At 60.1% G+C, this 55285-nt stretch carries 53 protein-coding genes and 3 tRNA genes (1 of these 56 cut by a window edge); 37 read left to right on the forward strand and 19 right to left on the reverse strand.

All coding sequences use genetic code 11. The features are described from left to right. Window positions 1–115 precede the first annotated feature (115 nt). The 3 genes from mscM to rsgA all read right to left on the reverse strand — a co-directional run bounded on the left by mscM (window position 116) and on the right by rsgA (window position 5496). Window positions 116–3463 carry a miniconductance mechanosensitive channel MscM gene (gene mscM / locus AC4PR2_RS12520; RefSeq protein WP_060421868.1) on the reverse strand — a complete coding sequence of 1116 codons (3348 nt, stop codon included), beginning with the start codon at window positions 3461–3463 and terminating at the stop codon, window positions 116–118. A 13-nt stretch (window positions 3464–3476) separates the two neighbouring features. Then, complete coding sequence (asd, locus tag AC4PR2_RS12525) at window positions 3477–4370, reverse strand: archaetidylserine decarboxylase (protein ID WP_492175170.1); 894 nt, start codon at window positions 4368–4370, stop codon at window positions 3477–3479. Window positions 4371–4446: 76 nt separating this feature from the next. Then, complete coding sequence (rsgA, locus tag AC4PR2_RS12530; protein ID WP_004929686.1) at window positions 4447–5496, reverse strand: small ribosomal subunit biogenesis GTPase RsgA; 1050 nt, start codon at window positions 5494–5496, stop codon at window positions 4447–4449. Window positions 5497–5741: 245 nt separating this feature from the next. Here rsgA and orn point away from each other — a divergent pair, with 245 nt between their 5' ends. The 4 genes from orn to AC4PR2_RS12550 all read left to right on the forward strand — a co-directional run bounded on the left by orn (window position 5742) and on the right by AC4PR2_RS12550 (window position 6827). Then, the gene (gene orn / locus AC4PR2_RS12535; RefSeq protein ID WP_033636776.1) at window positions 5742–6287 is read left to right on the forward strand and encodes an oligoribonuclease; all 546 of its coding nucleotides are present in this window, start codon (window positions 5742–5744) and stop codon (window positions 6285–6287) included. A gap of 192 nt (window positions 6288–6479) precedes the next feature. Then, window positions 6480–6555 (forward strand) — tRNA-Gly (locus AC4PR2_RS12540). 66 nt (window positions 6556–6621) lie between these two features. Next, window positions 6622–6697: transfer RNA gene (locus AC4PR2_RS12545), tRNA-Gly, on the forward strand. 54 nt (window positions 6698–6751) lie between these two features. Further along, a tRNA-Gly gene (locus AC4PR2_RS12550) sits at window positions 6752–6827 on the forward strand. A 311-nt stretch (window positions 6828–7138) separates the two neighbouring features. Here AC4PR2_RS12550 and queG read toward each other — a convergent pair. Next, window positions 7139–8278: a tRNA epoxyqueuosine(34) reductase QueG gene (gene queG / locus AC4PR2_RS12555; RefSeq protein ID WP_060421876.1), complete on the reverse strand. Its 1140-nt coding sequence runs from the start codon at window positions 8276–8278 to the stop codon at window positions 7139–7141. On the opposite strand from queG, the gene nnr reads away from it, so the two are divergent. The 16 genes from nnr (at window position 8277) to AC4PR2_RS12635 (ending at window position 26902) form a co-directional block, all read left to right on the forward strand. Then, window positions 8277–9791, forward strand: coding sequence for a bifunctional ADP-dependent NAD(P)H-hydrate dehydratase/NAD(P)H-hydrate epimerase (gene nnr / locus AC4PR2_RS12560; protein WP_084826949.1), 1515 nt, complete (start codon window positions 8277–8279; stop codon window positions 9789–9791). The genes queG and nnr overlap by 2 nt on opposite strands. A 10-nt stretch (window positions 9792–9801) precedes the next feature. Beyond that, window positions 9802–10272: a tRNA (adenosine(37)-N6)-threonylcarbamoyltransferase complex ATPase subunit type 1 TsaE gene (gene tsaE, locus AC4PR2_RS12565; RefSeq protein WP_038879220.1), complete on the forward strand. Its 471-nt coding sequence runs from the start codon at window positions 9802–9804 to the stop codon at window positions 10270–10272. A gap of 7 nt (window positions 10273–10279) precedes the next feature. Next, a complete protein-coding gene (gene amiB, locus AC4PR2_RS12570; protein WP_084826948.1) occupies window positions 10280–12076 on the forward strand; it encodes an N-acetylmuramoyl-L-alanine amidase AmiB in 1797 nt (598 codons plus the stop codon). A gap of 22 nt (window positions 12077–12098) precedes the next feature. Next, on the forward strand, window positions 12099–13982 hold the full coding sequence (gene mutL, locus AC4PR2_RS12575) for a DNA mismatch repair endonuclease MutL (protein WP_087763023.1): 1884 nt from the start codon (window positions 12099–12101) through the stop codon (window positions 13980–13982). Continuing rightward, the gene (gene miaA / locus AC4PR2_RS12580) at window positions 13975–14916 is read left to right on the forward strand and encodes a tRNA (adenosine(37)-N6)-dimethylallyltransferase MiaA (RefSeq protein WP_060440895.1); all 942 of its coding nucleotides are present in this window, start codon (window positions 13975–13977) and stop codon (window positions 14914–14916) included. The genes mutL and miaA overlap by 8 nt, the downstream gene beginning before the upstream one ends. A 114-nt stretch (window positions 14917–15030) precedes the next feature. After that, window positions 15031–15339 (forward strand): RNA chaperone Hfq, encoded by a 309-nt coding sequence (hfq, locus tag AC4PR2_RS12585; RefSeq protein WP_004933678.1) that lies wholly within the window; start codon window positions 15031–15033, stop codon window positions 15337–15339. 98 nt (window positions 15340–15437) lie between these two features. Further along, window positions 15438–16718, forward strand: coding sequence for a ribosome rescue GTPase HflX (gene hflX, locus AC4PR2_RS12590; protein ID WP_004933675.1), 1281 nt, complete (start codon window positions 15438–15440; stop codon window positions 16716–16718). Between the two features lie 68 nt (window positions 16719–16786). Further along, complete coding sequence (hflK, locus tag AC4PR2_RS12595) at window positions 16787–18037, forward strand: FtsH protease activity modulator HflK (protein ID WP_038879209.1); 1251 nt, start codon at window positions 16787–16789, stop codon at window positions 18035–18037. 3 nt (window positions 18038–18040) lie between these two features. Continuing rightward, a complete protein-coding gene (hflC, locus tag AC4PR2_RS12600; RefSeq protein ID WP_180548036.1) occupies window positions 18041–19045 on the forward strand; it encodes a protease modulator HflC in 1005 nt (334 codons plus the stop codon). Between the two features lie 63 nt (window positions 19046–19108). Beyond that, a complete protein-coding gene (locus AC4PR2_RS12605) occupies window positions 19109–19309 on the forward strand; it encodes a DUF2065 domain-containing protein (RefSeq protein WP_004933666.1) in 201 nt (66 codons plus the stop codon). A 98-nt stretch (window positions 19310–19407) separates the two neighbouring features. Continuing rightward, the gene (locus tag AC4PR2_RS12610; protein ID WP_033648701.1) at window positions 19408–20706 is read left to right on the forward strand and encodes an adenylosuccinate synthase; all 1299 of its coding nucleotides are present in this window, start codon (window positions 19408–19410) and stop codon (window positions 20704–20706) included. Window positions 20707–20939: 233 nt separating this feature from the next. Then, window positions 20940–21365 (forward strand): nitric oxide-sensing transcriptional repressor NsrR, encoded by a 426-nt coding sequence (gene nsrR / locus AC4PR2_RS12615; protein WP_015376391.1) that lies wholly within the window; start codon window positions 20940–20942, stop codon window positions 21363–21365. A 59-nt stretch (window positions 21366–21424) separates the two neighbouring features. Continuing rightward, the gene (rnr, locus tag AC4PR2_RS12620) at window positions 21425–23899 is read left to right on the forward strand and encodes a ribonuclease R (protein ID WP_060421893.1); all 2475 of its coding nucleotides are present in this window, start codon (window positions 21425–21427) and stop codon (window positions 23897–23899) included. A gap of 61 nt (window positions 23900–23960) precedes the next feature. Then, complete coding sequence (gene rlmB / locus AC4PR2_RS12625) at window positions 23961–24692, forward strand: 23S rRNA (guanosine(2251)-2'-O)-methyltransferase RlmB (RefSeq protein ID WP_038879203.1); 732 nt, start codon at window positions 23961–23963, stop codon at window positions 24690–24692. Window positions 24693–24808: 116 nt separating this feature from the next. Next, complete coding sequence (locus tag AC4PR2_RS12630; protein WP_337046823.1) at window positions 24809–26437, forward strand: isovaleryl-CoA dehydrogenase; 1629 nt, start codon at window positions 24809–24811, stop codon at window positions 26435–26437. Between the two features lie 66 nt (window positions 26438–26503). Next, a complete protein-coding gene (locus tag AC4PR2_RS12635; protein ID WP_015376394.1) occupies window positions 26504–26902 on the forward strand; it encodes a DUF350 domain-containing protein in 399 nt (132 codons plus the stop codon). Here the strand turns inward: AC4PR2_RS12635 and AC4PR2_RS12640 are convergent. Together AC4PR2_RS12640 and bsmA are read right to left on the reverse strand one after the other, a co-directional pair. Continuing rightward, window positions 26899–27174, reverse strand: coding sequence for a YdgH/BhsA/McbA family protein (locus AC4PR2_RS12640; protein ID WP_033638652.1), 276 nt, complete (start codon window positions 27172–27174; stop codon window positions 26899–26901). The two genes, AC4PR2_RS12635 and AC4PR2_RS12640, sit on opposite strands and share 4 nt — an antisense overlap. Window positions 27175–27296: 122 nt before the next feature. Then, the gene (bsmA, locus tag AC4PR2_RS12645) at window positions 27297–27605 is read right to left on the reverse strand and encodes a biofilm peroxide resistance protein BsmA (protein ID WP_038879199.1); all 309 of its coding nucleotides are present in this window, start codon (window positions 27603–27605) and stop codon (window positions 27297–27299) included. Window positions 27606–27732: 127 nt separating this feature from the next. Here bsmA and yjfP point away from each other — a divergent pair, with 127 nt between their 5' ends. Next, window positions 27733–28485: an esterase gene (yjfP, locus tag AC4PR2_RS12650; RefSeq protein WP_336843751.1), complete on the forward strand. Its 753-nt coding sequence runs from the start codon at window positions 27733–27735 to the stop codon at window positions 28483–28485. Between the two features lie 123 nt (window positions 28486–28608). Further along, window positions 28609–28971, forward strand: coding sequence for a hypothetical protein (locus AC4PR2_RS12655; protein ID WP_060440892.1), 363 nt, complete (start codon window positions 28609–28611; stop codon window positions 28969–28971). A 96-nt stretch (window positions 28972–29067) separates the two neighbouring features. Here the strand turns inward: AC4PR2_RS12655 and AC4PR2_RS12660 are convergent, their stop codons facing one another. Then, window positions 29068–29334 carry a YdgH/BhsA/McbA family protein gene (locus AC4PR2_RS12660; RefSeq protein ID WP_197802127.1) on the reverse strand — a complete coding sequence of 89 codons (267 nt, stop codon included), beginning with the start codon at window positions 29332–29334 and terminating at the stop codon, window positions 29068–29070. A gap of 454 nt (window positions 29335–29788) precedes the next feature. On the opposite strand from AC4PR2_RS12660, the gene rpsF reads away from it, so the two are divergent. From rpsF to AC4PR2_RS12685, 5 genes are all read left to right on the forward strand, one after another. Beyond that, window positions 29789–30187 carry a 30S ribosomal protein S6 gene (gene rpsF / locus AC4PR2_RS12665; protein WP_004933634.1) on the forward strand — a complete coding sequence of 133 codons (399 nt, stop codon included), beginning with the start codon at window positions 29789–29791 and terminating at the stop codon, window positions 30185–30187. 8 nt (window positions 30188–30195) lie between these two features. Continuing rightward, complete coding sequence (priB, locus tag AC4PR2_RS12670; RefSeq protein ID WP_049233092.1) at window positions 30196–30513, forward strand: primosomal replication protein N; 318 nt, start codon at window positions 30196–30198, stop codon at window positions 30511–30513. 4 nt (window positions 30514–30517) lie between these two features. Then, a complete protein-coding gene (gene rpsR / locus AC4PR2_RS12675; RefSeq protein ID WP_000135199.1) occupies window positions 30518–30745 on the forward strand; it encodes a 30S ribosomal protein S18 in 228 nt (75 codons plus the stop codon). 39 nt (window positions 30746–30784) lie between these two features. Beyond that, a complete protein-coding gene (rplI, locus tag AC4PR2_RS12680; RefSeq protein WP_004933629.1) occupies window positions 30785–31237 on the forward strand; it encodes a 50S ribosomal protein L9 in 453 nt (150 codons plus the stop codon). Window positions 31238–31348: 111 nt separating this feature from the next. Further along, window positions 31349–31702, forward strand: a complete 354-nt coding sequence (locus tag AC4PR2_RS12685) for a DUF488 domain-containing protein (RefSeq protein ID WP_047569644.1) — start codon at window positions 31349–31351, stop codon at window positions 31700–31702. A 3-nt stretch (window positions 31703–31705) separates the two neighbouring features. Here AC4PR2_RS12685 and AC4PR2_RS12690 read toward each other — a convergent pair whose 3' ends face one another. Next, window positions 31706–32374, reverse strand: a complete 669-nt coding sequence (locus AC4PR2_RS12690) for an OapA family protein (protein ID WP_047729278.1) — start codon at window positions 32372–32374, stop codon at window positions 31706–31708. Window positions 32375–32641: 267 nt separating this feature from the next. Here AC4PR2_RS12690 and bamJ point away from each other — a divergent pair, with 267 nt between their 5' ends. After that, window positions 32642–33262, forward strand: a complete 621-nt coding sequence (bamJ, locus tag AC4PR2_RS12695) for a BamJ family beta-barrel-assembly machinery protein (RefSeq protein ID WP_004933618.1) — start codon at window positions 32642–32644, stop codon at window positions 33260–33262. A gap of 43 nt (window positions 33263–33305) precedes the next feature. Here the strand turns inward: bamJ and ytfE are convergent, their stop codons facing one another. Both ytfE and AC4PR2_RS12705 read right to left on the reverse strand, forming a co-directional pair. After that, window positions 33306–33971 carry an iron-sulfur cluster repair protein YtfE gene (ytfE, locus tag AC4PR2_RS12700; protein WP_492175179.1) on the reverse strand — a complete coding sequence of 222 codons (666 nt, stop codon included), beginning with the start codon at window positions 33969–33971 and terminating at the stop codon, window positions 33306–33308. A gap of 118 nt (window positions 33972–34089) precedes the next feature. Further along, window positions 34090–36042 (reverse strand): bifunctional 2',3'-cyclic-nucleotide 2'-phosphodiesterase/3'-nucleotidase, encoded by a 1953-nt coding sequence (locus tag AC4PR2_RS12705; protein ID WP_492175180.1) that lies wholly within the window; start codon window positions 36040–36042, stop codon window positions 34090–34092. A gap of 255 nt (window positions 36043–36297) precedes the next feature. Between AC4PR2_RS12705 and cysQ the strand changes: the two genes are divergently transcribed. After that, window positions 36298–37038, forward strand: coding sequence for a 3'(2'),5'-bisphosphate nucleotidase CysQ (gene cysQ / locus AC4PR2_RS12710; protein ID WP_004933611.1), 741 nt, complete (start codon window positions 36298–36300; stop codon window positions 37036–37038). Between the two features lies 1 nt (window position 37039). Here cysQ and AC4PR2_RS12715 read toward each other — a convergent pair whose 3' ends face one another. Next, window positions 37040–37597, reverse strand: a complete 558-nt coding sequence (locus AC4PR2_RS12715; protein ID WP_025159587.1) for a YtfJ family protein — start codon at window positions 37595–37597, stop codon at window positions 37040–37042. Window positions 37598–37927: 330 nt separating this feature from the next. On the opposite strand from AC4PR2_RS12715, the gene AC4PR2_RS12720 reads away from it, so the two are divergent. Next, complete coding sequence (locus AC4PR2_RS12720) at window positions 37928–38134, forward strand: DUF1107 domain-containing protein (RefSeq protein WP_019453363.1); 207 nt, start codon at window positions 37928–37930, stop codon at window positions 38132–38134. Between the two features lie 68 nt (window positions 38135–38202). On the opposite strand, the gene paeA is transcribed toward AC4PR2_RS12720, so the two are convergent. After that, window positions 38203–39534: a polyamine export protein PaeA gene (gene paeA, locus AC4PR2_RS12725; RefSeq protein ID WP_049270169.1), complete on the reverse strand. Its 1332-nt coding sequence runs from the start codon at window positions 39532–39534 to the stop codon at window positions 38203–38205. A gap of 180 nt (window positions 39535–39714) precedes the next feature. Next, window positions 39715–40356, reverse strand: coding sequence for a peptide-methionine (S)-S-oxide reductase MsrA (msrA, locus tag AC4PR2_RS12730; RefSeq protein ID WP_043139288.1), 642 nt, complete (start codon window positions 40354–40356; stop codon window positions 39715–39717). 305 nt (window positions 40357–40661) lie between these two features. Here msrA and tamA point away from each other — a divergent pair, with 305 nt between their 5' ends. The 3 genes from tamA to AC4PR2_RS12745 are packed head-to-tail and all read left to right on the forward strand — an operon-like array spanning window position 40662 to window position 46545. Next, a complete protein-coding gene (tamA, locus tag AC4PR2_RS12735; protein ID WP_204275932.1) occupies window positions 40662–42380 on the forward strand; it encodes an autotransporter assembly complex protein TamA in 1719 nt (572 codons plus the stop codon). Continuing rightward, window positions 42377–46195, forward strand: coding sequence for an autotransporter assembly complex protein TamB (gene tamB / locus AC4PR2_RS12740; protein WP_346420389.1), 3819 nt, complete (start codon window positions 42377–42379; stop codon window positions 46193–46195). The genes tamA and tamB overlap by 4 nt, the downstream gene beginning before the upstream one ends. Window positions 46196–46197: 2 nt before the next feature. Then, window positions 46198–46545, forward strand: a complete 348-nt coding sequence (locus AC4PR2_RS12745) for a gamma-glutamylcyclotransferase family protein (protein WP_033648686.1) — start codon at window positions 46198–46200, stop codon at window positions 46543–46545. Between the two features lie 54 nt (window positions 46546–46599). On the opposite strand, the gene ppa is transcribed toward AC4PR2_RS12745, so the two are convergent. Next, window positions 46600–47130 (reverse strand): inorganic diphosphatase, encoded by a 531-nt coding sequence (gene ppa / locus AC4PR2_RS12750; protein ID WP_004933594.1) that lies wholly within the window; start codon window positions 47128–47130, stop codon window positions 46600–46602. A 260-nt stretch (window positions 47131–47390) separates the two neighbouring features. Between ppa and AC4PR2_RS12755 the strand changes: the two genes are divergently transcribed. Continuing rightward, window positions 47391–48944 carry a methyl-accepting chemotaxis protein gene (locus AC4PR2_RS12755; RefSeq protein WP_084826940.1) on the forward strand — a complete coding sequence of 518 codons (1554 nt, stop codon included), beginning with the start codon at window positions 47391–47393 and terminating at the stop codon, window positions 48942–48944. A 45-nt stretch (window positions 48945–48989) separates the two neighbouring features. Here the strand turns inward: AC4PR2_RS12755 and fbp are convergent, their stop codons facing one another. Continuing rightward, window positions 48990–49994 carry a class 1 fructose-bisphosphatase gene (fbp, locus tag AC4PR2_RS12760; RefSeq protein ID WP_004933587.1) on the reverse strand — a complete coding sequence of 335 codons (1005 nt, stop codon included), beginning with the start codon at window positions 49992–49994 and terminating at the stop codon, window positions 48990–48992. A gap of 169 nt (window positions 49995–50163) precedes the next feature. Here fbp and mpl point away from each other — a divergent pair, with 169 nt between their 5' ends. Continuing rightward, window positions 50164–51543: a UDP-N-acetylmuramate:L-alanyl-gamma-D-glutamyl-meso-diaminopimelate ligase gene (gene mpl / locus AC4PR2_RS12765; protein ID WP_033636810.1), complete on the forward strand. Its 1380-nt coding sequence runs from the start codon at window positions 50164–50166 to the stop codon at window positions 51541–51543. 197 nt (window positions 51544–51740) lie between these two features. On the opposite strand, the gene yhcN (AC4PR2_RS12770) is transcribed toward mpl, so the two are convergent. From yhcN (AC4PR2_RS12770) to argR, 3 genes are all read right to left on the reverse strand, one after another. Then, window positions 51741–52004, reverse strand: coding sequence for a peroxide/acid stress response protein YhcN (gene yhcN / locus AC4PR2_RS12770; RefSeq protein ID WP_004933578.1), 264 nt, complete (start codon window positions 52002–52004; stop codon window positions 51741–51743). Window positions 52005–52124: 120 nt separating this feature from the next. Beyond that, window positions 52125–52388, reverse strand: a complete 264-nt coding sequence (gene yhcN, locus AC4PR2_RS12775; protein ID WP_038879766.1) for a peroxide/acid stress response protein YhcN — start codon at window positions 52386–52388, stop codon at window positions 52125–52127. Between the two features lie 403 nt (window positions 52389–52791). Beyond that, window positions 52792–53262: a transcriptional regulator ArgR gene (gene argR / locus AC4PR2_RS12780; protein WP_004933572.1), complete on the reverse strand. Its 471-nt coding sequence runs from the start codon at window positions 53260–53262 to the stop codon at window positions 52792–52794. 464 nt (window positions 53263–53726) lie between these two features. Here argR and mdh point away from each other — a divergent pair, with 464 nt between their 5' ends. Continuing rightward, window positions 53727–54665, forward strand: coding sequence for a malate dehydrogenase (gene mdh / locus AC4PR2_RS12785; protein ID WP_004933569.1), 939 nt, complete (start codon window positions 53727–53729; stop codon window positions 54663–54665). A gap of 66 nt (window positions 54666–54731) precedes the next feature. Here the strand turns inward: mdh and AC4PR2_RS12790 are convergent, their stop codons facing one another. Beyond that, a complete protein-coding gene (locus tag AC4PR2_RS12790) occupies window positions 54732–54992 on the reverse strand; it encodes a helix-turn-helix domain-containing protein (RefSeq protein ID WP_038879152.1) in 261 nt (86 codons plus the stop codon). A 180-nt stretch (window positions 54993–55172) separates the two neighbouring features. Here AC4PR2_RS12790 and AC4PR2_RS12795 point away from each other — a divergent pair, with 180 nt between their 5' ends. Next, on the forward strand, window positions 55173–55285 hold the 5' portion of the coding sequence (locus AC4PR2_RS12795; protein WP_038879765.1) for a DNA-binding protein. The gene runs 244 nt beyond the window's last position; only the first 113 of its 357 coding nucleotides appear in the window; it begins with the start codon at window positions 55173–55175; the stop codon falls past the right edge of the window.

Below are 55285 nucleotides of genomic sequence, written 5' to 3' on the forward strand. Positions count from 1 at the left end.
ATTACCCGCGGGCAGTAAAAAAGAAGCCGCAACGTTATACGTTGCGGCTTCCTCAAAAGCTTAACTGACAAGCATTACCGGCATTTGCCGGCCCTTTTTTTATCGCGAGAACCGCTTACAGGCCCCCGGCGTCGCGCTTGGTGTTCGGCGCCGGCGTAGACGGCGGCGTACGGCCGTTGTTGGTCAGCCGCGACAGCGTCTCGGTGCGCACCTGGAACGGCGGGTACGGCAGCGTGATGCCGTGCTCGCGGTAGCCCGCCAGGATCAGCTGGTGGATCTCGTGGCGCAGCGGCATGCGGTGGCCCATCTCGGCGGCGTAAATACGCATCTCGAAGATCTGGATACCTTGCTGCAGATCGACCAGGTAAACCTCCGGCGCCGGGTTATCCAGCACCAGCGAGCAGCGTTCGGCGGCGTTCATCAGGATCTTGGTCACCTCTTCGCTGTTGGCTTCGCCCGGTGCCGGCACGGTCAGCACCACACGGGTCAGGTTATCCGACAGCGACCAGTTGACGAACTGTTCGGTGATGAAGGCTTTGTTCGGCACGATGATCTCTTTGCGGTCCCAGTCCGAAATGGTGGTGGCGCGGGTGTTGATCTTGGTGACGGTGCCGGTCAGGTTGCGGATCGTCACGGTATCGCCGATGCGGATCGGTTTCTCGAACAGGATGATCAGGCCGGAGATGAAGTTGGAGAAGATCTCCTGCATGCCGAAGCCCAACCCCAGGCTGAGTGCGGTAACCACCCACTGCAGTTTCGACCATTCGATGCCGATCCAGGCGAAGCTGAGCACCGCGCCGAACACCAGCAGCAGGTACTTGGTGATGGTGGTGATGGCGTAGCCGGTGCCCGGCGTCAGATCCAGGTGCTGCAGCACCGCCAGCTCCAGCAGCGCCGGCAGGTTGCGCACCAGCTGCATGGTGATGATCAACACCAGAATGGCAATCAGGACCGCGCCGAGGGTGATCGGATGAGCGGTCTCCACGCCGTTCACCGTCGAGGTCACATCCCACAGCGAGATGTTTTCCAGGAAGGCGAACGCGGAGTGGATCTCCGACCACAGCACGATCACCGACACCAGCGCGATCAGCGTCAGGATCGAACGCACCAGCCGCAGCGACTGAGCGCTGATGGTGTCCAGATCGAAGTCCGAATCGTCCGGATCGATGGATCCTTCGGTGCTGTTTGGGGTGTGCGAAGTTTCGTCTTCGCCGCGGGCGCGCTGGGCCAGGATGTCGGCACGGCGCTGTTTGGCGCGATCGAAGGCGATGCGCCGCCGCTGGATCAGCATCCAGCGGCGGATGATGTGGTAGACAACCAGCAGCAGGAACCAGATCGCCACCGAGGTTTCCAGGCGCGCCAACAGCGCCTGCGCGGTGGTGAGGTAACCGACGGTCGAGGCCAGCGCCGCCAGCAGCGGCGCCGACAGCAGCAGCCCCCAGAAGGCGCTGTTGAGCATGTTGTCGCCCGAGCCGTTTTTATCCAGATACAGCGGGATGCCGGCGCGCTTCAGGCTGTGGGTGACCAGCGCCAGCGCCAGACACAGCAGGATGAAGCACAGCCGCCCCAGGGTGTTGGCGAATTCGCGCTCTTTCAGGCTATCGAAGGTGATCAGCGCCATGATCAGCGGCACGATCAGCCAGATCGACATCTTATAGTAACGCATGGCGCGCGAAACCTGCTTCGCCGGCCAGCGGAAGTGCACGATGAACAACCCCTGCGGATGGGCGAAAGCGGCGCAGATCATGCAGATCCACAGGATCGGCAGCGTGGCGGTCACCCCTTTGCCGATCGCTTCCGCCACCGGGTAGTTCCAGGCGCTCTGCAGGCCGTAGCCGAGCGCGGCCCACAGCACCGGCAGCGGCATCGCCACCAGAATCGACCAGAACACGGTGCGCACCGTCAGGAAGAATTCGTCCTGCGTCACCTTGCCGACGCGGCTGCTGGCGCGCTCGAGGAAGGCGTGATAGTGCTTGCGCGAACTGATGCTGAAAATCACCAGCAGCAGGGCGCCGAAGATCGGGATCAGCGTTTCGCGGCTGGTCACCATCATCATGAAAGCGCCGCCGAGCTGTGACAGCGTGTCCAGCGACAGGACGCGCGTCAGATCGTGCGCCACGTTGAGCGGATAAGAGAAGTTGATCGGATTGACGTCCGGCACCCAGAACAGATAGCGGTGGGTGGCGTCGCGAATTTCGTTCAACGCTTCGATCAGTTGGGTGTTGGCCACCTTCAGCTTGGTCAGCTCGAGGATTTGGGTGTCGCAACCGGACAGCAGCGAGTTCAGCAGCTCGCGCTGGGTGCGCAGCTGGGCATCGACGATGCGCTGCTCCTGGTTGGTCAGCGCGCTGCCGTCGTCGCGTTTGAATTCGCGTTGCGATAGTTTTTCCAGCTGGTTTTCAAACTGCAGGCGCTGCACGCGCAGCTGGGCCATGTCGCCGTCCAGCTGTTGCGGCTTGGGCATCTCCGGCAGCGTCGCCACCTGGGCGCGCAGGGTTTCCCCCAGCGCCGACGACGAGCCGAGCCACTGGGCCTGCTCGATGATGGTGCTCAGCGCCTGGCGCACCTGCAGCGTCTGCGCCGCCGCCTGCCGCTGCTGCGACGAAATCAGATCCATGCGCTGCGCCTGGCTGTTCAGCGCGGCGGACAGTTCGCGGTTGATCTGCAGCTGTTGGCTGATGCTTTTTGGCAAGTCGCCGTTCTGCTCGGCCAGCTGCTCGGTTTTTTCCAGCGCCAGTTCCGCTTCGCGTTGGCGCTGGGCGTTGAGGTTGTTGCGCAGCGCCTGCAGCTGAACGTCTATTTTCTCGTGGCGCTTTTTATAGACCTCGGCGCGCATGCGCGCCAGCTCCTGACGGTTGTTGGCCGACAGCTGCGCCAGCTCCAGCTCGTCCACTTTGGCTTTGCGCGCCGCGGCTTCGGTCTGCAGCAGGGCCAGGGCGGCCTGCGCGTACGGGGTGGTCGGGTTGGCGGGCTGCGCCTGCAGACGGCGCTGCACTTCGGTCAGCGCGCGGCGGGCGTCGGTCTGCTGCTGCGGCAGCTGGCCGAGGGAATCGCTGATTTCCCGCGTGCGATCCTGCTCTTGTTGCAGCAGGCGCGCCTGTTCCAGCAGCAGGCTGCTGGTTTGCAGGATCTGCTGTTCCAGCTCGGCGGCCGGCAGATCGTCGCCGTTCGGCAGGATCTTGTTGCTTTCCAGCACCAGCTGACGGCGCAGTTCCTGCGTCATCTTCGGGAAATCGTCGATCACCTTCTGATACTGTTCAGAGCGAGTCTGCGACTCTTTACGCTCCGTCAGCCAGTTGAGGGCGCTTTGCAGCGCCTCGGTGGTCTCCGCCTGATTTGGCGCGTTTTTGCTGCTTTCCGCCTGCTTCAGCTCCTGTTTGAGCTGGTTCTCGGTCGGCACGGGGGCGGCCAGCGCCGGTTGCCACAGCAGGCAACCGAGCAAAAGCGTGATGATCAGGCGCACGGCGTCGATTCCTTTAGAGCGGGGTCTGTGGTGTTTCAGCGGCGGCCGGGATTTCGGCGAAGGCCTCACCCATGCGGGTGACGGTGCCGTTATGCAGCTGCGGCGCGAACTGCACGCTGCCTGCGGTAAACAGGTTGATCACCGTGGAGCCGAGTTTGAAGCGGCCCATCTCGGCGCCTTTTTCCAGCGCGATGGCGCCTTCTTCACCGGCGGCCGGGTAGGCCCAGCGTTTGATGATGCCTTCGCGCGGCGGCGTGACGGTGCCGGCCCAGACGGTCTCGATGCTGCCGACGATGGTGGCGCCGACCAGGATTTGCACCATCGGCCCGATGTCGGTGTCGAACACGCAGATCACGCGCTCGTTGCGCGCGAACAGGTTAGGCACGTTGGCGGCGGTGAGCGGGTTGACCGAGAACAGATCGCCCGGCACATAGATCATCTCGCGCAGCACGCCGGCGCACGGCATGTGCACGCGGTGGTAGTCGCGCGGCGCCAGATAGGTGGTGGCGAACTGGCCGTTGCGGAACGGCTCGGCCAGCAGGTAGTTGCCGGCCAGCAGCGCTTCCAGGCTGTAGTGGTGGCCTTTGGCCTGGAAGATTTGATCGTCGCGGATCGGGCCGAGCTGGCTGATGGCGCCATCGGCAGGCAGCGCCAGCCAGTTGGCGTCGGCGACGATCGGGCGCGCGCCGTCGCGCAGCGGGCGCACGAAGAAGTCGTTGAAGGTGGCGTAAGACGCCAGGTCCGGATTTTGCGCTTCCTGCATGTCTACGCGGTAGAAGCGGGCGAAGGCCTTGACCACCAGTTGGGTCAGCCAGCCGGCCCGTTTGTCGGCGCCCCAGCCCGCCAGGCGGGTCAGCGCCAGCTTCGGCAACCAATATTGCAATTTAATCTTGATGCTATCCAGCACGTTAACCTCGTGAATCAGGGTAAAGGGCGCGCATTGTAACGAGGGTTCCGCCGTCGTCAATGCCCGCCCGTCAGTGTCAGTCTGCGGCGTCCGTGAAGTTCTTGCGAACCTTCACCTGCGCCATGCTTTCCAGAATGCGGTGATAGTTGTCGAAACGTTCTTCCGCGATATCGCCCTTCTCCATCGCCGCGCGGATGGCGCAGCCGGGATCGGTATCGTGGCGGCAGTCGCGGAATTTGCAACCGCCTAAATAATCACGGAATTCGACAAATCCGCGGGTGATTTGTTCCGGCTCCAGATGCCACAGGCCAAACTCGCGCACCCCCGGGGAGTCGATCACGTCGCCGCCGTGCTGGAAATGGTACAGCCGCGCGGCGGTGGTGGTATGTTGCCCGAGGCCCGAAACGTCGGAAACCTGATTTACCAGAATTTGCTCTTCGGACGGCGGCAGCAGCGCATTCAGCAGGCTGGACTTGCCGACCCCCGACTGGCCGGCGAAGATGCTGATGCGCCCGGCCAGCGCCTGTTCGAATTCCGCCATGCCTTCCCGCGTCTGGCTGGAAACTTCCAACACCCGGTAGCCAATCTTGCGATAGATATCCATCATGCCGTCGACCAGCTTGCGCGCTTCGGCGTCCAGCAGGTCAATTTTGTTGAGCACGATCAGCGGCTCGACTTCGAGCGTTTCGCAGGCCACCAGATAACGGTCGATGATGTTCAGCGACAGCTCGGGCAGGATCGCCGACACGATGACGATCTGATTGATATTGGCGGCGATCGGCTTCACGCCGTCGTAGAAGTCCGGGCGCGTCAGCACCGAGGTGCGCTCGTGCACCGCTTCCACGATGCCTTTTACCCCTTCATGGGTGCCCAGGCCGGGGCGCCACACCACGCGATCGCCGGTGACCAGCGAACGCAGCGTGCGGCGGATGTTGCAGCGGTGCTGAGTGCCATCCGGCGCCTCAACGTCGGCGTGCATGCCGAAACGGCTGATAACGACGCCTTCCTGCGGCTCGCCCAGCTGGGAATCATCCGGTTCCGGTTTGTTATCAGCGCGCTTCAGACGGCGCTGATGGTTCGCCTGCACGCGGCGTTGCTGGCCTTTGGACAGTTTGTTCTTACTCACTGCGCCTCACTTGAATCGGTTTTATACCTTTACGTATACGCACAGCTGCGGCGGGGGACTTGCCCCGAGCGCAGCCTTGAACCCGTCAGGGTATATGTCGCCCAGGGCGACCAAAAAGACTATGATACACGCTATTTTATATTAAATAACCGTTGTTAGCCGCCGGCTGCGGCGCGTCGCCACCGGCGGCGCCCGTCGTCTCGTCCGCACAGCGTTTTTCTCTCGGCTTTTAGGCAGGAAACATCATGACAGGAAACGAAAATAACCTGATTTGGATCGATTTGGAGATGACCGGGCTGGATCCCGAGCGTGACCGCATTATCGAGATCGCCACGCTGGTCACCGACGCCAACCTGAACATCCTGGCGGAAGGGCCGGTGATCGCCGTGCACCAATCCGACGAGCAGCTGGCCTTGATGGACGAGTGGAACGTGCGCACCCATACCGGCAGCGGGCTGGTGGAGCGGGTGAAAGCCAGCCGCCAGGACGATCGCGCCGCCGAGCTGGAAACGATAGCCTTTCTGCAGCAGTGGGTGCCGGCCGGCAAATCGCCGATCTGCGGCAACAGCGTGGGCCAGGACCGCCGTTTCCTGTTCCGCTACATGCCGGAGCTGGAGGCCTACTTCCATTATCGCTATCTGGACGTCAGCACGTTGAAGGAACTGGCGCGCCGTTGGAAGCCGGAAATTCTCGCCGGCTTTAAGAAGCAGGGCACCCATCAGGCGCTGGACGACATCCGCGAATCGGTGGCCGAGCTGGCTTATTACCGCGAACATTTCATTCAGCTTTAAGGCGATGGCGGCCCCTGCGGGGAAAAAACGCCGTTTTTAGCCGCTTAATTCGCCAAACTGGCGCTTTAATCGGCAATCAAACAAAAATCGCGTTTTTTTGCTTTCAGGGGCTTGCGACAAAAAGGATTTCTCGTATAATGCGCACCCCGTACCGATGAAGAATTTCGTAACGTTCCACCATCGATACGCCGGGCGGGAATAGCTCAGTTGGTAGAGCACGACCTTGCCAAGGTCGGGGTCGCGAGTTCGAGTCTCGTTTCCCGCTCCAAATTCAACAATGTCGCGATGCGGCATGATGAATAAATAAAGCAGTATCAAGCAGCACCTATGCGACGCGGGAATAGCTCAGTTGGTAGAGCGCAACCTTGCCAAGGTTGAGGTCGCGAGTTCGAGCCTCGTTTCCCGCTCCAAAAATTCAAAGGTCACGCCAGTGTTTGGTGACCGGATGCCAAAAGCATCTCAATGCGGGAATAGCTCAGTTGGTAGAGCACGACCTTGCCAAGGTCGGGGTCGCGAGTTCGAGTCTCGTTTCCCGCTCCAATTTTCTCTTCGTTTCAAATTCAAATCCAACGCCTTATCCGGCGCGGGTTTTTGTCCCGTTTTACACGCCTGGTAAAAATGTTGTAAACAGAGTTATCCACAGCCTCTGTACATAAACCCGCCTGCCTGAAAAATCAACGTCATACAAATTAAATATTTATCTATTTGATTTATAAGTTTATTTATTTATCCCAAAACGTTATGCCGATCACTTGCTCTTTTTGTTGCAGTTGAAAGACAACGTGTTTTTATTTTTATGCACAAATCCACAGAGTGAGACATCCGGTGAAATAGCCGCGCGGCGCACGCCGTCAGGCGTCCCTTGGCAAACCTTTTTCCACAGCCCGTATCAGCCGTTTTTTCTGCGCCGTCTGCACCTCGATGCCCTGCGCCTCGCGGCGGGCAAGCTGCTGCGCCAGCGCCCAGTGGATATGTTCGTCCAGCATGGCGTCCTGGCCCAGGCGCGTGCGCAGCGCGAGCACAATGCCGTCCTCGTAGGGCGCATTGCCCAGCGCCACGGCGATATTGCGCAGCCAGCGCAGGTGGCCGATGCGGCGTATTGCTGAGCCTTCGGTGATGCGCAGAAATTTTTCTTCCGTCCAGTTGAACAGATCGATCAGCTGCGGTGCATGCAGCGCGGCGCGTGGGCTGAAATCGTCTTCGTCGGTGAGCTGCGAAAAGCGGTTCCACGGGCAGATCAGCTGGCAGTCGTCGCAGCCGTAGATGCGGTTGCCGAGCAGCGGCCGGAATTCCTCCGGGATCGCGCCTTCCAACTCGATGGTCAGGTAGGAGATGCAGCGCCGGGCGTCTACGGTATAGGGGGCGACGATGGCGCCGGTCGGGCAGGTGGTGATGCAGGCGACGCAGCGGCCGCACTGCTCTTCCTGCGGCTTATCCACCGGCAGCGGCAGGTCGATCAGCAGCTCGCCGAGGAAAAACCACGACCCGGCTTCGCGGTTGAGAATTAGTGAGTGTTTACCAACCCAGCCGATGCCCGCCTTGGCGGCCAGCGCGCGTTCCATCACCGGCGCGGAATCGACAAAGGGGCGGAAATTCAACTCGCCGCAGTAGGCCTGGATCTGATCGCCCAGCTTTTTCAGGCGCTGGCGCAACAGTTTGTGATAGTCGCGCCCCAGCGCGTAGCGGCTGACGTAACCCAGCTGCGGATTTTGCAAGGTGCTGGCAAACGCCGCCTTGGCCGGCAGGTAGTTCATGCGTACGCTGATCACCCGCAGCGTGCCCGGCAACAGTTCGTGAGGGCGCGCGCGCAGCATGCCGTGGCGCGCCATCCATTCCATCTCGCCGTGGTACTGCTTGTCGAGCCAGGCCTGCAGCTTCGGCTCTTCGAGGCTCAGGTCGGTATCGCAGATGCCAACCTGTTGGAATCCTAGCGATTGCCCCCATTGCTTGATATGTTGGGCGAGTTGATGGAGATCGAGGGGGTGCGTCATGACGGGCCACAGTGAAAAAGCATACGCTGACAGTTTACCACACTCTGTCTGGCCTGCGGATTGGATCCGTCGCTCGGAGCCCGCGGCGGCGGCCTCGCTCGGTATTTCTCTTTACGATTTGATGCAGCGCGCCGGTCAGGCGGCCTACGCATTGGCGCGCAACGCGTACCCCTCCCGCGACCACTGGCTGGTGCTGTGCGGCCACGGCAACAACGGCGGCGACGGCTATGTGGTGGCGCGCCTGGCGAAGGCGGCGGGCCTGCAGGTGACGCTGATCGCCTGCGAAGGCGCACGGCCTTTGCCGCCGGAAGCCGCAGCGGCCCGTCAGGCCTGGCTGGCCGCCGGCGGTGATATTCTGCCGGCGAACAGCCGCTGGCCGGCGTCTGTCTCTCTCATTATCGACGGCCTGTTAGGCACTGGCCTTGGCAGCGCGCCGCGTGCGCCTTACGACGCGCTGATCGAGGCCGTCAACCGCCATTCGGCGCCGGTGGTCGCGCTCGATATCCCGTCCGGCCTGCTGGCGGAGAGCGGCGCTGTGCCGGGCGCGGTCGTGCGTGCCGCGCACACCGTCACGTTCATCGGCCTCAAACCGGGATTGCTGACCGGCCAGGCGCGCGACTGGGTCGGGCAACTTCATCAGAATGCGCTAGGCTTATCGGGTTGGCTGGCGAAGCAACCGGAACAGATTCAGCGGCTTACCGCCGAGGCGTTGCCGCGCTGGCTGCATCCGCGCCGCCCCTGCGCCCATAAGGGCGAGCATGGCCGCCTGCTGTTGGTGGGCGGTGACCGCGGATTCGGCGGCGCCATTCGCATGGCGGCGGAAGCGGCGCTGCGCAGCGGGGCGGGATTGGTGCGAGTGCTTACTCACATTGAACACGTCGCACCGCTGCTGGCGGCCCGGCCGGAGTTGATGGCGCAGGCGCTGGACGAGGCGACGCTGCGGCAGGCGATGCAATGGGCGGATGTGCTGGTGATTGGCCCGGGGCTGGGCCAGGCTGAATGGGGCAAAAACGCCTTGAACGTGCTGCAAACCAGCGATAAACCGGCCTTGTGGGACGCCGATGCGCTGAACTTGCTGGCATTAAATCCCGAGAAACGGCAGAATCGCGTGATGACTCCGCATCCTGGAGAGGCGGCGCGGCTGTTGAGCTGCAGCACTGCCGACATCGAGAGTGATCGCTTACTTGCTGTGCGCAAGCTGACGGCGCGCTACGGCGGCGTGGCGGTGCTGAAAGGCGCCGGCACGCTGATCGCCGATGAGCAGGGGCAGATGGCGATCGCCGACGTCGGCAACGCCGGCATGGCCTCCGGCGGCATGGGCGATGTGCTGTCGGGCATCATCGGCGGTTTGCTGGCGCAAAAGCTCCCGCTGTATGATGCCGCCTGTGCGGGCTGCGTCGTACACGGCGCGGCCGGCGATCGCGTAGCGGAAAGACAAGGAACAAGAGGCATGTTGGCGACCGATTTACTGCCGGACATCCTTCATTTCGTTAACCCTGAGTGGGCAAAATAGACTTTATCGAATGAAAGAACTCGTTTTACCTCTGCCGGACGAGGCAGCGACTGTCGCTTTGGGCACCACTTTGGCCAAGGCCTGCGATCGCGCCAGCGTCATCTATCTCTACGGCGACCTGGGCGCCGGTAAAACCACCTTCAGCCGTGGTTTCCTGCAGGCGTTAGGGCATCAGGGCAACGTCAAAAGCCCGACCTACACGCTGGTGGAACCCTATGCCTTGCAGCCGCTGGCGGTGTATCACTTCGATCTGTATCGCCTGGCCGATCCTGAAGAGCTTGAATTCATGGGCATTCGCGATTACTTCGCGCAAGACGCCATCTGCCTGGTCGAATGGCCGCAACAGGGCACCGGCGTGTTGCCGGAGCCGGATCTGGCGCTGCATCTTTGCTATCAGGGCGAGGGGCGAGAGGCGAAGATCGAGGCGATTTCCACTTACGGCAGCCAGCTGTTAGACCGCATTCATGGATCACAGGGATGATGCCGCAATGACGCACGTGTTGAAAAAATTTGCGGTCATCATGCTGATCGCCGTGCTGGGGCCACTCGGCGCGCTGAACGCGCTGGCGGCGTCTTCGCTGTCCGATATCAAAGTGTCCAACGCCCAGCGTGAAGCGACGGTGTCGGTGAGCTTCAATGGCCCGCCGGACTACGCGTTTTTCCCGCTGCACGGCCCGGATCGCGTGGTGCTGGACGTTAACCAGAAGGGCAAGGTCGGCGGTCTGCCGCTCAATTTCAGCGGCCAAAACCTGGTGAAAAGCATTCGCTCCAGCGCGCCGAAAGACGCTCAGAGCGTGCGCCTGGTGTTTGATCTGACCCAGCGCGCCAAAACCCGCGTCGCCACCCGCCAGAACGGCAGCGTGCATACCGTGGTGTTCACCATTACGGCCGAAGGCAGTGCCAATACGGTGGCGCGCAAGGCACCGGTGCAAACGCCTGCGCCGGTTGCGGTCAACCCACCGCCGCGTCAGGCGCCGGTCGCGGTGCGTGAAGCGCCGGAGCCGCCGCTGCGCAAAGCGCCGACGGGATCGAATCCCTTTACCAATAAACAGACCGTCGTCGCAGGCACCGCCACCGAAGTCACGCCGCGCAGCAGCCGCGTTTCCGCCGGTTCCGGCGATCGGGTGGTGGTGGCGATCGACGCCGGCCACGGCGGCCAGGATCCGGGCGCCATTGGCCCGAGCGGGCTGAAAGAAAAGAATGTCACCATCGCCATTGCGCGCCGCCTGCAGGCGATGCTGGACGCCGATCCGCAGTTCAAACCGGTGCTGACGCGTACCGGCGACTACTTCATCTCGGTGATGGGGCGCTCCGACGTTGCGCGCAAACAGGGCGCCAACGTGCTGGTCTCCATCCACGCCGACGCAGCGCCAAACCGCAGCGCCAGCGGGGCCTCTGTTTGGGTGCTGTCCAACCGCCGCGCCAACAGCGAAATGGCCGGCTGGCTCGAACAGCATGAGAAGCAGTCCGAACTGCTCGGCGGCGCAGGCGATCTGCTGGCCAACAGCCAGGCAGACCCTTACCTGAGCCAGGCGGTGCTGGATCTGCAGTTCGGCCACTCGCAGCGCGTCGGGTATGACGTGGCGGTGAAAGTGCTGCAGCAGCTGCAGAGCGTTGGATCGCTGCACAAACGCCGGCCGGAACATGCCAGCCTGGGCGTGCTGCGCTCACCGGATATTCCCTCGCTGCTGGTGGAAACCGGATTTATCAGTAATAGCACGGAGGAGCGGCTGCTGGGCAGTAGCGCGTATCAGGAGAAGATTGCCAAGGCCATTCATAACGGCCTGCGCAGCTACTTCCTGGCGCATCCGCTGCAAGCCGACCCAAAGGTGGAAAACCGACCGCTGGACGTCGCAGCGGCGGTTAACACCTCAACACCAGACGTGCGCCAGCCTGAGCCTATCGTTAGCTCGGCCGGCGCGAGCCGCAGCGTAAGCGGCAAGACCCAGATCCACGTGGTGAAGCGGGCGGAAACGCTGTCCGGCATCGCCGACAGCTACGGCACCACCATGGCGGCGCTGCGGGATCTGAACAAACTGAAAAAAGACGGCGTGTGGGTCGGGCAACGCCTGAAGGTGCCGGCGGGGAAAACCGCCGCCGTCACCACCGTCGCCAAGGCGAAAACGCCGGCCAAGAAGCCGTCTAAACATAAAGTGGCCCGCGGGGATACGCTCTCCTCCATCGCTTCTCGCTACGGGGTCAGCGTCGGCGATCTGAAACGGGTCAATAATCTGAAGTCGGACGTCGCGCCGCTGGATCGGACGCTGACCATTCCGCAGGCCTAGCGCCATCGCTACAGGAGTCAGCATGCCTATCCAGGTGTTACCGCCACAGCTTGCCAACCAGATCGCCGCCGGAGAGGTGGTTGAACGCCCCGCGTCGGTCGTCAAGGAGCTGGTGGAAAACAGCCTGGACGCCGGCGCGACGCGCATCGATATCGACATTGAACGCGGCGGCGCCAAGCTTATCCGCATTCGCGACAACGGCTGCGGCATCGGCAAGGACGATCTGGCGCTGGCGCTGGCGCGGCACGCCACCAGTAAAATCAGCACGCTCGACGACCTGGAGGCGATCGTCAGCCTCGGTTTTCGCGGCGAAGCGCTGGCCAGTATCAGCTCGGTTTCCCGTTTGACCCTGACGTCGCGCACCGCCGAGCAGAGCGAGGCGTGGCAAGCCTATGCCGAAGGGCGCGAGCAGGCGGTGACGGTCAAACCCGCCGCGCACCCGGTCGGCAGCACGCTGGAAGTGCTGGATCTGTTTTACAACACCCCGGCGCGCCGCAAGTTCATGCGCACCGAGAAAACCGAATTCGGCCATATCGACGAAGTGGTGCGGCGCATCGCGCTGGCGCGTTTCGATGTGGCGATCAACCTCAGCCACAACGGCAAACCGATCCGCCAATACCGGGCGGCGAAAGAAGAGAGCCAGCACGAGCGCCGTTTGGGCAGCATCTGCGGCCCGGCATTTTTGCAGCATGCGCTGAACATCGACTGGCAGCACGGCGATCTGAGCATCCGCGGTTGGGTGGCGGATCCGGCCGGGGCGCGCCAGCTGGGTGAAATGCAGTACTGCTACGTCAACTGCCGCATGATGCGCGATCGCTTGATCAACCACGCCATTCGTCAGGCCTATCAGGATCAGCTGAAAGACGATCAGCAACCCGCTTACGTGCTGTATCTGGAGGTCGATCCGCACCAGGTGGACGTCAACGTTCATCCCGCCAAGCACGAAGTGCGTTTCCATCAGGCGCGGCTGGTGCACGATTTTATCTACCAGGCGGTAACCACCGTGCTGCAGCAGGCCGGTCAGACGCCGCCGCTGCCGCTGGCGGAAACGCCTGAAGAAGCGTCTGCGCCGGTCTGGCAGCCGGAAAACCGCGTCGCCGCCGGCGGCAACCATTTTTCTCAGCCTGCGCCGCGTCGCGAAACGCCGCCACCGGCCGGCGTCGCCCGCGAGCGCGCACCGCAGCCGGGTTGGCAAACGGCGGGCAGTTACCAGAAACGCGAAGGCGAGCTGTACGGTAAACTGATGCAGCCCGCCGCCGAGCCGCAGGCCGATGCGGCGTCGGAAGTTTCGAGCAAGCCGCCGCTGTTCCCGCCGGCGAAAGCCGCAGCGGAAACGCCGTTGGCGAGCGGCCAGCACAGTTTTGGCCGGGTGCTGATGATCCACCCGCCGTGCTACGCGTTGATTGAACAGCGCCAGCAGCCGGCGTTGCTCAATCTGACGGTGGCCGAGCGCTGGCTGCGCCAGGCGCAGCTCAACCCGCCGACGGAAGGGCTGCGGCCGCAGCCGCTGCTGATCCCAGTCAAGCTGACGTTGGACAAGCGCGAAGTGGCGGCCATCGCGCGGCATCAGGCGCTGCTGACGATGATGGGGCTGGATCTGCAGGCGGATCACGGCCGTGTGACGCTGCGCGCAGTGCCTTTACCATTACGCCAACAAAATTTACAAAAACTGATACCCGAACTGTTAGGCTATCTGGCCGAACATCAGGAGATGTCGCCCGCGGTGCTGGCCACCTGGCTCGCTCGCCGCCTTGGCAGCGAACATGAACAGTGGAACACCTCGCAAGCGATACAATTGCTGACCGACGTTGAACGACTTTGCCCGCAGCTGGTCAAATCGCCACCGAGCGGACTTTTACAACCCGTTGATTTACAGGCCGCACTGGCGGCCCTCAAGCATGACTGAAACTGAAATGACACCACGTCCCCCGGCTATTTTCATCATGGGGCCGACCGCCTCGGGCAAGACCTCGCTGGCGATCGCGCTGCGCGAACGCCTGCCGGTGGAACTGATCAGCGTCGATTCCGCGCTGATTTATCGCGGCATGGATATCGGCACCGCCAAGCCGAGCGCTGAAGAATTGGCGCAGGCGCCGCATCGGCTGATCGATATTCGCGATCCCGCCGAAGCTTACTCGGCCGCGGAGTTTCGCGCCGACGCGCTGAAGGAGATGGCCGACATCACCGCCGCCGGGCGCATTCCGCTGCTGGTCGGCGGCACCATGTTGTATTTCAAGGCGTTGTTGGAAGGATTGTCGCCGCTGCCGTCTGCCGATCCCGCGGTGCGCGAGCGCATCGAACGGCAAGCGGCGGAGCAGGGTTGGGAGGCGTTGCACCGTCAGTTACAGGCGATCGATCCGGTCGCGGCATTGAGAATTCATCCGAATGATCCGCAGAGACTGTCCAGAGCACTGGAAGTTTTTTTTATTTCGGGTAAAACTTTAACGGAACTGACTAAAATTTCGGGTGAATCGTTACCGTATCAAGTTCACCAATTTGCGATAGCGCCGACCAGCCGTGAGTTGATCCATCAACGCATCGAGCTGCGGTACCATCAAATGTTGGCGGCGGGTTTTGAGACGGAAGCGCGTGCACTTTTCGCACGGGGTGATTTGCATACGGACTTGCCCTCCATTCGCTGTGTCGGTTACCGCCAGATGTGGTCATACTTGTCTGGTGAAATTAGTTACGATGAGATGGTTTATCGTGGTATTTGCGCAACACGTCAGTTGGCTAAACGCCAGATGACCTGGTTACGGGGTTGGGAGTCGGTCCATTGGTTGGACAGTGAAAAGCCGGGAGAGGCTTTGGACTCGGTGACACAGGTTGTTAGTGCATAGGTTGGGTGATTGTGTACAATTGCTGAGTATTCAGCGCGCAAATTTTTTACGTCGTTTATTTTAGAGCCGACAGGTTCTTAGTTACAAACAACAAGCAAATAAGGAAAAGATAGAATGGCTAAGGGGCAATCTTTGCAAGATCCGTTCCTGAACGCATTGCGTCGTGAACGTGTTCCGGTTTCTATTTATTTGGTGAATGGTATTAAGCTGCAAGGCCAGATTGAGTCTTTTGACCAGTTTGTCATCCTGTTGAAGAACACGGTTAGCCAGATGGTGTACAAGCACGCTATCTCTACCGTTGTCCCGTCACGTCCGGTTTCGCATCACAGCAACAACCCGAGCGGCGGTTCAAGCAACTATCACCATGGCAACAATCCGTCTGCGCAGCAACAGCCGCAGCAGGAAAGCGATGACGCTGAATAAAGCGCGTTGCAAGTCAACCATGACGGGGAGCATAAGCAGCCGCGGGCTGTTTATGTCCCCCAAACTCACGGTGAGTGTCCGTTTGAGAGGTTGCACGCTTGTTTGACCGTTATGAAGCCGGTGAGCAGGCCGTACTGGTTCATATCTATTTCTCGCAAGACAAAGATACGGAAGACCTCAACGAGTTCGAATCGTTGGTTTCCTCAGCCGGTGTCGAAGCTTTGCAAGTGGTGACTGGTAGCCGCAAAGCCCCGCATCCGAAGTACTTTGTCGGCGAAGGAAAGGCCGAAGAAATTGCAGATGCGGTGAAAGCCAGCGGCGCGTCTGTTGTCCTGTTTGATCATTCCCTTTCCCCGGCGCAGGAAAGAAACCTTGAGCGCCTGTGCGAATGCCGGGTGATCGATCGCACCGGGCTGATTTTAGACATCTTCGCCCAGCGTGCCCGCACCCATGAAGGTAAGCTGCAGGTGGAGCTGGCGCAGTTGCGTCACATCGCCACGCGTCTGGTACGCGGCTGGACGCACCTGGAGCGGCAAAAAGGGGGGATTGGCCTGCGCGGGCCGGGGGAAACCCAGCTTGAGACCGACCGTCGCCTGTTACGCGATCGCATCAGCTTGATTCTGCGCCGCCTGGAGCGGGTAGAAAAGCAGCGTGAACAAGGCCGACGCGCGCGGACCCGCGCCGATGTGCCGACCGTATCGCTGGTGGGCTACACCAACGCCGGCAAATCCACCCTGTTTAACCGAATAACGTCTGCCGAGGTGTATGCGGCGGACCAGCTATTTGCCACCCTGGATCCTACGTTGCGGCGCATTGACGTGCCGGACGTGGGGGATACCGTGTTGGCGGATACCGTAGGCTTTATCCGGCACCTGCCGCACGATCTGGTGGCCGCCTTCAAGGCGACGCTGCAGGAAACGCGCCAGGCATCTCTGCTGCTGCACGTCATCGATGCCGCAGATCCGCGCGTCGATGAGAACATCGAAGCGGTGAACACCGTGCTGGCGGAGATAGACTCGGATGAAATCCCTACACTGTTAGTGATGAACAAAATAGATATGCTGGACGATTTTGTGCCGCGTATCGACCGCAACGACGAAAACCTGCCGATCCGGGTGTGGCTGTCCGCCGCCAGCGGAGAGGGTATTCCGTTGCTGTATCAGGCGTTGACGGAGCGCTTATCGGGGGAGATCGCGCATTACGAATTGCGCTTACCGCCACGGGCAGGCCGTCTTCGCAGCCGTTTTTACCAGCTTCAGGCGATTGAAAAAGAGTGGAACGAAGAGGACGGCAGCATTGGCGTGGTGGTGCGAATGCCGATCGTCGAATGGCGTCGTCTCTGCAAGCAAGAACAGGACCTGATTGACTTTATCGTATGATCATATCCTGTTACATTTATGCTTCGCGAAAGCCTGAAGTACCCAATCACAGAATATGGAGCTAAAACATGGCGTGGAATCAGCCCGGTAATAACGGACAGGACCGCGACCCGTGGGGGAGCAGCAATAACAATGGCGGCAACTCTGGCGGTAACAACAAAGGCGGTCGTGATCAAGGGCCACCTGATTTGGACGATATCTTCCGTAAACTGAGCAAGAAATTGAGCGGTTTTGGCGGGGGCAAAGGCTCCAACAGCAATAGCGGCGGCACCGGCACCTCTGGTCCGGGCTTCAGCGGCCGCATTATCGGTATCGCGGCGGTGGCCGTGGTGGTGATCTGGGCCGCCAGCGGCTTCTACACCATCAAGGAAGCTGAGCGCGGCGTCGTGACGCGTTTCGGCAAGTTCAGCCACCTGGTGCAGCCGGGTCTGAACTGGAAGCCGACCTTCATCGACGACGTGCGTCCGGTGAACGTGGAATCCGTGCGCGAGCTGGCGGCGTCCGGCGTGATGCTGACCTCCGATGAAAACGTGGTGCGCGTGGAAATGAACGTGCAGTACCGCGTGACCAACCCGGAAGCGTACCTGTTCAGCGTCGTCAATGCCGACGACAGCCTGAGCCAGGCGACCGACAGCGCCCTGCGCGGCGTGATCGGCAAATACTCGATGGACCGCATCCTGACCGAAGGCCGTACCGTGGTGCGTAACGATACGCAGCGCATGCTGGAAGAGACCATTCGTCCTTACAACATGGGCATCACGCTGCTGGACGTCAACTTCCAGGCGGCGCGTCCGCCGGAAGAGGTGAAGGCGTCGTTCGACGATGCGATCGCCGCGCGTGAGAACGAGCAGCAATACATCCGTGAAGCGGAAGCTTACGCCAACGAAGTTCAGCCGCGTGCGAACGGCCAGGCGCAGCGTCTGCTGGAAGATTCCAAGGCTTATAAAGACCGTACCATCCTGGAAGCGCAGGGTGAGGTGGCGCGCTTTGCCAAGCTGTTGCCGGAATACAAGTCCGCTCCGCAGATCACCCGCGAGCGTCTGTATATCGAAACCATGGAAAAAGTGCTGGGCCATACCCGTAAGGTGTTGGTGAGCGACAAAGGCAACAACCTGATGGTGCTGCCGCTGGATCAGATGCTGCGCGGTCAAGGCGCGGCGCCGGAGAGCGGCAACAAGGATACCAGCCTGATTCGCCTCAATCCGAATCCTGCGCCGGCTGCCAACAGCAGCACTCCGCGTACCAGCGGCGGTTCGATTATGGATCAGCGCCGGGCGAATGCGCAGCGTGACGACACCACTCGCGTAGGGAGAGAGTAATCAATGCGTAAGTCTTTTGTAGTTATTGTCCTCGCGGTGCTGGTGGTGCTGTACGCTTCGCTGTTCGTGGTGCAGGAAGGCCAGCGCGGCATCGTGCTGCGCTTCGGCAAGGTTCTGCGCGACGACGAAAACAAACCGCTGGTGTATGCGCCGGGTCTGCACCTCAAGATCCCGTTCATCGAGACCGTGAAGAACCTGGATGCGCGTATCCAGACCATGGATAACCAGGCCGATCGTTTCGTGACCAGCGAGAAGAAAGACCTGATCGTCGACTCCTATCTGAAGTGGCGCATCAGCGACTTCAGCCGTTACTATCTGGCGACCGGCGGCGGCGACGTCTCCCAGGCCGAAGTGCTGCTGAAGCGTAAGTTCAGCGACCGTCTGCGTTCCGAAATCGGCCGCCTGGACGTGAAAGACATCGTGACCGACTCGCGCGGCAAGCTGATGTCCGACGTGCGTGACGCGCTGAACACCGGCACCGTGGGTGACGGCGAAGAAGTGGCGACCACCGAAGCCGATGACGCTATCGCCTCTGCGGCGGCGCGCGTTGAGCGGGAAACCACCGGCAAACAGCCGCAGGTGAACCCGAACAGCATGGCGGCGCTGGGCATCGAAGTGATCGACGTGCGTATCAAGCAGATCAACCTGCCGGCGGAAGTGTCCGACGCCATCTACCAGCGTATGCGCGCCGAGCGTGAAGCGGTAGCCCGTCGTCTGCGCTCGCAGGGCCAGGAAGAAGCCGAGAAGCTGCGCGCCAGCGCGGACTACGAAGTGACCCGTACCCTGGCGGAAGCCGAGCGTCAGGCGCGTATCACCCGCGGTGAAGGCGATGCCGAAGCGGCCAAGCTGTTCGCCAACGCGTTCAGCCAGGATCCGGACTTCTATGCCTTTATCCGCAGCCTGCGTGCCTATGAAGCCAGCTTCAAGGACAACCAGGACGTGCTGGTACTGAGCCCGGACAGCGATTTCTTCCGCTACATGAAGTCGCCTGATACCCTGCGCAAGTAAGCGCGGCAGGCAATCTGATCGAGGGCCCGTTTACGCGGGCCCTTTCTCGTTTTTGGGGGATGCATGAACTCAACGATTTGGCTGGCGCTCGGGCTGGTTCTGGTGCTGGAAGGATTAGGGCCGATGCTGTTTCCGCAGGCCTGGCGCAAAATGATTGTGGCGATGTCGCAACTGCCGGACGCGACGCTGCGGCGATTTGGCGGCGGAATAGTGGTTGCGGGCTGCGTGATCTACTACATGTTGAGCGGCCGCACGGGTCTTTAAAGTCTAGCCCAAAATTTATGCAATCGTATGCTAAAAGTGCTGAAAATCGAAAATTACGGTGGTAGAATCCATTTTTAAGCAATCGGTGATTTTGAAAAATGGGTAAGAACGTCGTCGTACTGGGCACCCAATGGGGTGACGAAGGTAAAGGCAAGGTTGTAGACCTGCTGACTGAACGGGCTCAATATGTTGTGCGCTACCAAGGTGGCCATAACGCTGGCCACACTCTGGTAATCAACGGTGAAAAAACCGTCCTTCATTTAATTCCTTCAGGTATTCTGCGTGAAAACGTCACCAGCATCATCGGCAACGGTGTTGTTCTGGCGCCGGACGCATTGATGAAAGAAATGGGTGAACTCGAAGCGCGTGGCATCCCGGTACGCGAACGTCTGTTACTCTCTGAAGCTTGCCCGCTGATCCTGCCTTACCACGTCGCGTTGGACAACGCGCGTGAGAAAGCGCGCGGCGCGAAAGCGATCGGTACCACCGGTCGCGGCATCGGCCCGGCTTACGAAGATAAAGTGGCTCGTCGCGGCCTGCGCGTCAGCGACCTGTTCAACAAAGAAACCTTCGCCGTTAAGCTCAAAGAGATCGTCGATTACCACAACTTCCAGCTGGTCAACTACTACAAAGTTGAAGCCGTCGATTATCAGGCGACGCTGGACTACGTGCTGTCTATCGCCGACATCCTGACCGCGATGGTGGTTGACGTTTCCGAACTGCTGGACGGCGCGCGCAAGCGTGGCGACCTGATCATGTTCGAAGGCGCTCAGGGCACCCTGCTGGATATCGACCACGGTACTTACCCGTACGTCACCTCTTCCAACACCACCGCCGGCGGCGTGGCTACCGGTTCCGGCATCGGCCCGCGTTATGTGGACTACGTGCTGGGCATCGTGAAAGCCTACTCCACTCGCGTGGGTGCAGGCCCGTTCCCAACCGAACTGTTCGATGAAACCGGCGAGTACCTGTGCAAGCAGGGTAACGAGTTCGGCGCCACCACCGGCCGCCGTCGTCGTACCGGCTGGCTGGACGCGGTAGCGGTGCGTCGCGCCGTGCAGATCAACTCCCTGTCTGGCTTCTGCCTGACCAAGCTGGACGTCCTGGACGGCCTGAAAGAAGTGAAGATCTGCGTGGGCTACCGCATGCCGGACGGCCGCGAAGTGGATACCACTCCGCTGGCGGCTGAAGGCTGGGAAGGTATCGAGCCTATCTACGAAACCATGCCGGGCTGGAGCGAAACCACCTTTGGCGTGAAAGAGCACAGCAAGCTGCCTCAGGCTGCGCTGAACTACATCAAGCGCATCGAAGAAGTGACCGGCGTACCGGTAGATATCATCTCTACCGGCCCGGATCGCAGCGAAACCATGATCCTGCGCGACCCGTTCGACGCATAATCAGGCTTTGCGGCAGTAAACAAACCGGGCGCGTCCCGGTTTGTTTTTATCCTGACTCCCTCCGATTGCGGTTTCACGTCAAAAAATCCTTTCATAAACCCGCCTTAGGGCGCGGGATTCGCTAAATAATTAGCGACGAACTCTCCGGCTGGTTTATTATCCAATGAGTAATCTTTTGAATAGCGCCGAAAAGCGGCGTATCAGACGGGTAAAACGATACCCAGAGGTAAGATGTGCAGTTAACAAGTTTTACTGATTATGGCCTGCGGGCGTTGATCTACATGGCCTCGTTGCCGCAGGACAAGATGACCAGTATCTCGGAAGTGACCGAGGTTTACGGCGTGTCTCGCAACCATATGGTGAAGATCATCAATCAGTTGAGCCGGGTCGGTTTTGTCACGGCGGTGCGCGGCAAGCATGGCGGCATCCGTTTGGGCAAACCGGCCGAGAGCATTCGCCTCGGCGACGTGGTGCGGGCGCTGGAGCCGCTTGCGCTGGTTAACTGCAGCAGCGAGTTTTGCCACATCACCCCTGCCTGCCGACTGAAGCAGGTGCTCCAACAGGGCGTACAGAATTTCCTTGAAGAGCTGGATAAGCATACGTTGGCCGATATGGTCGAAGACAATCCGCCGCTCTACAAGCTATTGCTTGTCGAATAAAACGACGTTGAGAAGACAAGGCTCAACGTCATCCTGCTGATGACAACGGAGGAACCGCAATGTCACAAGATCCATTCCTGGAACGAGAAGCAGAAAAATACGAATCCCCCATCCCCAGTCGTGAATATATCCTGGCCCATTTGGCGAAACGTGAAACGCCGGCCAGCCGCGAAGAACTGGGCAACGAACTGGGCCTCAGCGGTGAAGAGCAGCTGGAAGCGCTGCGCCGCCGCCTGCGCGCCATGGAGCGCGATGGCCAGCTGGTGTTTACCCGCCGCCAGTGCTACGCGCTGCCGGAACGTCTGGATCTGCTGCGCGGCACGGTGATCGGCCACCGCGACGGCTACGGCTTCCTGCGCGTGGAAGGCAGCAAAGACGATCTGTACCTGTCTGCCGAACAGATGAAAATGGCGATCCACGGTGACGTGGTGCTGGCGCAGGCCTTGGGCGCGGATCGCAAAGGGCGCCGCGAAGCGCGCATCGTGCGCGTGCTGGTGCCGAAAACCAGCCAGATTGTCGGCCGCTTCTTCATGGATGCCGGCACCGGCTTCGTGGTGCCGGACGACAGCCGTCTGAGCTTCGATATTCTGATCCCGGCGGACAGCGTCAGCGGCGCGCGCATGGGCTTTATGGTGGTGGTGGAGCTGACGCAGCGTCCGACCCGTCGCACCAAGGCGGTCGGCAAGATCGTCGAGATCCTCGGCGACAAGATGGGCACCAGCATGGCGGTGGACATCGCGCTGCGCACCCATGAGATCCCGCATACCTGGCCGCCGCAGGTGGAAAAGCAGGTGGCCGATCTCAGTGAGCAGGTGCCGGAAGCGGCCAAGAAGGGCCGCGTCGATCTGCGCAAGCTGCCGTTGGTCACCATCGACGGTGAAGACGCACGCGACTTCGATGACGCCGTGTACTGCGAGAAAAAACGCGGCGGCGGCTGGCGCCTGTGGGTTGCGATCGCCGACGTCAGTTACTACGTGCGCCCGCGCACCGCGCTGGACGATGAAGCGCGCAGCCGCGGTAACTCGGTGTACTTCCCGTCGCAGGTGATCCCGATGCTGCCGGAAGTGCTGTCCAACGGGCTGTGCTCCCTGAACCCACAGGTCGATCGCCTGTGCATGGTGTGCGAGATGACCATCTCCGCCCAGGGGCGCCTGTCCACGGCCAAGTTCTACGAAGCGGTGATGAGCTCGCACGCTCGCCTGACCTATAACAAGGTGTGGCACATTCTGCAGGGCGATCAGGAGCTGCGCGAGCACTACCATCCGCTGGTCAAGCACCTGGAAGAGCTGCACGCGATGTATAAGGTGCTGGATAAGGCGCGCGCCGAGCGCGGCGGCATCGCGTTTGAAACCGAAGAAGCCAAGTTCATCTTCAACGCCGAACGCCGCATCGAGCGCGTGGAGCCGACGGTGCGCAACGACGCCCACAAGCTGATCGAAGAGTGCATGATCATGGCCAACGTGGCGGCCGCGCGCTTCGTCGAGAAACGCAACGAGCCGGCGCTGTACCGCGTGCACGATCGTCCGAGCGACGACCACATCTCCGCGCTGCGCAGCGTGCTGAGCGAGCTGGGGCTGACGCTGGGCGGAGGCAACAAGCCGCAGCCGAAGGACTATGCGGTGCTGATGGATGAAGTGTCCGAGCGCCCTGACCACGAAATGCTGCAAACCATGTTGCTGCGTTCGATGAAGCAGGCGATTTACGATCCGGAAAACCGCGGCCACTTCGGCCTGGCGCTGGCGTCTTACGGCCACTTCACCTCGCCGATCCGCCGTTATCCGGATCTGGCGCTGCACCGCGCGATCAAATATCAGCTGGCCAAAGAACACGGCGAGCCGAAAGAGCGCTGGACGCCGACCGGCGGCTGGCACAGCGAATTCGAAGAGATGCTGCAGCTGGGCGAACACTGCTCGATGACCGAGCGTCGCGCGGACGAAGCGACGCGCAACGTCGCCGACTGGCTGAAGTGCGACTTCATGCAGGATCACGTCGGTGAAGTGTTCAGCGGCATCATCTCCAGCGTGACCGGCTTCGGCTTCTTCGTGCGCCTGAACGATCTGTTCATCGACGGGCTGGTGCACGTATCAACGCTGGATAATGATTACTATCGCTACGATAATATCGGCCAGCGCCTGATCGGCGAGTCTTCCGGCACGGTCTATCGCCTGGGGGATACGGTGGAGATCCGCGTGGACGCGGTGCATATGGACGAGCGCAAGATCGACTTCGCGCTGGTGTCCAGCACCCGCAAAGCGCGCGGTGAAGGCAAAACCGAGCGCGATCGCGCCAAGAAGGGCGGCCAGCGCACGCTGCGCGACAGCGGTAGCGCGGGGCGCGGCAAGCGCCGCGGGGGCAAACCGCCGGCCAACTTCGAGCCGGACAGCGCCTTCCGCAAGCAGGATGACGCCAAGCCTGCGGACAACGTGAAGAAGGCGAAGAAGAAAGCCAAGAAAGCGTCCGACAAAACGCGGAAAATCGCGGCGGCGACCAAAGCCAAACGCGCAGCCAAGAAGAAAGGTGCCGAGCAGGCTTAACCTGCCGCACATCGTTACCATCGGCCGGTTATCGCCGGCCGCACGAATTTAAAAGAGCATCATGAGCGAAATTATTTACGGCATTCACGCCGTCAAAGCCCTGTTAGAGCGCGATCCGCAACGCTTCCTGGAAGTGTTTATCCTGAAAGGCCGCGAAGATCGCCGCCTGCAACCGCTGATCGCCGAGCTGGAAGCGACCGGCATCGTGATCCAGGTGGCGAGCCGCCAGTGGCTGGATGACAAGGTTGAAGGCGCGGTGCACCAAGGGATCATCGCCCGGGTGCGCGAAGGGCGTCAGTATCAGGAGAACGATCTGCCGGGCCTGTTGGAGAGCGTGGAAACGCCATTCCTGCTGGTGCTGGACGGCGTGACCGACCCGCATAACCTCGGCGCCTGCCTGCGCAGCGCCGACGCTGCCGGCGTGCACGCGGTGATCGTGCCGCGCGACCGTTCTGCCCAACTGAACGCCACCGCCAAGAAAGTGGCCTGCGGCGCCGCCGAGAGCGTACCGCTGATCCGCGTGACCAACCTGGCGCGCACGCTGCGCCTGCTGCAGGAAATGAACGTCTGGGTGGTGGGTACCGCCGGCGAAGCCGACCATACGCTGTATCAGAGCAAAATGACCGGCCCGATGGCGCTGGTGATGGGCGCGGAAGGCGAAGGCATGCGTCGTCTGACCCGCGAACACTGCGACGAGCTGATCAGCATCCCGATGGCTGGTACCGTCTCTTCGCTGAACGTGTCGGTCGCCACCGGCATCTGCCTGTTCGAAGCGGTGCGTCAGCGCGGCTGATCCTCCTGACGGGGGCCCTGAGCCCCCGTTAATTTCCCCTCTTGTGATCCCGCCTTCGGCAGAAATTTCTGCGCCGACCATACTTACTCCTGACGCTTTTCTCAGGGAGCACTCTCATGGTCTGGACTACGCACACCATTTTTAACCAACCCAAGCCGCTGGGCAACAGCAACCTGTTTCTCTCCGATACGCCGCTGCGCGAAGCGTTGCAACGCGAGCAGGGCGGCTGGGACGCCGAGGTATTGGCTTCGCTGGGCCAGCAGCTTGGCACCCAGGAGTCGCTGGAACTGGGGCGCCTGGCCAACGCCAATCCGCCGGAGCTGCTGCGCTACGACGCCACCGGCCAGCGGCTGGACGACGTTCGCTTTCACCCCGCCTGGCATATCCTGATGCAGGGGCTGATCGCCAACCGGGTGCACAACCTGCCCTGGCAGGAGGATGCGCGCATCGGTTCCTTCGTGGCGCGCGCCGCGCGCTTTATGCTGCATGCGCAGGTCGAGGCCGGCACGCTGTGCCCGGTGACCATGACCTTCGGCGCCACGCCACTGTTGCTGCAGGCGTTGCCGGCCGAGTTTCACTCCTGGCTGACGCCGCTGCTGTCGGATCGTTATGACGCTCACCTGCTGCCGGGCGGGCAAAAGCGCGGCCTGCTGATCGGCATGGGCATGACGGAGAAGCAGGGTGGTTCCGACGTTTTGAGCAATACCACTACCGCCGCGCCGCTCGGCGCGCGCGGGCCAGGTGAAGCCTACCGGCTGGTGGGGCACAAGTGGTTCTTCTCGGTGCCGCAGAGCGATGCGCACCTGGTGCTGGCGCAGGCCGAAGGCGGGTTGTCCTGTTTCTTCCTGCCGCGCATTTTGCCGGACGGCAGCCGCAACGCCATTCGCCTGGAGCGGTTGAAAGACAAACTGGGCAACCGCTCCAACGCCAGCAGCGAAGTGGAGTTTCAGGACGCCACCGCCTGGCTGTTGGGGGATGAGGGGGACGGCGTGCGGCATATCCTGAAGATGGGCGGCCTGACCCGTTTCGACTGCTCGCTCGGCAGCCACGGCCTGATGCGCCGCGGGCTGTCGGTGGCGCTGTATCATGCGCTGCAGCGGCAGGCGTTCGGCAAGCTCTTGATCGAACAACCGCTGATGCGCCAGGTTTTGGCGCGCATGGCGCTGCGGCTGGAAGGGCATACCGCGTTGCTGTTCCGGCTGGCCCGCGCCTGGGAAAGCCGCAGCAATGAGGGCGAACTGATCTACAGCCGCCTGCTGACCCCGGCGGCCAAATACAGCATCTGTCGCCAGGGCATGCCGTTCATCGCCGAGGCGATGGAGGTGCTGGGCGGTATCGGCTACTGCGAAGAGAGCGAGCTGCCGCGCCTGTATCGCGAGATGCCGGTCAACAGCATCTGGGAAGGTTCCGGCAACATCATGTGTCTGGACGTGTTGCGCAGCCTGCACAAGCTGCCGGGCGCGCTGGAAATGCTGCAGTTCGAGCTGCAGCCGGTGCGCGGCCAGAATCGCTTGTTCGATCACGCCTGGCGGCAGTGGCAGCAGCGTGCCCGGCAACCGCGTGAAGAGATGGGGCGGCTGCTGACCCAGCAGCTGTTCGACCTGTGCTGTGCCGCGCAGCTGCTGCAGCATGCCAGCCCGCAGATAGCCGACGCCTGGTGCCACCTGACGCTGGATCACCGCGGCGAGAGCCTGCTGTCGGCTGAGGTGTGCGAACTGCTGCTCAACCGCGCTATCGGCGGTTAGGGAAAAGGGTGGCGCGCGGCGGCGAAAACCTTTTTAATTCAGCCTCACTCTGACAGGAAAATGCACATGGATATTCTCAGCGCGTTGGCGGCGTTCGCCTCTTATTTCTTCAGCGGTTTCGCCATGATTTTGGTGTTTCTGTTCGTCTATACCCGCATCACTCCGCACGACGAATGGGCGCTGATCAAGGCCGATAATCAATCCGCCGCCTTTGCTTTCATCGGCGCTTGCCTGGGGTATGTGATCCCGTTGGCCAGCGCGGCGATCAACTCGATCAGCCTGCTGGATTACCTACTGTGGGGCGTAGTGGCGCTGGTGGTGCAACTGCTGCTGTTCGCGGCCGTGAAGATCTACATGCCGCGCATCAGCGACAAGATCGAAGCGAACCACCTGGCCGCCGGGATTTTCCTGGGGGGCGTCTCCGTCAGCGGCGGCGTGTTGAATGCGGCTTGCATGAGCTACTAAAGGTATAAGATGGCCGAGGCGCGCCAGCCAAGCGGGTGCGCCTGTTCTTCCATCCGCAGGATGCGGTAATAGCTGGCGCCGTGTTGGCCGGCGGTGCGAGCGATGGCCTGCTCCGCCTCCTGCGGTGAACCGGGCAGATCGTTAAAGGTGATCTCGGCGATTTCACTGAGCGGCGTCACGCGATCGGCGGGCGCCAGCTCGGCGGACTGTGCGCCGGTGCTGAGCAGCCCTACTGAAAGCAGGAGGGAGGTGAGTGCGGTGGAGCGTTTCATGGCGTTCCCCTTCGTCAGATCCTGAATCGCACCCGCAACATGCGGCATGCTGTCCGACAGTGTGCAATACCCTACTTCAGCCTGTGCAAAGCCAGTGTAAATCTGCTTAAAAAATCCCCGCCTTACCGATACAGGATCGCCTGGGAATACCATTGGCCCGGCACGATGGTTTCGCTGTTCATGATGATCACGTAATACCGGGCGCCGGCGGCGGTGGCCTTGCGCTGGATCTCCGCTTCCACGTCCATCGGGCTGCCGCGCACCACGGCGGTGACGGTACCTATCTTCACCAGCTCGGCGGTCTGTGCGCGGACGATCTCCTGCGCCTGTGCGGTGGGCGGTGGCGGCGGTTTCGGCGTGGTGGTCATGATGCCGCAGGCGGAAAGCTGTGCGGCCAGCGTCAGGGCGATGAGTGTGCGGACAAGCGTCATGGTGACCTCGAAAGAGCCGGTACGATGGCTTCAGTGTAACGCAATATAAGCTGGAACAGATTGAGCTAACGCTGGCTGGCGCAAGTTTGTCATGATGAATGCCAACAGGTGAGTTGAGGATGAACGGATGATCGAAATTCATGACGAGCGGGCGGGCGATATTGCGGTGATCCATGCCGTCCCCGCAGGGCACTATCAGCGGCCCTTGCCGACGGTGTTCTTCTGTCATGGCTATACCTCGTCGAAAGAGGTGTACGCCTACTTCGCCTATGCGCTGGCGCGCGCCGGTTTTCGGGTGGTATTGCCGGATGCCGATCGGCACGGCGAGCGGTTCGACGGCGATGAGGCGCGGCGTCTGGCCACGTTTTGGGAGATCCTGCGCAGCAATATCGACGAGCTGCCGCAGATCAAGGCGCATTTCGAGCGGCTCGGCCTGATTGCCGACGGGCGTATCGGCGTCGCCGGTGCCTCTATGGGGGGCATGACCGCGCTTGGCGCCTTCGCGCGCTTCCCGTGGATCCGGGCGGCCGCCAGCCTGATGGGTTCCGGCTATTACCGTGCGCTGGCGCAAACGCTGTATCCGCCGTTGGGCGAAGAGGGCGAGGCGCTCTCGCCGCCAGCGTTTGCGGCGCGCACGGCCGTGCTGGCGGAGTATGAGCTGGAAGGGCGTTTGGCGGCGATCGCCGGGCGGCCGCTGCTGCTGTGGCACGGCGAGACGGACGACGTGGTGCCGGCGGCGGACAGCCTGCGTTTGGCGGCTGAACTGCGGCAGCAAGGCGCGGACGGCCGTTTGACGTCGCTCATCGAACCGGGGGTGAAGCACCGCATCACGCCGCTGGCGCTGTCCGCCACGGCCGACTTCTTCCGCCGCGAACTGTGATGCTCCGCCGGGCGCGATGCCTGGAATTGCACCGCTCTGTGCCTGCTGTTTCGGCCATCGTTTGGCCGAATGAAGGGGAGAATGTCTGCGTGAATTCTTTCAGGGCAGCAAGGAGCAGAGGGCATGATAAAAAGCATCGGCAGTACGGCCGGTTTAATGGGAACGATGAAAGCGCGCGCCGAGCTTAACTCAGCGGCCTTCAGTGAGATGTTGGGGGCCGCCGACGGCAAGGCGCGGCAAAACCAGGCGAATCCGCTGTCGCGCATCACGGCGCAGACGGTGCAAAACATGACGGCGTTGTTCGCCTCCGCGCCGAAAGCGGCAGCCACTCACACCGCAGCGGCCGATACGCTCTCGTTCGAACAGCGGGCGACCCTGACGGGTAGCGCCGAGCTGTTGCAAACGCGGACAAATTATCTGCAGATGGCGCTGCAATTGCATAATCCGGGCAAGGCGTTCAGCATGCCGGCGCTGCTCAAGCTGTGATGAGGGAAGCGGAGCGCCCAACGGGCGGCGCTCCGGTGCGGACTGAACGGGCTTTCTGATGAAGCCCTGGGGATTTCCCTGGCGTGGCGTGCGTTTTTAGCGGTACAGCTCAGCGCTGACGTGCATCGTGCTGTTGTCGCCCGGTTCGTGCAGGGCGATGATGCGATAAGAGCTTGCGCCGCGTTGATCGGCGATTTTGCTGACCTGGCTGCTGGCGTCATCCGGCGAAACCACGTTCTGGTTCAGGGTGACGAAGCCGGCGCTCTGGCGTTGATCGGCCTGGTGCGAGGTGATCTCCGTTGCGGCCATTACGTTGGCGGAAAACAGGGCGGCCAGCGCCGTTGCGAGAATGATGCGTTTCATAGTGCCTCTCTTAACCCTTTGCCGTTACGGCCTGACAGCGAATGTCGCTGCGGCAAAAAGTCATTTATCTGCATTGAATAACCTGAAATCTTTTTCGTCGCGCTGTCTGCGGCGGATATGGTTAATTTTAGTCCGTTGCGGCGGATTATAAAGCGGGGGCTTTTGATGAGCTCTTTCAAAAAAAGTGAAATAGATTTGTGACTCAGCGCTGATTTCATTGAAAGATTTTTGAAACCGATGGATCGGCGTACATAGGTTCTCCCACGAGCAAATCGTGCTATTTCCCATAACGCCTCGCATTAACGCGAATAAAACCCACGCAGTCCTTGAGTTTCCCGCCCTGCGTCAGTATGATTACGCGTCATTTTTCAGCCGCACACTAAACACGTTCCTTGCTTCCATGGGCCGCGGTTGACCCTGACAGGAGGCTGAATAATCCGTAAGGAGCAATTCGATGCGTCATTACGAAATCGTTTTTATGGTCCATCCTGACCAAAGCGAACAGGTTCCGGGCATGATCGAGCGTTACAGTGCTACCATCACTAACGCGCAAGGTCAGATTCACCGTCTGGAAGACTGGGGCCGCCGTCAGCTGGCTTATCCGATCAACAAACTGCACAAAGCTCACTACGTTCTGCTGAACGTTGAAGCGCCGCAGGAAGCGATCGATGAGCTGGAAACTAACTTCCGCTTCAACGACGCCGTTATCCGCAGCATGGTTATGCGCGTTAAGCACGCGGTAACTGAAGCATCTCCGATGGTTAAAGCGAAAGACGAACGTCGTGGCGATCGCCGCGAAGACTTCGCTAACGAAACCGCAGATGATGCAGATGCTGGGGATTCTGAAGAGTAATTGCCGCCGTGACGGCTAATCGTCTGGTTTTGTCGGGCACTGTGTGCAAGGCGCCGGTTCGAAAAGTGAGTCCTTCCGGGATACCGCACTGCCAATTTGTGCTAGAGCACCGTTCGCAGCAGATGGAAGCCGGATTCAGCAGACAAGCATGGTGCCGAATGCCCGTGGTTGTCAGCGGACAACAGTCACAAGCACTAACTCAAAGATTAACGGTCGGCAGTCAGATTACCGTGCAAGGCTTTGTAAGCTGCCATCAAGGGCGCAACGGGCTGAGCAAATTGGTTCTGCATGCCGAGCAGATTGAATTGATAGATTCTGGAGACTAGCCAAATGGCACGTTATTTCCGTCGTCGCAAGTTCTGCCGTTTCACCGCGGAAGGCGTTCAAGAGATTGACTATAAAGACATCGCTACGCTGAAAAACTACATCACCGAAAGTGGTAAAATTGTACCGAGCCGTATCACCGGTACTCGTGCAAAATATCAGCGCCAGCTGGCCCGTGCTATCAAGCGCGCGCGCTACCTGTCTTTGTTGCCGTACACTGATCGTCATCAGTAATCGGCCACTGTCCATTAACGACTTTGAGAGGATAAGGTAATGCAAGTTATTCTGCTTGATAAAGTAGCAAACCTGGGCAGCCTGGGTGATCAAGTTAACGTTAAAGCGGGCTACGCTCGTAACTTCCTGGTACCACAGGGCAAAGCTGTTCCTGCTACCAAGAAAAACGTTGAGTTCTTCGAAGCACGCCGTGCTGAACTGGAAGCCAAACTGGCTGACGTTCTGGCTGCTGCTGAAGCTCGCGCAACCAAGATCAACGAACTGGGTTCAGTCACCATCGCTTCCAAATCTGGCGACGAAGGTAAACTGTTCGGCTCTATCGGCACCCGCGACATCGCTGACGCAGTGACTGCGGCAGGCGTTGAAGTTGCCAAGAGCGAAGTTCGTCTGCCGAACGGCGTTCTGCGTACCACTGGTGAGCACGAAGTGCACTTCCAGGTACACAGCGACGTGTTCGCACAGCTGAATGTAGTTGTGGTTGCAGAAGCGTAATTTACGCTGCTGTTAACCCGGTTAAAACGCCAGCCTCGCGCTGGCGTTTTGCTTTTCTGCGCCCGGCAAAACGCGCTACGCTTGAAGACGGGATGAAAAGGAGAGCGTGCGATGGCAAAGATTACGCTACAGCGGGTTTATGATTTCAGCGCGCCGGCGCCGGAACACTGTTATCTGATAGACAGGCTATGGCCGCGCGGCATCAGCAAGGCGCGGCTGACGGGCGTGCAGTGGCTGAAACAGGTGGCGCCGGATGACGAACTGCGCAAGTGGTTCCATCAGCATACCGACCAGTGGGCGGTCTTCGAGGCGCGTTACCGCCAACAGCTGGCGGCCAACGACGCCTGGCAGCCGCTGGTGGCGCTGTTACGGCAGGGGCAAACGCTGACGCTGCTGTATGGCAGCAAAGATACCGAGCACAACCAGGGCGTGGTGCTGCGCGAGTTTTTGCTGGCGCAGCTGTAGGGATTAGCGTTCCCGGCGGTAGCTGCCGTCGGCCTGGCGGCGGAACAGCGCCTGGCTGTTGTCCACCGTGGTAACCGACAGCGCGTTAATCACGCCGTTGGCGTCGCGTTCGATGCGCACTTCCTGGCCGGCTTTCATGTTGCTCAGCGGCTTGTCGCCGCCTTCCACCTGCGCCATGGCGAACACTTCATTCACCGGCAGATTGTTGTCGCGAAACAGCTGGGCCAGGGTCTGGCCGGGCTGGATCTGATAACGCTGCCAGTTGCCCGCCGGCGTTGGTTCGTTGGCAGACGTGGTGCCGCCGTTTTGCAGATCGGCCTGCAGCGGCACGCTGGTTTCCTGCTGGGAAACCGGGAACGGCTGTCTTTCGGGCGAGTACGGCCACAGCAGGGCCAGCAGCAGGATGATGCCGAAGATCAGCACCCAGCGGCGGTGGAAGTAGGGCAGTGGCTCCATCCAATGGAAACCGTCCGGCAGATGCCAGACTTTGGCCAGCAGCGCTTTGACCTGCTGCATTTTGTCGTTGGCCGGCGGTGGCTCCGATGGCGGTTCCGCGCCTTCAGACGTGGGTGCGGCGCCCGGTTTCAGGCGCTGGCTGACATTCAGCCAGGTGCGCAGCAGCGGCTGGTAGATGCGGGTGGTTTTCCTTCTCCTGGGCGCGATTCTGCCCATGGTGACCTCTCTTCGACGGCGTAGTAATTAGCGCGGCGCGGCAAGCGCCTCGCCTGCCCGATATCCTGCTTTCAGTATAGTCCGCTAACTGATTGAAGCGAAAGGCAGCTGAGCGGCAGAGCCGCGGTTTGCGGCTGCGGGCGTTAACAGAAGGTTATTGTTTCTTTTTCTACGACAAAAGTCATCATTCTCCACACAAGATTTTACCCGGCATTGACGCGCTGTTATGCTGCGCTTTCGACTTTTTACAGACTTAAGGAAAACCCCATGACAACCCCTTCTTTTGACAGCGTTGAAGCGCAAGCAAGTTACGGGATTGGTTTACAGGTCGGCCAGCAGCTGCAAGAGTCCGGGCTGGAAGGTTTGCAACCGGAAGCTTTGCTGGCGGGTCTGCGTGACGCGCTGGAAGGGAATGCCCCGGCGGTTCCGGTAGACGTGGTGCACCGTGCGCTGCGTGAGATCCACGAGCGTGCGGACGCGGTGCGCCGCGAGCGCCAGCAGGCGATGGCCGTTGAAGGCCAGAAATTCCTGGACGACAACGCCAAGCGCGACGACGTGACGCTGACCGAGTCCGGCCTGCAGTTCTCCGTGCTGGAGCAGGGCAACGGCCCGATCCCGTCCCGTCAGGACCGCGTGCGTGTGCACTACACCGGTCGTCTGATCAACGGCGACGTGTTCGACAGCTCGGTCGAGCGCGGCCAGCCGGCAGAATTCCCGGTCAGCGGCGTGATCCCAGGCTGGATCGAAGCGCTGACCCTGATGCCGGTCGGCTCCAAATGGCAGCTGTATATCCCGCACAACTTGGCCTATGGCGAGCGTGGCGCTGGCGCGTCCATCCCGCCGTTCAGCGCGCTGGTGTTCGACGTCGAGCTGCTGGAAATCCTGTAATCCCACCGAGGATTGCTCTGGGCGCCTTCGTGGCGCCCTTATTTTATGCGCCGCGCAGCGCGCGCGGGAACAGCAGATTGTTTTCCAGGCTGATGTGCTCCATCAGATCGCCGATGAACTCGTCGATGCCGGTGTACAGCGCTCGCCAGGTGGTGCAGGCGCCCTCCGGCGGCGTGACGTTATCGGTGAGGAACTTCACCACTTCCAGCTGCTCACCCGCCTCGTCATGTTCATGCTCCATCACCGAGATCGGTCCGGCGGCCTGCTGCCCCATGCCCTGTTTGATCAGCGGGAACAGGATCTGCTCCTCTTTCATCATGTGATTCTCCAGATCCAGGCGGATTAGGTTCAGCTGCTTCGCCAACCCGCGCGGGCAGCTGGGCTTGTCGCCGTGCACGCGTTCGACCTTTTCCGCCATCAGCACCAGTTCTGCCAGCTGCTCGCGGTGTCGCTGATGAAAGCGCGGCAGAATGTAATCGATCACCTCACCGAGCGGCGCCGTGCGCCAGTCCCGGCTTGGCTCCGGCGTGGCGGCCAGGGCGGCCAGTTCGTTTTCCAGCCTGTCGATATCTAACCCTTTGCGCTCGGCGGCGCGTGCCAGCGATTGCCGGCCGCCGCAGCAGAAATCCAGCTGATGCTGGCGAAACAGACGGGATGCACGGGGAATGGCGATAGCGAGCGCGCCAAGGGATTGATTGCGGTAATCCATGGTAGTGCCTCTTTAAACGAAGGAATCCTATAACATGCATTTTAAATGCAATTTAAAGGGCGCGCCAGCGGGAAAATCGAAGAGAAGGTGGCCGGGGCTGGGGACCCCGGCCGGGTGATTATTTCGCGCTAAGATCGATGCGATACACCGCGAAACCGATGCGGTCATTGCCTTCGGCGGTCATCGGATATTGAGCGTGCTCCTTGATAAACGCCGTCGCTTTGTCCGACGGCGAGGTCTCGAAGCGGATATCCAGCGGTTGCTGGCTGCTGAAGGTCGCCAAACGCCAGTTGTTGTCCGCCTGCGGATGCACCGCGCCGTGTTGCTGGGTTTCGGCGCTGATGTAGGCCGCCAGCACTGAACGGTTTTCATCCGGCGAAGCGAAGGCGATGTGTTTGTCGCCGGTGCCGGCAAATTTGCCGCCGTAGGCGCGGTAGTTGTTGGTGGCGACCAGGAAGGTGGCGTTCGGATCGATCGGCTTGCCGTTGAAGGTCAACTGCTTGATGCGCTCCGCCTTATCGTTGATCAGCTGGCATTCACCGTCGTAGCGCGCCGGCTGGCTGACGTCGATCTGGTAATTGACGCCGTCGATCACGTCGAAGTTATAGGTGCGGAAGCCGTCCCAGTTGATCAAGCCCTGCGGCTTGGCGCTGTTGACGTCGATCTGGTTGAACTGGCCGGCGGAGCACTCCAGCCACTCTTTCACCTCTTTGCCGCTGGCCTTCACCACCACCAGGGTATTGGGGTAGAGATAGAGATCGGCGGCGTTGCGGAAGGTGAGTTGGCCCTTTTCCACTTCGACGAAGCTGGCCGGATCGTTCTTGCGGCCGCCGACCTTGAACGGCGCTGCCGCCGACAGCACCGGCAGATCGGCCAGATCCGGATCGCCCTGAATGTAATGTTCAACGTAGGCCTTCTGCGCATTGTTGACGATCTGCACCGTCGGATCGTCCTGCACCAGCGCCAGGTAGCTGTACATGTTGCCGTCGGATTTGCCGATCGGCTGGCTGACGAACTCGCGCGTGCCCTTGTGATCGTCCGCCAACACTTTCACCAGCGCGGCGTCTTCCGCCGCCAGCGATTTCTTGTTCTCTTTGTCGTAGATCGGCCGTGCTTCCGCTTTGGCGGCGGTCACTTTCCAGCTACCGCTATCGTTGTTGAGCTGCAGGTCGACCACGCCGAGATGATCGCCCCATTGGGCCGGCATCACCGCCGGTACGCCGTTCAGCAGGCCCTTATCGATATCCGCGCCTTTGATATTGGCGAAGTCCTTGCTCGGGAACACCGCATGGGCGTGGCCGAACATGATGGCGTCGATGCCCGGTACCTGGCTGAGGTAGTAGACCGAGTTTTCCGCCATGGCCTTGTAAGGCTCGCTGGACAGCCCGGAATGCGGGATCGCCACCACCAGATCGGCGCCCTGTTTACGCATTTCCGGCACGTAGCGTTTGGCGGTGGCGGTGATGTCGTCCACCGTCACCTTGCCCTGCAGGTTAGCCTTGTCCCACACCAGGATCTGCGGCGGCACGAAGCCGATGTAGCCGATGCGCAGCGTATGCGCCTTGCCGTCGCGGTCTTTCACCGGCGTATCGACGATGATGTACGGCGTGAACAGCGGTTTTTGCGTTTTGGCGTCGATGACGTTGGCGTTGATATACGGGAACTTGGCGCCGGCGATGGCGTTCTTCAGGTAGTCCAGCCCGTAGTTGAATTCATGGTTGCCGATGTTGCCGACCACATAGTTCAGCGTATTCATCGCCTTATAGACCGGATGCACGTCGCCCGGTTTCAGCCCCTTGGCCGCCATGTAGTCGCCGAGCGGGCTGCCCTGAATGATGTCGCCGTTGTCCACCAACACTGCGTTGGTAGCCTGTTGGCGCGCCTGCTGGATCAGGCTGGCGGTGCGCACCAGGCCGAATTTATCGGTCGGCGTGTCCTTGTAGTAATCGAAGTCCATCATGTTGCTGTGCAGGTCGGTGGTTTCCAGCACGCGCAGGTCGACGGTGGCCGCCTGCGCCGAGGCGCACACCAGCAGCGCAAGCGCGGACAGCGTCAGGGGATGCTTCATCATTTTGGGCTCTCTCCATTCCATTATTCGAGTGTTATCGCAGAGGGAAATGTAATTAACATTGCTTGCCACAGCAAACTGTGAAGTGTGGCAGAAAACGGCGGCAGGTAACGCGGGGAAGTTCACAGTTGTGCCCAACAAGATCTGAGGAATTCCCGGGGGTTAGCCGGTTGAGATGGATATTCGGCGTAAAAAAAACTAGTCTGCTAGCAGAGACAGGGGGAAATTTCCCACGGAGATGCAGAGTTGAGGTGCATGATGTTAGAGCGAATTTGCCAACTGTCCCGCGAGGCGGGGGCGGCGATCATGGCGGTGTACGACGGTGAACAACCGCTTGATGTCGCACAGAAAAAAGATGATTCACCGGTGACGGCGGCCGATCTGGCGGCGCATCACATCATCAAGCGCGGCCTGGCGGCGCTGACGCCCGAGGTGCCGCTGCTGTCGGAAGAAGATCCGCCGGCGTGGGAAGAACGCCGCAGCTGGACGCGCTACTGGCTGGTCGATCCGTTGGACGGCACCAAAGAGTTCTTGCACCGCAACGGTGAGTTCACGGTCAATATCGCCCTGATTGAAGACGGGCAGGCGGTGATGGGGGTGGTGTACGCCCCGGCGATCGACGTGCTGTATCTGGCGGAGCGCGGCAAGGCCTGGAAAGAAGAGAAGGGCGTGCGGCAGGCGATCGGCGTTAGCAACGCGCATCCGCCGCTGGTGGTGGTGAGCCGCTCGCATATCGACGACGAACTGAAAGACTATTTGCAGCAGCTGGGTGAGCACCAGACCGTGTCCGTCGGCTCCTCGCTGAAGTTCTGCCTGGTGGCGGAAGGCAAGGCGCAGCTCTATCCGCGCTTCGGGCCGACCAATATTTGGGATACCGCCGCAGGGCATGCGGTGGCGGTGGCCGCCGGGGCGCAAATTCACGATTGGCAGGGCAAGCCGTTGCTCTATACCCCGCGTGAATCTTTCCTCAACCCCGGCTTCCGGGTGTCGCTGTTCTGAGTTAGTTCGCCAACAGCTGGTGCAGCTTGGACATCACCTGCTGCACCTCTTCCGGCGTCAGCGCGCCGTCTTTGGCGAACTGAATGCGCCCTTGCTTATCCAGCACCACAATAGCTGAGCCTTTCGGCTGCAGATCCCAGGCCTTACGCACGTTGCCGTCGCTGTCGACGATAAACTGCGACCACGGGAACTCCTTCTTGCTGTCCTCAATGCTGCTGCGCACGAACATCGCGGTGCCCATCAGGGCATCGTCGGTGTTGACGATTGTCGTCGTTTGGTAACGATCGTGTGGTAGCTTCGCCTTCTTGATCGCTTCAATCAGTGGGTCGTTCATGTCTTTGGCGGAGCTGCGGCCGGCAATATGTTGTATCACTCGCACTTTTCCACTGAGCTGCGCGCTGTTCCAGTTCTGGTAGCTAAAATTACCGTCAGCGTAATTGAGCTCTCCTTTGTCGCTGACACCGACCGGCGCTACGCGCTGCTGGAGCTGGAAGTTGTGCGCGGAAGCGAAAAGCGGGGCGAGCAGCAGGGATACCATCAGCATGCGACTTGTTTTCATGCTTTCTCCTTGTAATGAGTGGAATTTGTGCGACAGCACTTCGACAGCCTAAAGCATAGGATGTGATAAGAGGTCTGTCCTGTTAACCGGATCGCAGATTTTCCCTTGGTTCGCTAATCATCAGATTTTGAAGGGATATACTGAAAACGTTATAAATTATCATATACAATTCTGTCAAAAAGTGTAAATCCAGCGTAGATCACCGGGCAGAAGTGAACGTTCTGGTCTTTACTGGGTCTACTACATGCAATCAAGTTGCGTTCTGAATTTCGAGGCTGCCACCTTTGGCGGCTCGCTGAGCGCATGGATCAACGGGAGGAGCGTAAAAGAATGAGAATCTTCCAGCGTTATAACCCTTTGAAAGTGGCAAAGTACGTTAAGACCCTGTTTCGCGGAAGGCTGTATATCAAGGACGTGGGCGCATTTGAATTCGACGAGGGGAAAATCCTGCCGCCGAAGATTCGTGACAAGCGCCATTTCAGCGTGATGTCTGAAGTAAACCGCCAGGTGCTGCTGTTGCAGGCCGAGTTTGGCTGAACACTGCGCTGACAGCGGTAAAAAAAATGCGGCCCCGATGGGGCCGCTGATGTTTTTGCCGGCTGGCGTCAAGCCGCCGGGGTGTCTTCCGGGGCTTTCGGCAGTACCGCCGCCGGTTTGTCGCTCAGCCGGGTGACCAGCAGCTGGTCTATCTTGTAGCTGTCGATATCCACCACTTCGAACTTGTAGCCGGCGTATTTGACGAAGTCGGTGCGTTTCGGGATCTTGCGCAGCATATACATCATAAAGCCGCCGATGGTCTCGTAGTTGCCCGCCTGCGGGAACTCGTCGATGTCCAGCACGCGCATCACGTCGTCGATCGGCGTGCCGCCTTCAATCAGCCATGAGCTTTCGTCGCGCGCCACGATCTGCTCTTCCTGGCCTTGGCCAACCAGATCGCCCATCAGCGTGGTCATCACGTCGTTAAGGGTGATGATGCCCACCACCAACGCATATTCATTGAGGATCACCGCGAAGTCTTCGCCGGCGGTCTTGAAGCTTTCCAACGCTTCGGACAGCGTCAGCGTATCGGGCACGATCAGCGCCGAACGGATCTGCACGCCGCTGCTCAGCACCAGGCTCTGGTTGCCCAGCACGCGGTTCAGCAGGTCTTTGGAATCGACGTAGCCGACCACCTGATCGATATGGCCGTCGCACACCAGGAACTTGGAGTGCGGATGGGTCGAGACCTTCTCCTTGATGCTCTCTTCGCTTTCGCGCAGGTCGAAGTACACCACGCTTTCACGCGAGGTCATCGAAGACGGCACGGTGCGCGATTCCAGTTCGAACACGTTTTCAATCAGCTCATGTTCCTGCTTGCGCAGCACGCCCGCCAGGGCACCGGCTTCCACCACTGCGTAGATGTCGTCGGAGGTGATATCGTCCTTACGCACCATCGGCAGCTTGAACATGCGGAAGATCAGGTTGGCCATGCCGTTGAAGAACCACACCAGCGGGCGGAAGATCATGATGGAGAAACGCATCGGGTTGATGATCCGGACGGCGACCGTCTCTGGTGCAATCATACCGATGCGCTTCGGGGTCAAATCGGCGAACAGGATAAACAGGCTGGTCACCAGCACGAAGGAGCAGATGAAGCTGACCTGTTCCGCCAGTTCGGGCGACAGGAAACGATCGAACAACACCTTGAAAGTGGGAGAAAACGCCGCATCGCCGACGATACCGCCGAGGATGGCCACGGCGTTCAGGCCGATCTGCACCACGGTGAAGAAGATGCCTGGGGTTTCTTGCAGTTTAAGCACTCTGGCGGCGTTGATGTTGCCTTCGTCCGCCATCAGCTTCAGTTTGATCTTGCGCGAGGCGGCCAGAGAGATTTCCGACAGTGAGAAGAACGCACTCACCGCGATCAGAAAAAGAATCAGTAAAATACTGTTTAACATAATCTATCCATACGTGCCGACGGGATGCCGGCGCTCTTGAGGAAGGGTAGTACATAGTAAAAAAAGCAGCGATAACAACCAGAAGGGAAGCTATCGGGCCGCAGAAGCGGCCCGCATAGTATAGCAGTTGCCCCACAGGGGCCGCCAGCGGTTAAAAAAGTGCCGCCGGCCGGCATCGGATCAGCCCTGCGGCGGCAGGCAAACGCCGATGCCACCCAGCCCGCAGTAGCCTTCCGGATTCTTGAACAGGTACTGCTGATGATCGTCCTCCGCGTAATAGAACGGCAGCGCCGGCGCGATCTCGGTAGTGATGACACGCTTGTCGCCCGCCGCGTCCATCGCCTGCTGGAAGCGCTGCAGGCTGCTTTCCGCCTCGGCCTGCTGCTCCGGGCTCAGCGTGTAAATCGCCGAGCGGTACTGGGTGCCGACGTCGCCGCCCTGGCGCATGCCCTGCGCCGGATCGTGATTTTCCCAGAATACCTGCAGCAGCTGTTTGTAGCTGACGACCTGCGGATCGAACACCACGCGTACCACTTCGGCGTGGCCGGTCTGGCCGCTGCACACTTCGCGGTAGGTCGGGTTCGGCGTGTAGCCGCCGCTGTAGCCGGCGGCGGTGCTGTAGACGCCCGGCTGCTGCCAGAACAGGCGCTCAACGCCCCAGAAACAGCCCATGGCGAAGATCGCCACTTCCATGCCTGCCGGCACCTGGGTCATCGAGTGTTCGGTGACCACGTTGAGCGTTGCGACAGGCATTGGCGTGGTGCGGCCAGGCAGCGCGCTTGCCTTATCGACGGTTTGTGATTTATCAAAAAATGGCACCACGGTTGACTCCTGTTGTCACAGTAAGAATTGACCCTACATGGGAGCGGTTCGGTTGTATCTCACCGCGTCTTTGCCCACAATAAGTGGCAAGTTGGGTTTATGTATAAGCTTAACGCAGTATTTTGAGCGCCAAAAGTGAAGAATTCGCCTGTTGCGCGGCGGTGGCAAAGCGCGGCGGGCGGCGTCCGGAACAAGGCTGAAGAGGGCTGCCGTCATGATAGCGCGGAGTCTGCCCTGGCCCCGGAGCGAACACCATAACAGGAAAGTAAAATCAATAAGGAGAACACGTGCCAAAGTACCCGGTCATGTGCTTGATAGCTGTGTTGCTTGCGGCACCTGCAGCCTACGCGGCGAACGTGCGGTTGCAGGTGGAAGGGTTAAGCGGAGAGTTGGAAAAAAACGTTCGGGTGCGCCTGTCGTCGATCACGCCTGAAGAGGTCGGCACCGACGGTCGCTTCCGCGCACGGGTGGATGAGGCGGTGCGCCAGGGGCTGCGCGCGCTCGGCTATTATCAGCCGACCATCGAATTTACGCTGGACGATCGGCCGGGGATGTCGCGCCCGGTGCTGCATGCCAAGGTCAATCCGGGCGAACCGGTGCGTATCGCCGGCGCCAACATCGTGCTGGAAGGCGGCGCGAAGACCGATGAGGACTACCTGGCGCTGGTAAAGAAGGACCGGCCGACCATCGGCGAGATCCTCAACCACGGCAAGTATGACAGTTTCAAAGGCTCTCTCACCGGCCTGGCGCTGCGCAAAGGCTACTTCGATGCCGACATGACCAAAAGCCAGCTCGGCGTGGCCGAAGATCTGCACAAGGCGTTTTGGGATATCGATTTCAACAGCGGCGAGCGTTACCGCTTCGGCAAGGTAAAATTCACCGGCTCGCAAATCCGCGAAGACTATCTGCAAAATCTGGTGCCCTTTCATCAGGGGGATTACTACAGTTCGGAGGATTTGGCCGAGCTGAACCGCCGTTTGTCCGCCACCAACTGGTTCAACTCGGTGGTGGTATCCCCTGATTTCAACGATGCCAAAGAGAACAAGATTTTGCCGTTGGACGCGCTGGTGACGCCGCGCACGCGCAACACCGTCGAAACCGGTATCGGTTACTCCACCGACGTCGGCCCGCGGGTGAAAGGCACCTGGAAAAAGCCCTGGCTCAACGATCGCGGGCATAGCCTGGAAACCAGCGCCAGCGTATCGGCGCCGGAGCAGCAACTGGATCTGACCTACAAGATCCCGCTGCTGAAGAACCCGCTGGAGCAGTATTACCTGCTGCAGGGCGGCCTCAAGAACGTCAATCTTAACGACACCAAGTCCGTCACCTCCAAAGTGGTGGCCTCGCGCAACTGGGATCTCTCCAGCGGCTGGCAGCGGGCGATCAACCTGACCTGGCGCTGGGATAACTTTACCCAGGGTAACGTCAGCAACACCACCATGCTGCTGTATCCCGGCGTCAGCTTCAACCGCACCCGCTCGCGCGGCGGCCTGATGCCGACCTGGGGCGACAGCCAGCGCTACTCTATCGACGTGTCCGACACCACCTGGGGTTCCGGCGTGGACTTCGCGCTGATGCAGGCGCAGAACGTGTGGATCCGCACACTGGCCGACAAGCACCGTTTCGTGGCGCGCGGCCAGGTGGGCTGGATCGAAACCAACGACTTCGACAAGGTGCCGCCGGATCTGCGCTTCTTCGCCGGCGGTGACCGCAGCATTCGCGGCTACAAGTACAAAGACATTTCGCCGCGCGATGGCGACGGCAAGCTGACCGGCGCCTCCAAGATGCTGACCGGCTCGCTGGAGTACCAGTACAACGTGACCGGCAAATGGTGGGGGGCGATGTTCGTCGACTCCGGTGAAGCGGTGAACGATATCAAGAAAAGCAACTTCAAGACCGGCGCCGGCGTAGGCGTGCGCTGGCAGTCGCCGGTGGGGCCGGTGAAGCTGGATATCGCCGCGCCTGTGGGAGACAAGGACACCCACGGGATGCAGTTCTACATCGGTTTGGGGCCTGAACTATGAGCCTGGTTAAAAAGATTTGTCTCGGATTTCTGGTCGTTCTGCTGTTGCTGATCGGCGGGCTGGCCTTCCTGATAGGCACCACCACCGGTTTGCATATGGTCATCAACGGCGCGGCGCGCTGGGTGCCGGGGCTGGAGATCGCCGGCGTCAGCGGCGGCTGGCGCGATCTGACGCTGAAGGGCGTGAAATATCAGATGCCGGGCGTGACGGTCAACGCCGGGCAGTTCCATCTCTCCCTTGACCTGTCCTGCTTTAAACGCAGCTCGCTGTGCGTCAATGCCTTGACCGCCCAGGATGTGGACGTGGCGGTGAACACCAAAGCGATGGCGCCTTCCGCGCCGGTGGAGGAGAGCAGTGAGCCGACCACCAATCTCAGTACGCCTTACCCTATCACGCTGCGCCTGTTGGCGTTTAACAACGTCAAGGTCACCGTCGACGACACCGCCATCTCTCTGGCCGAGTTCCGCACCGGCGCGCAGTGGCAAGAGCGCGCGCTGACGCTGATGCCGACCAAGATCGGCTCGCTGCTGATCGCCTTGCCGAAAACGCCGCAAAACCCGTTGCCGGAAGCGGTGCAGCCGGCGGTCGAGGTGGCGAAAAAGGTCGGCGAGCAAGTTACCGACGCGGCGAAGCCGGCACCTCAGCCGGAAGAGAAGCCGCTGGGCGAAACGCTGAAAGAACTGTTCGCCAAACCGCTGTTGCCGGATCTGCCGGACATCCGCCTGCCGTTGGATATCACCGTCAAAGAGATCAGCGGCGAGCAGCTGCGCTTGACCGGCGATACCGACGTGCTAATCACGAGCCTGTTACTGCAGGCCAGCACGCAGGATCAGCATATCCAACTGGACAACTTCGACGTGAAGTCGCCTCAGGGCACGCTGTCAGTGCAGGGGCAGGCAACCCTGACCGGCGACTGGCCGGTGGCCCTGACCGCCAACAGCGCGCTGAATATCGAACCGCTGAAGGGCGAGAAGGTGAAGCTGAACATCGGCGGTGGGTTGCGTGACGAGCTGAAGGTGGCGCTGAACCTGTCCGGCCCGGTCGGCGCCCAGCTCGATGTGCAAACCCGGCTGGCCGAAGCCGGCCTGCCGCTGGCGCTGACGTTGCAGAGCAAGCAGCTGAAATGGCCGCTGAGCGGCGAGGCGCAGTATCAGGTCAATGACTTCCGCCTGCGCTTTAACGGCAAGGCGACCGACTACGCGCTGTCGACGCGCGCCAATCTGAAAGGCCAGGACTTGCCGCCGGCGGTGCTGACGCTGGACGGCAAAGGCAACGTCGAGCAGTTCAAGCTGGAGCGCCTGCGCCTGGCGGCGCTGCAGGGCAATACCGATCTTACCGCGCTGGTGGACTGGAGCAAAGCCATCAGCTGGACCTCGCAATTGACGCTGAGCGGCATCAATACCGCCAAGCAGTGGCCGGAATGGCCGGCGAAGCTGGATGGCAAGATCACCACGCGCGGCAGCCTGCACGGCGGCAGCTGGCAGCTGCAGGTGCCGGTATTGCAGCTGGACGGCAACGTGAAGCAGAACAAGGTCACGGCGCGCGGTACGCTGAGCGGCAACGCCGCCGGGCAGTGGAAAATCCCCGGCATCGATCTGGCGCTGGGGCGTAACCAACTGAACGTCAAAGGGCAGCTGGACGAGAAGAGCTGGAACCTGGACGCCAACATCGACGCGCCGCGTCTGGACGGCGCGCTGCCGGGCTTGGGCGGCACCGCCAAAGGGCTGCTGAAGCTGCGCGGCAATCTGCAGGCGCCGCAGCTGCTGGCGGATTTGACCGCTTCCGGCTTGCAGTGGCAGGCGCTGCGCATCAACCGCGTGAAGATCGATGGCGACGTGCGCTCCACGGATCAGATCCAGGGGCAGCTGGCGGTACGCGTCGAACAGCTGAAGCAGGATGCGCTGGAGGTCAGCCTGCTGACCCTCGACGCCAAAGGCAGCGAGAAGCAGCACCAGCTGCAGCTGAAGATTGACGGCAAGCCGGTCTCCGGCCAGCTGGCGCTGCAGGGCAGCTTCGATCGTCAGCAGCAGCGCTGGCGCGGCAATCTGAACAACACCCGTTTCGATACGCCGGTCGGGGAATGGCGCCTGACGCGCGCCATCGCGCTGGACTACCTGAACACCGAGCAGAAAATCAGCGTCGGGCCGCACTGTTGGCAGAACCCGAACGCCGAGCTGTGCGTGCCTAAGACCATTGAAGCCGGCCAGAGCGGCCAGGCCAGTGTGGTGCTCAACCGGTTCGACCTGGCGATGATCAAGCCGTTCCTCGGCCCGGACACCGCCCTGAGCGGCGTGTTCACCGGCCGGGCCGACGTCAGCTGGAAGCCGGGCGGCGCGCTGCCGGAGGCGAAAGTCACGCTGGCCGGCAACGGCGTCAAGGTGGTGCAGCAGGTGCAGGGCAACGCGCTGCCGGTCGCCTTCGATACGCTGGCCCTCAACGCCGGCTTGAACAACGGCCGCGCGCAGGCCGACTGGCGGATCAAACTGACCAACAACGGCCAGTTCGACGGCAATATCCAGGTGGCGGATCCGCAGGTGCGGCGCACCATCAGTGGCAACGTCAATATCACCAACATCTCGCTGGCGCTGATCAACCCGGCGCTGATGAAGGGCGAAAGCGCGGCGGGCATGCTGAACGCCAACCTGCGCCTGGGCGGCAGCGCGCAGAAGCCGCTGGTGTTCGGGCGCCTGGCGTTGGATCGGGCGAAGGTGCAGGGGCACTGGATGCCGTTCGACATGACCGACGCGCGGCTGGCGGTGAATTTCAACGGCATGACCTCGACGCTGGAAGGGTTGCTCAGCACCACGCGCGGCCAGCTGAATCTGGCGGGCGATGCCGACTGGCGCGATATCAACGCCTGGCGTGCGCGCATTGCCGCCAAGGGCGACAAGCTGCGGGTGACGGTGCCGCCGATGATCCGCATCGACGTGTCGCCGGATCTGGTGTTTGAAGCCACGCCGCAGCTGTTCTCGCTCAACGGCAAGGTCGACATTCCCTGGGCGCGCATCACGGTGCAGGAGCTGCCGGAAAGCGCGGTGGGCGTCTCTTCCGACGAGGTGATGCTGGACGACCAGCTGAAGCCGATTCAACCGAAGACCGCGTCGATCCCGATCAACAGCAATCTGATGATCCACGTCGGCAACGACGTGCGGCTGGACGCCTTTGGCCTGAAAGCCCGCTTGAAGGGCGATCTGAAGGTGGTGCAGGACAAGAAAGGGCTGGGCCTCAACGGCCAGATTGACATCCCTTCCGGCCGATTCCATGCTTATGGTCAGGATTTGATCGTGCGTAAAGGGCAGCTGATGTTCTCCGGCCCGCCGGATCAGCCGCTGCTGAATATCGAGGCGATCCGCAACCCGGAATCCACCGAGGACGATGTGACCGCCGGCGTGCGCGTGACCGGCCTGGCGGATGCGCCGAAGCTGGAAGTGTTCTCCGATCCGGCCAAATCGCAGCAGGAAGCCTTGTCTTATCTGCTGCGCGGCCAGGGCTTGAGCAGCTCCGGCGCCGACGGCAACGCCATGACCTCGATGTTAATCGGCATGGGGGTTGCACAAAGTGGTCAACTTGTGGGTAAAATCGGCGAGGCATTCGGCGTGAGTAATTTGGCTCTGGACACTCAGGGGGTTGGCGACAATTCCCAGGTTGTCGTGAGCGGCTATGTCCTCCCAGGCTTACAAGTAAAATATGGGGTGGGCATTTTCGACTCGCTGGCCACGCTGACGTTGCGTTATCGCCTGATGCCTAAGTTGTATCTTGAAGCGGTGTCTGGTCTCGACCAGGCATTAGATTTGCTCTATCAGTTTGAGTTTTAGCGATGCGAATAATTGTCTACGGCAGTTTACGGCGCAAACAGGGAAACAGCCATTGGATGACCAACGCCCAATGGCTCGGCGAGCACGAGCTCGAAGGCTATCAGATTTATAATCTGGGCCATTACCCGGCGGCGATCCCTGGAGAGGGCACGATACATTGCGAGGTGTATCGTATTAACTCATCGATTCTGGCAGAGCTGGACGAACTGAAAAGCAACACCAAGGACTATAAGCGCGAGCTGATTCAGACGCCTTATGGGAGTGCGTGGATCTACCTGTACAAACACAGCGTGGACGGGTACCCGCGGATTACCAGCGGCGACTGGCTGAAGCGTCTCGACGAACAGTAAGAAAAAAAAACACCGCTCAATGAGCGGTGTTTTTTCATCGGACGGCGGCTGGCATTACTTCTTGGCAGCGCGTTCGAAGGAGGCGATGATTTCCGCTTTAGCTGCGGCAGCGTCTGCCCAGCCTTCCACTTTCACCCATTTGCCTTTTTCCAGATCTTTGTAGTGCTCGAAGAAGTGAGCGATCTGGGCTTTCAGCAGTTCCGGCAGGTCGTTCACGTCTTTCACGTGATCGTACTCTTTGGTCAGCTTGCTGTGCGGTACCGCAACCAGCTTGGCGTCTTCACCGGCTTCGTCGGTCATCTTCAGCACGCCAACCGGACGGCAGCGGATCACGGAGCCCGGCTGCAGCGGGTATGGGGTTGGGACCAGCACGTCAACCGGGTCACCGTCCAGAGACAGGGTGTGGTTGATGTAGCCGTAGTTGCACGGGTAGAACATCGCGGTGGACATGAAACGGTCAACGAACAGCGCGCCGGTTTCTTTGTCGATTTCGTATTTGATTGGATCGGCGTTGGCCGGGATTTCGATTACTACGTAGATGTCTTCCGGCAGGTCTTTGCCAGCAGGGACCAGATTCAAGCTCATGTCGGTTTCCTTTAATCATCAAACCAGAAATGGAGTGGCGGCTATTATAGCGGACTCTTTTGCGATTTCCTGCCCTTTTCATCGTTGAAAACCCAGCGTGCCGGCGCACGGAGAATTTCCAGATTAATCCCGCCGCGGCATGAAGTTTTGCCTTCGCCTGCCGATAACTTCAACAAACAATAATGAGCCAGCAAAGCTGGCTCCGCGTTTTGCCACCCCTACTACGTCTGATCTCACTATTCTGAAGCCGGGAAGAACTCATGCTAAAAAAGATTACGGTGAAGGCTGGGCTGATCGCCCTGCTGAGCCTGATGACCATGCTGCTGATCATGGTCAGCGTTATTGGCGTCAACGCGATTAACGAAGGATCGCGCTCGATCCATACCTTAAACCAGATCCTCGGCGAAGAGCTGGGCTCGCTGGCCAACAGCTCCAACCTGACGCTGCGCGCCCGAACCGCCGCTTCGCTGGCGGTGCGCCAACGGGAGATCGGCCAGGTCGATGTCTCCGACGCCACCGTGGGCCGCATCTACGGTTACCTCGAGCAGTCGAACAAGGAAATGGCGCGCTTTGTCGGCGTCGGCACCGTGACCGATCGCGGCCGTGAACTCTCCAACCGCCTGCAAAACAGCTACCGTGCCTATCTGGAGCAGGGCGTGAAGCCGATGGCCGCCGCCATTAAGGCCGGCAAGATCGATGAGTATTATCACATCCAGGAAACGCGCATCTCCGCGCTGAGCATCGCGTTCGAAAAGGATCTCACCGATTTCCGCAGCTTCGCGATGAAGCTTGGCGCGCAGCAGGTGTATGACGCGGAAAACAACGCCAGCACCAAGATCTCGCTGATCGTGGTGGCGGGCCTGCTGAGCGTGCTGCTGGCGGTGCTGGCCTGGTTCGCGCTGCGGGTGATCATTCTGCGCCCGCTGGACGAGTCCATCGCGCAGCTGGAACACATCGCCGGCGGCGATCTGACCCATGAGATCCGCGGTGAGGGCGATACCGAGATGGGCCGCCTGGTGCGGGCGATGCAGCGCATGCAGCAGGCTCTGGCCAGTTCGGTCAGCAAAGTGCGTGACGCCAGCAGCCAGATCGACACCGGTTCACGCGAACTGGCGGCCGGCAACCTGCATCTGGCGCAGCGCACCGAAGAATCGGCCGCTTCACTGGAAGAGACCGCCGCCAGCATGGAACAGCTGACTTCGACGGTGAAAATGAACGCCGAGAACTGCGAGCAGGCCAACCAACTGGCGCTGAGCGTGTCCGATATCGCCAACCAGGGCAGCGACGTGGTCAGCCAGGTGATGAGCAAGATGCAGGCGATCACCGACAGCTCGCGCCGCATCGCCGACATCATCAGCGTGATGGACGGCATCGCCTTCCAGACCAATATCCTGGCGCTGAACGCGGCGGTAGAGGCGGCGCGTGCCGGCGAACAGGGCCGCGGTTTCGCGGTGGTGGCCGGCGAAGTGCGCAATCTGGCGCAGCGCAGCGCCCAGTCGGCGAAAGAGATCAAAGGGTTGATCGAAGCGTCGCAAAACCGGGTGCAGGAAGGCGAGCAGATGGTGGAGTCGGCGGCGCAGACCATGAGCGGCATCACCGGCGAAGTGGGCCGGGTCACGGCGCTGATGCGTGAGATCTCGGCGGCGACGCGGGAACAAAGCAGCGGCATCGAACAGGTGAACCTGGCGGTGGCGCAGATGGATCAGGTGGCGCAGCAGAATGCGGCGCTGGTGGAAGAGTCGGCGGCGGCGACGCGCTCGCTGGAAGATCAGGCTCAGCTGCTGGCGCAGAGCATGGCGGCGTTCAAGCTGTAAGGCGATAAGGGTTCGGCGCGGCGCCGAACCCTTGCAAAGAACGCGTTACTCGTCCGGGTTTTCGGCGATGAAGCGTTCTGCGTCTTCTACCATCGACTTGGTGCCGACGAAGAATGGCGCGCGCTGGTGCAGTTTCACCGGCGTGATGTCCAGAATGCGGTTTTTGCCGTCGCTGGCCTTACCGCCGGCCTGTTCGGCCAGGAACGCCATCGGGTTGCATTCGTACAGCAGGCGCAGCTTACCTTGCGGGTGGCTGGCGGTGCTTGGGTAGATGTAGATGCCGCCTTTCAGCAGGTTGCGGTGGAAGTCCGCCACCAGAGAACCGATGTAGCGCGAGGTGTAAGGGCGCTGCGTCGCTTCATCCTGCTCCTGGCAGTATTTGATGTATTTCTTCACGCCGAGAGGGAACTTGATGTAGTTGCCTTCGTTGATGGAATACATGTTGCCGCTCGCCGGGAAGCGCACTTTCTCGTGGGAGAGGCAGAACACGCCCAGAGACGGGTCATAAGTAAAGGCGTGGACGCCGTAACCAGTGGTGTACACCAGCATGGTGGACGAACCGTAAACCACATAACCCGCTGCGACCTGGGCGCTGCCCGGCTGCAGGAAGTCTTCTTCGGTCACCGGCGTGCCGACCGGCGTGATGCGACGGTAGATAGAGAAAATCGTACCGACCGAGACGTTGACATCGATGTTGGACGAACCGTCCAACGGATCCATCAAAACGACATACTTGGCATTTTCAGCTCGCTCGCCGTCGAATATCACGATTTCATCTTCTTCTTCGGAAGCGATACCCGCAACTTCACCACGCGCTTTCAACGCCGCTTTCAGTTTTTCGTTCGCGTACAGGTCCAGTTTCATCTGAACTTCGCCCTGTACGTTGGACACCCCGCTGGTTCCCAGAATATCAACCAGGCCGGCCTTGTTGATGTCGCGGTGGATGATTTTGGCGCCCAGTTTAATTGCAGAAAGTAACGCGGTCAGCTCGCCGGTGGCGTGCGAGAAGTCGTGCTGTTTCTCGACGATAAATTCGCCTAACGTTTTCATGACACAATCCCTGAATCTACGGATGGATAGCGGCCTGTTAACAAACCGCCAACGTTTTCGCGTGCAGTGTAGCCCAAAGATGCGCGCCATTCATAGGCAAATCCATTTCTTCTGGACGATTCTGAGCGTTAGAATATGCCGACATTCGATGCACTCACATGAGAAACCTATGCGCATTCACATTCTTGGGATCTGTGGCACCTTTATGGGCGGGTTGGCGATGCTGGCGCGCTCACTGGGGCATGACGTCACCGGTTCGGACGCCAACGTCTATCCGCCGATGAGCACGCTGCTGGAGAACCAGGGGATCGATCTTATTCAGGGTTATGATCCAGCCCAGCTGGATCCGGCGCCGGATCTGGTGATCATCGGCAACGCCATGACGCGCGGCAACCCGTGCGTGGAGGCGGTGCTGGAGCGTGGCATTCCTTACGTTTCCGGCCCGCAGTGGCTGCACGACGCCGTATTGCGCGATCGCTGGGTACTGGCGGTTGCCGGCACCCACGGCAAAACCACCACCGCCGGCATGGCGACCTGGATCCTCGAGGCCTGCGGCTACCAGCCCGGCTTCGTTATCGGCGGCGTGCCCGGCAACTTCGACGTTTCGGCTCGCCTTGGCGGCAGCCCGTTCTTCGTGATCGAGGCCGACGAGTATGACTGCGCGTTCTTCGACAAGCGCTCCAAGTTCGTGCACTACAGCCCGCGCACGCTGATCATGAATAACCTGGAGTTCGATCACGCCGATATCTTCGACGATCTGAAAGCCATCCAGAAACAGTTCCACCACCTGGTGCGTCTGGTGCCGGGCAAAGGCAAGATCATCCTGCCGGACAACGACAGCCACCTGAAGCAGGTGATGGCGATGGGCTGCTGGAGCGAGCAGGAGCTGGTGGGGGAAGAGGGCACCTGGCGCGCGCAGAAGCTGACGCCGGACGCCAGCCATTACGCGGTGTTCCTCGACGGCGAACAGGTCGGCGAAGTGAACTGGGCGCTGGTGGGCGAGCACAACATGCATAACGGCCTGATGGCCATCGCCGCTACCCGCCATGTCGGCGTGCAGCCGGCGGACGCCTGCCGCGCGTTGGGCGATTTCATCAACGCCCGCCGCCGTCTGGAACTGCGTGGCGAAGCCAACGGCGTCACTGTTTACGACGACTTCGCACACCACCCGACGGCGATCCTCGCCACTCTGGCCGCGCTGCGCGGCAAGGTCGGTGGCACGGCGCGCATTCTGGCGGTGCTGGAACCGCGCTCCAACACCATGAAAATGGGCATCAGCAAAAACGATCTGGCACCTTCGCTCGGCCGCGCCGACGAAGTGTTCCTGTTCCAGCCGCACCACATTCCGTGGCAGGTGGCGGAAGTGGCGGATGCCTGCGTGCAGCCGGCGCACTGGAGCGCGGATCTCGACACGCTGGTGGACATGGTGGTGAAAACCGCACAGCCGGGCGATCACATTCTGGTGATGAGCAACGGCGGCTTCGGCGGCATTCACGATCGCCTGCTGGACGCGCTGGCGAAAAAGCAGGAACCGAAAGTCACCTACTGATCGCTCAGCCGCATCAGTCACATCAAGGGCCGCATTCGCGGCCTTTTTTGCGCCCATAAAAAAGCCCTCGCGAGCGAGGGCAACGGGGTTCGTCGGATAGGACGACGAGAGGGTCTCTGGGAAATCGGCGTTTGCGTCAGAACTCGGCAGTGGCAGTGACGAGGGTAATCAGCTCTGCAAAGCCGTTCCCAGAGTTGTTATTTGTAAATCTCGGCGGTGGCGTGGTAGTTGCCTTCATTACGCGCTTCGATCACGCGGTAGGCGGTCGCGCCTTTTGCGTCGGCTTTTTCCGACAACGCCTGGCGAATGTCGGTCGGCGCGCCGTCGATGCCGCTGACGGTAATGGTGCCGATAGATTGCAGGTTGGCGGTCTGATCGTTAGTCACCAATTGGGCGGCAGAAGCGCCGAAGGAGATGACAGACAGCAGGCCGAGTGCAGCAACAGTAGTTTTCATGTTCATGATAGCGATCCTTGGTCATAACAGCCTGGAAGGGCTTGGCAGCGATTTTTATTCTTGAAGGCCGTTACGACAGCGTTTGATTCCAGAGATGTATTGCCCGTTGCCGGGTAATGCCGGTACTTATTTGTAGATTTCAGCGGTCGCGTGGAAGTTGCCGTCATTGCGGGCTTCGATTACGCGGTAAGCGGTTGCCCCTTTGGCGTCAGCTTTGTCGGACAGCGCCTGGCGAATGTCGGAAGGCGCAGCGGCGACGCCGCTCACGGTGATCACACCGGCCGGCTGCAGTTTTGCGGCCTGAGTCGCGTCAACAGATTGTGCTGCGAATGCACCAAATGAAAGCATGGACAGAACGCTCAGGGTTGCAACGGTAGTTTTAATTTTCATCATCTCACCTCATCGTATTCTTTTATCAGTTCCAACGAACTGTGATTCAGTTCACGAAAATGAGTATACAGCTAGTAACGCGAAAAATTAATAGTTCGCTAACAGTTGCTAGTGAAACTTTAACCTCATGATCCTTATTTTTTATAACCATAAGGAATAAAAAACGCTCATAAAACGATCTTTTGATGTTAAATTTATGTAATTTCAATGAGGTAAGTGCTTTTGACCAAAAGTGCGGAAGATCACAGTGGGTACTGCTGGTTACATGGAGATGTCATGGAAATGTGTTGCTGAGGGATAAAAAAGCAGTGTTAAACGCGGTTGAAGGCAGGGAAGGTAACGCGGGGGTTAAAGAAGCGCTAACAAAGTGCGGGCTACAGCCGCACTTTGTTAGCGCCAGGTTTCACAGCTCTTGCTCGAACACGCCCAGAATAGCTTCATGCAGTTTCTGAGCGGTAAAGCCGTTGGACGGGGTGACGAAAATCGTATCGTCGCCGGCAATCGTGCCGAGGATGCCCTGGGATTTACCCAATGAGTCGAGCAGGCGAGCGATCAGCTGCGCGGCGCCCGGGCTGGTGTGGATCACCACGACGGCGTCGTTATGGTCGACGTCCAGCACCAGATTCTTCAATGGGCTGGTGGTGGTCGGCACGCCGAGTTCGGCAGGAAGGCAATACACCATTTCCATTTTGGCATTGCGCGTACGTACCGCGCCGAACTTGGTCAGCATGCGCGATACTTTGGATTGGTTAATGTTTTCGAAGCCTTCTTCTTGCAGCGCCAAAACGATCTCGCCTTGAGAACTGAATTTTTCTTCTTTCAATAACGCTTTGAACGTCTTGATCAGATCTTCCTGTTTTGCGGGATTACGCATTTTGCACCGTGGAATGTTGATAGTGGAAGTCATGATTATGCATATGGATGAATTTTTATGCAACAAAGGCCGACCCAAAGAAAATAAACATGACCGGGCGGCGAGGAAAGGACGGCATTTTAACAAAATCCGGCAGCGATGAATATGCCCTTTTGACGACGGAAAATCGGCCTGCGGTGGTAAATAAAATGTTATTAAAATGATGTTGTTCTGATGTTGCGTAAGGGTGTAATGTAACGGCCGGTTAACTTGCTCGTGAATAACCTCGCACTATTTTTGATTAATGTGCGCTATGCCCTTCATGCGTAAGCGATTTAATCTAAAATGGACGCGACAGCGGCCGTTTTATTACACCTGCAGGCAAGAATTGGCTAATTTATTGTTTTTAAAGGTGTAATAACTTAAGGTCCGTAACCAACACATTCACGGCGCTTTATATATTTAAGATAATAAAGGAGTATAGGATGAAAGTTGCAGTTCTCGGTGCTGCTGGCGGTATCGGCCAGGCCCTCGCCCTTCTACTCAAAACCCAGCTTCCTTCAGGTTCTGAACTCTCTCTCTACGACATTGCCCCCGTTACCCCAGGCGTTGCCGTCGACTTAAGCCACATCCCAACCGCAGTTAAAATCAAAGGCTTCAGCGGCGAAGACGCGACCCCGGCTCTGCACGGTGCGGACGTGGTGCTGATTTCCGCCGGCGTGGCCCGTAAGCCTGGCATGGATCGCTCTGATCTGTTCAACGTTAACGCCGGCATCGTGCGTAACCTGATTGAGCAAGTGGCGAAAACCTGCCCGAAAGCCTGCATCGGCATCATCACCAACCCGGTTAACACCACGGTCGCCATCGCGGCGGAAGTGCTGAAAAAAGCCGGCGTTTACGACAAGAACAAACTGTTCGGCGTGACTTCGCTGGATATCATCCGTTCCAACACCTTCGTGGCCGAGCTGAAAGGCAAACAGCCGGAAGAGCTGAACGTGCCGGTCATCGGCGGCCACTCTGGCGTGACCATCCTGCCTCTGCTGTCGCAGATCCCTGGCGTGAGCTTCACCGATCAGGAAGTGGCGGATCTGACTAAACGCATTCAGAACGCCGGCACCGAAGTGGTGGAAGCCAAAGCCGGCGGCGGGTCTGCAACGCTGTCCATGGGCCAGGCGGCCGCACGTTTCGGTCTGTCTCTGGTGCGTGCACTGCAGGGCGAGAAAGGCGTGGTGGAATGCGCTTACGTTGAAGGCGACGGCAAATACGCTCGCTTCTTCGCACAGCCGCTGGTACTGGGCAAAAACGGCGTTGAAGAGCGCAAAGATATCGGCACCCTGAGCGCCTTCGAGCAGAAAGCGCTGAACGAGATGCTGGACGTGCTGCACAAAGATATCGAGCTGGGCGAGAAGTTCATCAATAACTGATCGTTGCCGATAGTCAGCCGATAAACGCCGCCGGACGCTGTTCCGGCGGTTTTTTTTGCCCCGCGTTCACGATTTGATGCGTGCCTTGCGATCCAGCAGGCAATCGCTGCGCGGATCGTAATAGCGGCTTGGCCAGATCTCCGAAGGGTGGATGCCTATCGCTTCGGCGATCAGCCACTCCCCCTTTGGCCACGGTCGCGACAGCGCGTTGGCCAGCGTTGATGAGCTTAATCCGGCCTTGCGCGACACTGCCGCCAGCGTGGTGCCCTGCTTGCGGAGCGCCGCGATGATATCTGCCGGATGCCAATCTGGGTTCCTTGAATTCATGTTTACATTCCTTTTCTGATTAGCCAAAGTTGCGTTAGTGGTATAACTAACGGGTCAAGGTTAGGCGTTTGCACAACGTGAATCGCTTATTCAGAAACCAGAATACCATTAAATTTCCAAAAAAATACCCAAGTAATTTCCAAAAATGACGTTGCCCACTATTGCCCAGAGATGATGGCCATGAAAAACGAGTGGTTTGCCGCCAAGGAACTGACAGGCATCGCAGGATTACCTTCCTCACCACAGGGAATTAATCTGATGGCCCGGCGCGAAGGCTGGATCAGCCGCAGGCG

This window comes from Serratia sp. A07 (assembly GCF_058725505.1).

Bases quoted from the DNA above. Each gene is read 5' to 3' on its own strand.
- orn (WP_033636776.1), top strand. From the start codon at position 5,742: ATGACAGGAAACGAAAATAACCTGATTTGGATCGATTTGGAGATGACC.
- nnr (WP_084826949.1), top strand. From the start codon at position 8,277: ATGACGGGCCACAGTGAAAAAGCATACGCTGACAGTTTACCACACTCT.
- queG (WP_060421876.1), bottom strand. From the start codon at position 8,278: ATGACGCACCCCCTCGATCTCCATCAACTCGCCCAACATATCAAGCAA.
- tsaE (WP_038879220.1), top strand. From the start codon at position 9,802: ATGAAAGAACTCGTTTTACCTCTGCCGGACGAGGCAGCGACTGTCGCT.
- amiB (WP_084826948.1), top strand. From the start codon at position 10,280: ATGACGCACGTGTTGAAAAAATTTGCGGTCATCATGCTGATCGCCGTG.
- mutL (WP_087763023.1), top strand. From the start codon at position 12,099: ATGCCTATCCAGGTGTTACCGCCACAGCTTGCCAACCAGATCGCCGCC.
- miaA (WP_060440895.1), top strand. From the start codon at position 13,975: ATGACTGAAACTGAAATGACACCACGTCCCCCGGCTATTTTCATCATG.
- hfq (WP_004933678.1), top strand. From the start codon at position 15,031: ATGGCTAAGGGGCAATCTTTGCAAGATCCGTTCCTGAACGCATTGCGT.
- hflK (WP_038879209.1), top strand. From the start codon at position 16,787: ATGGCGTGGAATCAGCCCGGTAATAACGGACAGGACCGCGACCCGTGG.
- hflC (WP_180548036.1), top strand. From the start codon at position 18,041: ATGCGTAAGTCTTTTGTAGTTATTGTCCTCGCGGTGCTGGTGGTGCTG.
- AC4PR2_RS12605 (WP_004933666.1), top strand. From the start codon at position 19,109: ATGAACTCAACGATTTGGCTGGCGCTCGGGCTGGTTCTGGTGCTGGAA.
- AC4PR2_RS12610 (WP_033648701.1), top strand. From the start codon at position 19,408: ATGGGTAAGAACGTCGTCGTACTGGGCACCCAATGGGGTGACGAAGGT.
- rnr (WP_060421893.1), top strand. From the start codon at position 21,425: ATGTCACAAGATCCATTCCTGGAACGAGAAGCAGAAAAATACGAATCC.
- rlmB (WP_038879203.1), top strand. From the start codon at position 23,961: ATGAGCGAAATTATTTACGGCATTCACGCCGTCAAAGCCCTGTTAGAG.
- AC4PR2_RS12630 (WP_337046823.1), top strand. From the start codon at position 24,809: ATGGTCTGGACTACGCACACCATTTTTAACCAACCCAAGCCGCTGGGC.
- AC4PR2_RS12635 (WP_015376394.1), top strand. From the start codon at position 26,504: ATGGATATTCTCAGCGCGTTGGCGGCGTTCGCCTCTTATTTCTTCAGC.
- AC4PR2_RS12640 (WP_033638652.1), bottom strand. From the start codon at position 27,174: ATGAAACGCTCCACCGCACTCACCTCCCTCCTGCTTTCAGTAGGGCTG.
- bsmA (WP_038879199.1), bottom strand. From the start codon at position 27,605: ATGACGCTTGTCCGCACACTCATCGCCCTGACGCTGGCCGCACAGCTT.
- yjfP (WP_336843751.1), top strand. From the start codon at position 27,733: ATGATCGAAATTCATGACGAGCGGGCGGGCGATATTGCGGTGATCCAT.
- AC4PR2_RS12655 (WP_060440892.1), top strand. From the start codon at position 28,609: ATGATAAAAAGCATCGGCAGTACGGCCGGTTTAATGGGAACGATGAAA.
- AC4PR2_RS12660 (WP_197802127.1), bottom strand. From the start codon at position 29,334: ATGAAACGCATCATTCTCGCAACGGCGCTGGCCGCCCTGTTTTCCGCC.
- rpsF (WP_004933634.1), top strand. From the start codon at position 29,789: ATGCGTCATTACGAAATCGTTTTTATGGTCCATCCTGACCAAAGCGAA.
- rpsR (WP_000135199.1), top strand. From the start codon at position 30,518: ATGGCACGTTATTTCCGTCGTCGCAAGTTCTGCCGTTTCACCGCGGAA.
- rplI (WP_004933629.1), top strand. From the start codon at position 30,785: ATGCAAGTTATTCTGCTTGATAAAGTAGCAAACCTGGGCAGCCTGGGT.
- AC4PR2_RS12685 (WP_047569644.1), top strand. From the start codon at position 31,349: ATGGCAAAGATTACGCTACAGCGGGTTTATGATTTCAGCGCGCCGGCG.
- AC4PR2_RS12690 (WP_047729278.1), bottom strand. From the start codon at position 32,374: ATGGGCAGAATCGCGCCCAGGAGAAGGAAAACCACCCGCATCTACCAG.
- bamJ (WP_004933618.1), top strand. From the start codon at position 32,642: ATGACAACCCCTTCTTTTGACAGCGTTGAAGCGCAAGCAAGTTACGGG.
- ytfE (WP_492175179.1), bottom strand. From the start codon at position 33,971: ATGGATTACCGCAATCAATCCCTTGGCGCGCTCGCTATCGCCATTCCC.
- AC4PR2_RS12705 (WP_492175180.1), bottom strand. From the start codon at position 36,042: ATGATGAAGCATCCCCTGACGCTGTCCGCGCTTGCGCTGCTGGTGTGC.
- cysQ (WP_004933611.1), top strand. From the start codon at position 36,298: ATGTTAGAGCGAATTTGCCAACTGTCCCGCGAGGCGGGGGCGGCGATC.
- AC4PR2_RS12715 (WP_025159587.1), bottom strand. From the start codon at position 37,597: ATGAAAACAAGTCGCATGCTGATGGTATCCCTGCTGCTCGCCCCGCTT.
- AC4PR2_RS12720 (WP_019453363.1), top strand. From the start codon at position 37,928: ATGAGAATCTTCCAGCGTTATAACCCTTTGAAAGTGGCAAAGTACGTT.
- paeA (WP_049270169.1), bottom strand. From the start codon at position 39,534: ATGTTAAACAGTATTTTACTGATTCTTTTTCTGATCGCGGTGAGTGCG.
- tamA (WP_204275932.1), top strand. From the start codon at position 40,662: ATGTGCTTGATAGCTGTGTTGCTTGCGGCACCTGCAGCCTACGCGGCG.
- tamB (WP_346420389.1), top strand. From the start codon at position 42,377: ATGAGCCTGGTTAAAAAGATTTGTCTCGGATTTCTGGTCGTTCTGCTG.
- AC4PR2_RS12745 (WP_033648686.1), top strand. From the start codon at position 46,198: ATGCGAATAATTGTCTACGGCAGTTTACGGCGCAAACAGGGAAACAGC.
- ppa (WP_004933594.1), bottom strand. From the start codon at position 47,130: ATGAGCTTGAATCTGGTCCCTGCTGGCAAAGACCTGCCGGAAGACATC.
- AC4PR2_RS12755 (WP_084826940.1), top strand. From the start codon at position 47,391: ATGCTAAAAAAGATTACGGTGAAGGCTGGGCTGATCGCCCTGCTGAGC.
- fbp (WP_004933587.1), bottom strand. From the start codon at position 49,994: ATGAAAACGTTAGGCGAATTTATCGTCGAGAAACAGCACGACTTCTCG.
- mpl (WP_033636810.1), top strand. From the start codon at position 50,164: ATGCGCATTCACATTCTTGGGATCTGTGGCACCTTTATGGGCGGGTTG.
- yhcN (WP_004933578.1), bottom strand. From the start codon at position 52,004: ATGAACATGAAAACTACTGTTGCTGCACTCGGCCTGCTGTCTGTCATC.
- yhcN (WP_038879766.1), bottom strand. From the start codon at position 52,388: ATGAAAATTAAAACTACCGTTGCAACCCTGAGCGTTCTGTCCATGCTT.
- argR (WP_004933572.1), bottom strand. From the start codon at position 53,262: ATGCGTAATCCCGCAAAACAGGAAGATCTGATCAAGACGTTCAAAGCG.
- mdh (WP_004933569.1), top strand. From the start codon at position 53,727: ATGAAAGTTGCAGTTCTCGGTGCTGCTGGCGGTATCGGCCAGGCCCTC.
- AC4PR2_RS12790 (WP_038879152.1), bottom strand. From the start codon at position 54,992: ATGAATTCAAGGAACCCAGATTGGCATCCGGCAGATATCATCGCGGCG.